Origin of the sequence: Streptomyces sp. NPDC127092 (assembly GCF_042722475.1) — a bacterium.
Classification (GTDB): Bacteria; Actinomycetota; Actinomycetes; order Streptomycetales; family Streptomycetaceae; genus Streptomyces.
In genome coordinates this window covers 191363-247815 of record NZ_JBHXFE010000004.1, presented here as the reverse complement: position 1 = coordinate 247815, position 56453 = coordinate 191363, and the positions used below count along the sequence as shown (strand labels likewise).

Annotated in this window: 50 protein-coding genes and 1 pseudogene (2 of these 51 running past the window's edge); 30 read left to right on the top strand and 21 right to left on the bottom strand. The window is 73.0% G+C overall.

The window, feature by feature from the left end:
* A protein-coding gene (locus ACFWJO_RS05485; RefSeq protein ID WP_386863508.1) for a S8 family serine peptidase crosses the window boundary here: on the bottom strand, window positions 1–495 show its 5' end (the start). The gene continues 3297 nt to the left of window position 1, outside the view; only the first 495 of its 3792 coding nucleotides appear in the window; it begins with the start codon at window positions 493–495; its stop codon lies beyond the left edge, outside the window.
* Window positions 496–729: 234 nt separating this feature from the next.
* Here ACFWJO_RS05485 and ACFWJO_RS05480 point away from each other — a divergent pair, with 234 nt between their 5' ends.
* The 3 genes from ACFWJO_RS05480 (at window position 730) to ACFWJO_RS05470 (ending at window position 2811) form a co-directional block, all read left to right on the top strand.
* Window positions 730–1713, top strand: coding sequence for a helix-turn-helix domain-containing protein (locus ACFWJO_RS05480; RefSeq protein WP_386863507.1), 984 nt, complete (start codon window positions 730–732; stop codon window positions 1711–1713).
* A gap of 91 nt (window positions 1714–1804) precedes the next feature.
* Window positions 1805–2242 carry a hypothetical protein gene (locus tag ACFWJO_RS05475; RefSeq protein ID WP_386863506.1) on the top strand — a complete coding sequence of 146 codons (438 nt, stop codon included), beginning with the start codon at window positions 1805–1807 and terminating at the stop codon, window positions 2240–2242.
* Window positions 2243–2328: 86 nt separating this feature from the next.
* Window positions 2329–2811: a DUF456 domain-containing protein gene (locus tag ACFWJO_RS05470; protein WP_386863505.1), complete on the top strand. Its 483-nt coding sequence runs from the start codon at window positions 2329–2331 to the stop codon at window positions 2809–2811.
* Between the two features lie 671 nt (window positions 2812–3482).
* On the opposite strand, the gene ACFWJO_RS05465 is transcribed toward ACFWJO_RS05470, so the two are convergent.
* The 3 genes from ACFWJO_RS05465 to ACFWJO_RS05455 form a co-directional block, all read right to left on the bottom strand.
* Window positions 3483–4889 (bottom strand): DNA-3-methyladenine glycosylase 2 family protein, encoded by a 1407-nt coding sequence (locus ACFWJO_RS05465; RefSeq protein ID WP_386863504.1) that lies wholly within the window; start codon window positions 4887–4889, stop codon window positions 3483–3485.
* An 81-nt stretch (window positions 4890–4970) separates the two neighbouring features.
* A complete protein-coding gene (rsgA, locus tag ACFWJO_RS05460) occupies window positions 4971–6098 on the bottom strand; it encodes a ribosome small subunit-dependent GTPase A (RefSeq protein WP_386863503.1) in 1128 nt (375 codons plus the stop codon).
* Window positions 6099–6321: 223 nt separating this feature from the next.
* A complete protein-coding gene (locus ACFWJO_RS05455; protein WP_386863502.1) occupies window positions 6322–7146 on the bottom strand; it encodes an SDR family NAD(P)-dependent oxidoreductase in 825 nt (274 codons plus the stop codon).
* A 150-nt stretch (window positions 7147–7296) separates the two neighbouring features.
* Here ACFWJO_RS05455 and ACFWJO_RS05450 point away from each other — a divergent pair, with 150 nt between their 5' ends.
* The gene (locus tag ACFWJO_RS05450; protein ID WP_386863501.1) at window positions 7297–7824 is read left to right on the top strand and encodes a VOC family protein; all 528 of its coding nucleotides are present in this window, start codon (window positions 7297–7299) and stop codon (window positions 7822–7824) included.
* On the opposite strand, the gene ACFWJO_RS05445 is transcribed toward ACFWJO_RS05450, so the two are convergent.
* Window positions 7719–8498 (bottom strand): helix-turn-helix domain-containing protein, encoded by a 780-nt coding sequence (locus ACFWJO_RS05445; RefSeq protein WP_386863500.1) that lies wholly within the window; start codon window positions 8496–8498, stop codon window positions 7719–7721. The two genes, ACFWJO_RS05450 and ACFWJO_RS05445, sit on opposite strands and share 106 nt — an antisense overlap.
* A gap of 88 nt (window positions 8499–8586) precedes the next feature.
* On the opposite strand from ACFWJO_RS05445, the gene ACFWJO_RS05440 reads away from it, so the two are divergent.
* The 4 genes from ACFWJO_RS05440 to ACFWJO_RS05425 are packed head-to-tail and all read left to right on the top strand — an operon-like array spanning window position 8587 to window position 15597.
* On the top strand, window positions 8587–9069 hold the full coding sequence (locus ACFWJO_RS05440) for a CU044_2847 family protein (protein WP_386863499.1): 483 nt from the start codon (window positions 8587–8589) through the stop codon (window positions 9067–9069).
* A 20-nt stretch (window positions 9070–9089) separates the two neighbouring features.
* Complete coding sequence (locus ACFWJO_RS05435) at window positions 9090–10907, top strand: trypsin-like peptidase domain-containing protein (RefSeq protein WP_386863498.1); 1818 nt, start codon at window positions 9090–9092, stop codon at window positions 10905–10907.
* A 36-nt stretch (window positions 10908–10943) separates the two neighbouring features.
* The gene (locus ACFWJO_RS05430; RefSeq protein WP_386863497.1) at window positions 10944–11981 is read left to right on the top strand and encodes an AAA family ATPase; all 1038 of its coding nucleotides are present in this window, start codon (window positions 10944–10946) and stop codon (window positions 11979–11981) included.
* The gene (locus ACFWJO_RS05425; RefSeq protein ID WP_386863496.1) at window positions 11971–15597 is read left to right on the top strand and encodes an SAV_2336 N-terminal domain-related protein; all 3627 of its coding nucleotides are present in this window, start codon (window positions 11971–11973) and stop codon (window positions 15595–15597) included. Before ACFWJO_RS05430 ends, ACFWJO_RS05425 begins: the two co-directional genes overlap by 11 nt.
* 23 nt (window positions 15598–15620) lie before the next feature.
* Here ACFWJO_RS05425 and ACFWJO_RS05420 read toward each other — a convergent pair whose 3' ends face one another.
* Window positions 15621–16745, bottom strand: a complete 1125-nt coding sequence (locus tag ACFWJO_RS05420; RefSeq protein ID WP_386863495.1) for a YihY/virulence factor BrkB family protein — start codon at window positions 16743–16745, stop codon at window positions 15621–15623.
* 17 nt (window positions 16746–16762) lie between these two features.
* On the opposite strand from ACFWJO_RS05420, the gene ACFWJO_RS05415 reads away from it, so the two are divergent.
* Entirely contained in the window at window positions 16763–18415 is a 1653-nt protein-coding gene (locus ACFWJO_RS05415; RefSeq protein WP_386863494.1) for an acyl-CoA dehydrogenase family protein, read from the top strand.
* Window positions 18416–18785: 370 nt separating this feature from the next.
* Window positions 18786–20087: a GAF domain-containing protein gene (locus ACFWJO_RS05410; protein WP_386863493.1), complete on the top strand. Its 1302-nt coding sequence runs from the start codon at window positions 18786–18788 to the stop codon at window positions 20085–20087.
* Between the two features lie 3 nt (window positions 20088–20090).
* Here the strand turns inward: ACFWJO_RS05410 and ACFWJO_RS05405 are convergent, their stop codons facing one another.
* The 3 genes from ACFWJO_RS05405 to ACFWJO_RS05395 all read right to left on the bottom strand — a co-directional run bounded on the left by ACFWJO_RS05405 (window position 20091) and on the right by ACFWJO_RS05395 (window position 24271).
* Window positions 20091–21134, bottom strand: a complete 1044-nt coding sequence (locus ACFWJO_RS05405) for a hypothetical protein (RefSeq protein ID WP_386863492.1) — start codon at window positions 21132–21134, stop codon at window positions 20091–20093.
* 99 nt (window positions 21135–21233) lie between these two features.
* Entirely contained in the window at window positions 21234–22202 is a 969-nt protein-coding gene (locus ACFWJO_RS05400; RefSeq protein ID WP_386863491.1) for a carbohydrate kinase, read from the bottom strand.
* Between the two features lie 32 nt (window positions 22203–22234).
* On the bottom strand, window positions 22235–24271 hold the full coding sequence (locus tag ACFWJO_RS05395; RefSeq protein WP_386863490.1) for a glycoside hydrolase family 32 protein: 2037 nt from the start codon (window positions 24269–24271) through the stop codon (window positions 22235–22237).
* Window positions 24272–24409: 138 nt separating this feature from the next.
* Between ACFWJO_RS05395 and ACFWJO_RS05390 the strand changes: the two genes are divergently transcribed.
* The 16 genes from ACFWJO_RS05390 to ACFWJO_RS05315 all read left to right on the top strand — a co-directional run bounded on the left by ACFWJO_RS05390 (window position 24410) and on the right by ACFWJO_RS05315 (window position 38859).
* A complete protein-coding gene (locus ACFWJO_RS05390) occupies window positions 24410–25417 on the top strand; it encodes a sugar ABC transporter substrate-binding protein (protein ID WP_386863489.1) in 1008 nt (335 codons plus the stop codon).
* Window positions 25418–25466: 49 nt separating this feature from the next.
* The gene (locus ACFWJO_RS05385; protein ID WP_386863488.1) at window positions 25467–26483 is read left to right on the top strand and encodes an ABC transporter permease; all 1017 of its coding nucleotides are present in this window, start codon (window positions 25467–25469) and stop codon (window positions 26481–26483) included.
* Complete coding sequence (locus tag ACFWJO_RS05380; RefSeq protein ID WP_386863487.1) at window positions 26480–27277, top strand: ATP-binding cassette domain-containing protein; 798 nt, start codon at window positions 26480–26482, stop codon at window positions 27275–27277. The genes ACFWJO_RS05385 and ACFWJO_RS05380 overlap by 4 nt, the downstream gene beginning before the upstream one ends.
* A gap of 119 nt (window positions 27278–27396) precedes the next feature.
* Window positions 27397–28419 carry a LacI family DNA-binding transcriptional regulator gene (locus tag ACFWJO_RS05375; RefSeq protein WP_386863486.1) on the top strand — a complete coding sequence of 341 codons (1023 nt, stop codon included), beginning with the start codon at window positions 27397–27399 and terminating at the stop codon, window positions 28417–28419.
* Window positions 28420–28605: 186 nt separating this feature from the next.
* Window positions 28606–29175: a GNAT family N-acetyltransferase gene (locus ACFWJO_RS05370; RefSeq protein WP_386863485.1), complete on the top strand. Its 570-nt coding sequence runs from the start codon at window positions 28606–28608 to the stop codon at window positions 29173–29175.
* A 232-nt stretch (window positions 29176–29407) separates the two neighbouring features.
* Complete coding sequence (locus ACFWJO_RS05365) at window positions 29408–29491, top strand: putative leader peptide (RefSeq protein ID WP_351188065.1); 84 nt, start codon at window positions 29408–29410, stop codon at window positions 29489–29491.
* 126 nt (window positions 29492–29617) lie between these two features.
* A complete protein-coding gene (locus tag ACFWJO_RS05360; protein WP_386863484.1) occupies window positions 29618–31315 on the top strand; it encodes a nitrite/sulfite reductase in 1698 nt (565 codons plus the stop codon).
* Between the two features lie 28 nt (window positions 31316–31343).
* A complete protein-coding gene (locus tag ACFWJO_RS05355) occupies window positions 31344–31523 on the top strand; it encodes a hypothetical protein (RefSeq protein WP_386863483.1) in 180 nt (59 codons plus the stop codon).
* Window positions 31520–32236 (top strand): phosphoadenylyl-sulfate reductase, encoded by a 717-nt coding sequence (locus tag ACFWJO_RS05350; protein WP_386863482.1) that lies wholly within the window; start codon window positions 31520–31522, stop codon window positions 32234–32236. Before ACFWJO_RS05355 ends, ACFWJO_RS05350 begins: the two co-directional genes overlap by 4 nt.
* Window positions 32236–32814, top strand: coding sequence for an adenylyl-sulfate kinase (gene cysC / locus ACFWJO_RS05345; RefSeq protein WP_384417059.1), 579 nt, complete (start codon window positions 32236–32238; stop codon window positions 32812–32814). Before ACFWJO_RS05350 ends, cysC begins: the two co-directional genes overlap by 1 nt.
* Entirely contained in the window at window positions 32811–33746 is a 936-nt protein-coding gene (cysD, locus tag ACFWJO_RS05340; RefSeq protein WP_386863481.1) for a sulfate adenylyltransferase subunit CysD, read from the top strand. Before cysC ends, cysD begins: the two co-directional genes overlap by 4 nt.
* Before the next feature lie 2 nt (window positions 33747–33748).
* The gene (locus ACFWJO_RS05335; RefSeq protein ID WP_386863480.1) at window positions 33749–35104 is read left to right on the top strand and encodes a sulfate adenylyltransferase subunit 1; all 1356 of its coding nucleotides are present in this window, start codon (window positions 33749–33751) and stop codon (window positions 35102–35104) included.
* Between the two features lie 203 nt (window positions 35105–35307).
* Complete coding sequence (locus tag ACFWJO_RS05330) at window positions 35308–36417, top strand: aliphatic sulfonate ABC transporter substrate-binding protein (RefSeq protein WP_386863479.1); 1110 nt, start codon at window positions 35308–35310, stop codon at window positions 36415–36417.
* Between the two features lie 35 nt (window positions 36418–36452).
* Complete coding sequence (locus tag ACFWJO_RS05325) at window positions 36453–37247, top strand: ABC transporter ATP-binding protein (RefSeq protein WP_386863478.1); 795 nt, start codon at window positions 36453–36455, stop codon at window positions 37245–37247.
* Window positions 37234–38112, top strand: coding sequence for an ABC transporter permease (locus ACFWJO_RS05320; RefSeq protein ID WP_386863477.1), 879 nt, complete (start codon window positions 37234–37236; stop codon window positions 38110–38112). Before ACFWJO_RS05325 ends, ACFWJO_RS05320 begins: the two co-directional genes overlap by 14 nt.
* Before the next feature lie 3 nt (window positions 38113–38115).
* Complete coding sequence (locus ACFWJO_RS05315) at window positions 38116–38859, top strand: sirohydrochlorin chelatase (protein WP_386863476.1); 744 nt, start codon at window positions 38116–38118, stop codon at window positions 38857–38859.
* A 19-nt stretch (window positions 38860–38878) separates the two neighbouring features.
* Here the strand turns inward: ACFWJO_RS05315 and ACFWJO_RS05310 are convergent, their stop codons facing one another.
* The 7 genes and pseudogenes from ACFWJO_RS05310 to ACFWJO_RS05280 form a co-directional block, all read right to left on the bottom strand.
* Window positions 38879–39517 (bottom strand): DsbA family protein, encoded by a 639-nt coding sequence (locus ACFWJO_RS05310; protein WP_386863475.1) that lies wholly within the window; start codon window positions 39515–39517, stop codon window positions 38879–38881.
* A gap of 46 nt (window positions 39518–39563) precedes the next feature.
* The gene (locus tag ACFWJO_RS05305; RefSeq protein ID WP_386863474.1) at window positions 39564–40133 is read right to left on the bottom strand and encodes a DUF1697 domain-containing protein; all 570 of its coding nucleotides are present in this window, start codon (window positions 40131–40133) and stop codon (window positions 39564–39566) included.
* Window positions 40134–40204: 71 nt separating this feature from the next.
* A complete protein-coding gene (locus tag ACFWJO_RS05300) occupies window positions 40205–41407 on the bottom strand; it encodes a S8 family serine peptidase (protein WP_386863473.1) in 1203 nt (400 codons plus the stop codon).
* Window positions 41408–41598: 191 nt separating this feature from the next.
* Window positions 41599–42838 (bottom strand): annotated as a pseudogene (gene mgt, locus ACFWJO_RS05295) (macrolide-inactivating glycosyltransferase); the annotation flags it as partial.
* A gap of 3 nt (window positions 42839–42841) precedes the next feature.
* Window positions 42842–44146, bottom strand: coding sequence for an ABC transporter substrate-binding protein (locus tag ACFWJO_RS05290; RefSeq protein WP_386863472.1), 1305 nt, complete (start codon window positions 44144–44146; stop codon window positions 42842–42844).
* Complete coding sequence (locus ACFWJO_RS05285; RefSeq protein ID WP_386863471.1) at window positions 44143–45000, bottom strand: carbohydrate ABC transporter permease; 858 nt, start codon at window positions 44998–45000, stop codon at window positions 44143–44145. Before ACFWJO_RS05285 ends, ACFWJO_RS05290 begins: the two co-directional genes overlap by 4 nt.
* Window positions 44997–45923 (bottom strand): carbohydrate ABC transporter permease, encoded by a 927-nt coding sequence (locus ACFWJO_RS05280; RefSeq protein ID WP_386863470.1) that lies wholly within the window; start codon window positions 45921–45923, stop codon window positions 44997–44999. Before ACFWJO_RS05280 ends, ACFWJO_RS05285 begins: the two co-directional genes overlap by 4 nt.
* 139 nt (window positions 45924–46062) lie before the next feature.
* On the opposite strand from ACFWJO_RS05280, the gene ACFWJO_RS05275 reads away from it, so the two are divergent.
* Both ACFWJO_RS05275 and ACFWJO_RS05270 read left to right on the top strand, forming a co-directional pair.
* Window positions 46063–46920, top strand: a complete 858-nt coding sequence (locus ACFWJO_RS05275; RefSeq protein WP_386863469.1) for a phosphotransferase enzyme family protein — start codon at window positions 46063–46065, stop codon at window positions 46918–46920.
* Between the two features lie 167 nt (window positions 46921–47087).
* Window positions 47088–47912: an alpha/beta fold hydrolase gene (locus ACFWJO_RS05270; RefSeq protein WP_386863468.1), complete on the top strand. Its 825-nt coding sequence runs from the start codon at window positions 47088–47090 to the stop codon at window positions 47910–47912.
* Between the two features lie 22 nt (window positions 47913–47934).
* On the opposite strand, the gene ACFWJO_RS05265 is transcribed toward ACFWJO_RS05270, so the two are convergent.
* The 4 genes from ACFWJO_RS05265 to ACFWJO_RS05250 all read right to left on the bottom strand — a co-directional run bounded on the left by ACFWJO_RS05265 (window position 47935) and on the right by ACFWJO_RS05250 (window position 52357).
* Window positions 47935–48657, bottom strand: coding sequence for a 3'-5' exonuclease (locus ACFWJO_RS05265; protein WP_386863467.1), 723 nt, complete (start codon window positions 48655–48657; stop codon window positions 47935–47937).
* Window positions 48658–48778: 121 nt separating this feature from the next.
* Window positions 48779–50032, bottom strand: coding sequence for an SAV2148 family HEPN domain-containing protein (locus ACFWJO_RS05260; RefSeq protein WP_384420420.1), 1254 nt, complete (start codon window positions 50030–50032; stop codon window positions 48779–48781).
* Between the two features lie 143 nt (window positions 50033–50175).
* Window positions 50176–51474 (bottom strand): copper amine oxidase, encoded by a 1299-nt coding sequence (locus tag ACFWJO_RS05255; protein ID WP_384420422.1) that lies wholly within the window; start codon window positions 51472–51474, stop codon window positions 50176–50178.
* Window positions 51475–51514: 40 nt separating this feature from the next.
* Window positions 51515–52357 carry a Tat pathway signal sequence domain protein gene (locus tag ACFWJO_RS05250; RefSeq protein WP_386863466.1) on the bottom strand — a complete coding sequence of 281 codons (843 nt, stop codon included), beginning with the start codon at window positions 52355–52357 and terminating at the stop codon, window positions 51515–51517.
* A gap of 149 nt (window positions 52358–52506) precedes the next feature.
* On the opposite strand from ACFWJO_RS05250, the gene glgX reads away from it, so the two are divergent.
* Window positions 52507–54627 (top strand): glycogen debranching protein GlgX, encoded by a 2121-nt coding sequence (gene glgX, locus ACFWJO_RS05245; RefSeq protein WP_386863465.1) that lies wholly within the window; start codon window positions 52507–52509, stop codon window positions 54625–54627.
* On the opposite strand, the gene ACFWJO_RS05240 is transcribed toward glgX, so the two are convergent.
* Window positions 54596–55897 carry an MFS transporter gene (locus ACFWJO_RS05240; RefSeq protein ID WP_386863532.1) on the bottom strand — a complete coding sequence of 434 codons (1302 nt, stop codon included), beginning with the start codon at window positions 55895–55897 and terminating at the stop codon, window positions 54596–54598. The two genes, glgX and ACFWJO_RS05240, sit on opposite strands and share 32 nt — an antisense overlap.
* 90 nt (window positions 55898–55987) lie before the next feature.
* On the opposite strand from ACFWJO_RS05240, the gene treY reads away from it, so the two are divergent.
* Window positions 55988–56453, top strand: the 5' portion of a protein-coding gene (treY, locus tag ACFWJO_RS05235; protein WP_386863464.1) for a malto-oligosyltrehalose synthase. It continues 1886 nt past the right edge of the window; 466 of the gene's 2352 nt are visible here — the first part of the coding sequence; its start codon is at window positions 55988–55990; the stop codon falls past the right edge of the window.

The following is a 56453-nucleotide window of genomic DNA, read 5'->3' as shown; positions in this document are numbered from 1 at the left end:
CTGACCGCGGGTGGCGCCGCGCGGGGCGGGCGGCACGGCGCGGGCGGTGGCCAGGTCGGCTCCGTAGACGGCGATGAGCGGCAGGGTGGCAGAGCGGGTGTCGTCGTAGCCCTGGCGGATCAGACCGGTGACGTTGAACAGCTCCTCGTCGACCCGTCCGGCGGCGAGCGCGGCGGTGGCGCCCTCGGGGTACACGTAGAGGTCCTGGCCGGAGCGGCGGGTCTGCACGAAGGGCACGGTGCCGTCCTCGCGGGGCAGCGCCGCCGCGGCCGGGTTGCCTCCGGCGTCGCGGGTCACCAGGACGCGGTCGCCGGTCACCAGGGTGACGGTGGCGGGCCTCTGTGCGGCGTGGTCGGCGGCCTCGCTGCCGACGAGTGGTCGCTTCCCGGTCGCCGGGGCGTCCTGCGGCGCTGCGGCCGCGGACGCCGTGACCGCGGTGACGGCCAGGACGGCGGCGGTCGCCGCTCCCAGGGCCGTACGCGAAATCGGGCGCATCGCTCTCCCCATCTGAATCCGGGCATGACGGCACAAGGCGCCCATGTCCGGAGGCTGTTGGTGCTGCGGTGGCGCCACATTGGCAGAGGTGAGGGTGGTGCAGGCAGGATGGGCACGGCGGGAATGCGCCGTGGCCGATTCCCGCCAGTGCACCAACGGAACGAACACGTCCGCCGGCCTTCCGGGATATGTCCCGGGTCGTCCGGGGACGTCCGCGCGAGGGGTGGGACAGCGATGCTGGCAGCGATAGGGCTCGACGAACGGCAGGAATCCGCCTACCGCGCGCTGGTCGCCATGGGCGCGGCCGAGGTCTCCGACCTAGCCCATCGGCTCGCCCTGCCGGAGGGCGACACCGAGCGGGCGCTGCGCCGGCTGGAATCGCAGGGCCTGGCGGCCCAGTCCTCGGCGCGCACCGGCCGCTGGGTCGCGGCACCGCCCGGCGTCGCGCTCGGCGCGCTGCTCACCCAGCAGCGGCACGAACTTGAACAGGCGGAGCTGGCGGCGGCGCTGCTCGCCCAGGAGTACCGGGCGGAGGCCACCGAACCGGCCGTGCACGACCTGGTCGAGGTGGTGACGGGCGCGAGCGCCGTCACCCACCGCTTCCTCCAGCTGCAGCTCGGCGCGACCGACGAGGTGTGCGCGCTGGTGACGGGCAAGCCGATCGCCGTGAGCGGCGTGGAGAACGAGGCCGAGGCCCTGGCCGCCGAGCGCGGCGTGCGCTACCGCGTCGTCATCGAGCGGGAGGTGCTCGCCCAGCCGGCGGGCCTCGGCGAACTGTCCGCGGCGCTCGGCCGGCACGAGCAGATCCGGGTGGTGGACCGGGTGCCGACCAAGCTGGTGGTGGCGGACCGCACGCTCGCGATGGTCCCGCTCACCGGCCGCGGCGCCGAGCCGGCCGCCCTCGTCGTGCACGCGAGCGGGCTCCTGGAGTCGCTGATGGGCCTGTTCGAGTCCGTCTGGCGGGACGCCCTGCCGCTGCGGCTCGGCGCGGGCGCGCAGGTCACGGAGGACGAGATCCAGGGCCCGGACCCGACCGACCTGGAGATCCTCAGCCTGCTGCTCGCCGGCATGACGGACGCGAGCGTCGCCAAGCAGCTGGACCTGGGCCTGCGGACGGTGCAGCGGCGGGTGAAGGGCCTCATGGAACTGACCGGGGTGACGACCCGGCTGCAGCTGGGCTGGCACGCGTACGAGCGCGGGTGGGTGGCCCGCCGCTGAGGCGGCCCGGCCCCTGTGGCAAGGTGAGCGCCCGGTTTCCCCCTGCGACGGGGCCCGCCCCGTCGCACCTCACCCTTCTGGAGCACCACCCATGAACGGAAGGCGCCGCCGCGCCCTGCTGGCCACCGTCACCCCGATGCTGGAGCCCGGCGAGCGGGTCGAGGTCACCTCGCTCGTCAACCTGAGCTCGGTCTCGGTGCGCCGCACCGCCGCGTTCGGCATCGCGTCGGCGATCGCCAGCGGCGGCTCGATGTCGGTGATCCCCGCGCCGACGCCGATGTACCTCGCGATGACCGACCGCCGGATCTTCATCTTCCGGGCGGACCCGATGTTCGCGAAGCCCGTCGAGCACACGATGACGATCGCGCGGGAGGGGCTGTTCCGCTCCGAGATCAAGGAGCGGATCCTCAACTCCTCCTTCGTGCTCTCCTCGCCGTACAGCGAGACCTCCCTGAAGCTCATCTTCCCGCTGATCGACCGCAAGGCCCGCAACCAGGTCGCCGCCGCGCTGCCGCTGGTCGCGGGCTGACCGCTCCGCCGGTCCCGCCCCGCCCCGCGTCCCCCGCCCGTCGGCCTTGACCTGCGAGAACACCGGCGGTCCTGCACCCTTGGCAGATGGGTGTGTGGCAGCTCCTGCTGATCGCGATGGTGATGCTGCTCGGCCTGTTCGGGGTCCTGACGCCCGGCGTGCCGGGGACGTGGCTGGTGTGGGCGGCGATGCTGTGGTGGTCGCTGCACGAGCAGACCGGCCTCGCCTGGATCCTCCTCGTCTCCTCCACCGGGCTGCTGCTGCTCACCCAGGTGGTCGTATGGCAGCTGCCGCCCCGCCGTTTCCGGGGCGTGGGCATCACCCGCCGGATGGTGGCGTACGCGGGCGTGGGCGCGTTCCTGGGCTTCTGCCTGATCCCGGTGCTCGGCGCGATCCCCGGCTTCGTGGGCGGCATCTACCTCTCGGAACGGCTCCGCCTGGGCGGCCACGGCCAGGCCAGGGCGGCCACCCGCACGGTGATGCGGGCGGCGGGAACGAGCGTGCTCGTGGAACTGTTCGCGTGCCTGCTGATCGTGGGGGCGTGGGCGGGGGCGGTGATCTGGGGCTGAACGGGGCGGGGCGGTGCGGGGCGGTGCGGGCGGTGCCGGTGCCGGGCGGGCCCGGCGGCCCCGAGACCCGTGGGAGCTGAGACCGTCTGAGCGGTGCGGGCGCCGGTGCGGGGCCCGACACCCGTGGTGGGCCGAGGCCGGTGCGGCTCTGTCCGCGCGGGGTCCGACACCCGTGGGTGGCCGAGGCCGGTGCGGCTCTGTGCGCGCGGGGTCCGACACCCGTGGGTGGCCGAGGCCGGTGCGGACCTGTCCGCGCGGGGCCCGACACCCGTGGTGGGCCGAGGGCGGTCGGGGCCCCTCCGGGTCGACTCCTCGGGGGCGGCGGCCTTGGGTCCGGTCGACGGAGCCGTACCGAAGCCGCCACCCCCTGCGGGGACGACCCTGCACGGCCCCTCCGTCGGCTCTCCGCCGGTGGTCGGCGCGTGCCAGGCGGGAGAGCCTCTGCCGCGGACGGCGGTCAGACGCAGGAGGGGCCGTGCAGGGGTGTCCCCGCAGGGCGTGGCGGCTTCGGGACGGTTCCCTGGCCGGGACCAGCGGCCGCCACGCCCGAGGAGTCACCCCGGAGGGGCCCCGACCGCCGTCGGCCCCCACGGGGTTGGGTTCCACGGAGGGGGCTGCCCCCGGCCGCCTCGGCCCACCGCAGCCAAGGGTTCGCCCCGGTGGCGGTGGCGCTAGGTGCGGCGCAGGTAGTGGGTCGCGTAGGAGCGCCAAGGGCGCCATTCCTGGCGGTCCGGGAGGCCTTCCGGGGCCACGTCCGGGTCGCCGAGGGCGCGCATGCGGATGGTGGCGCAGGCCCGTGGGCCGACTCCGGGGACGGTGGTCAGCGCCGCCGCCGACGCCTCGCGGTCGGCGCCCGGGTCGAGACGGACGGTGCCGTCGGCGAGGGCGGTGGCGAGCGGGCCCGCAACCGGGTGGGAGGTCAGCGCGGAGGGCGCGGGGAAGACGTGGGTGAGGCTGCCGCAGGGCGTCTCCAGCGGCGTGCCGTGGCGCTCGACGAGCCGTACGGCCTCCTCGGGGCCGACGACCGTCCGTACGGCGAACTCCTCCGGGTCGGCCGCGCCCGGCGACCGGACGCCCGGCCGCGCCGCGACCTCGGCCGCCAGCTCCGGGTCCGCGCCGAGGCGGTCGGCGACGGCGTACGGGTCGGCGTCGAGGTCGAACAGCCGGCGCAGCCGCTGCACGGCGGTGGTGAGGTCGCGCAGTTCGGTGAGGTGGATCCGGGCCTCCAGCCAGCCGCCGCCCCGGCCGGGCGTGCGCTCGTCGACGGAGACGATGCCGGTGCCGTAGGGCAGGCGGAGCGTACGCCGGTAGGTGCGGGCGCCGGGCGTCCCGACGACCTCCTCGACGCCCGGCAGGGCCTCCGCGGCGAGCAGGTCGAACACCTCGCCCGCCGCGTACGGACCCCGGTGCGCGAGCCGCAGCGGCACTCCGGCGGCGAGCGCCGTGCGGGGGCCCGCGCCGGTGCCGGACTCGGCGCGCAGTTCGGTGGGTGTGCGGGCGTAGACGGCGCGGATGGTGTCGTTGAACTGGCGGACGCTCGCGAATCCGGCCGCGAACGCGATCTCGGTGACCGGCAGGCCGGTGGTCTGCAGCAGCAGTCGCGCGGTGTGCGCCCGCTGGGCGCGGGCGAGAGCGACGGGCCCGGCGCCGAGTTCGGCGGTGAGCTGCCGCTGCACCTGCCGGGCGCTGTAGCCGAGGCGGCCGGCGAGCCCGGGGACGCCCTCGCGGTCCACGACGCCGTCGCCGATCATCCGCATGGCGCGGCCGACCACGTCCGCCCGGACGTTCCACTCGGCCGAGCCGGGCACGGCGTCCGGCCGGCAGCGCCGGCAGGCGCGGAAGCCGTGGCCCTGGGCGGCAGCGGCGGTCGGGTAGAAGCTGACGTTGTGCCGCTTTGGGGTAACGGCCGGGCAGCTGGGCCGGCAGTAGATCCCCGTGGTGGACACGCCGAAGAAGAAGACGCCGTCGAAGCGGGCGTCCCGGCTGCTGACCGCCTGGTAGCGGGTGTCCTCGTCGAGGAGGGCACCCGCCACCGCCGTGCCCGCGCCCGTGTCCGCCGTTGTCGCCGTGTCCGTCATTGCTCCAGTGTGCGGGAGCAGGAGGGGCCTGGCTGGCGGTTTTCGGACACGGGCTTGGGCCCGCTAACGGGCGCGGGCCCGTCAGCGGGCGCGGCCGCGCTTGGCCTCCAGCGCCGCGCGGCCCTCCGCGCCCTTGCGCTTCCAGTCCTTGAGGATCTCCGCGCGGAGCCGGGCGTCGGTCTTGGCCACCAGGCGCTGGTTCTCGCGCAGCAGCTTGCGGTAGCTGTCGAGGCGGCGCTCGGGCAGGGTGCCGTCGGCGATGGCGGCGGTGACGGCGCAGCCGGGCTCCGACTCGTGGGCGCAGTCGTGGAAGCGGCAGTCGGCCGCGAGGTCCTCGATCTCGGCGAAGACCTGGCCGACGCCGGCCTCCGCGTCCCACAGGCCGACACCGCGCAGGCCCGGCGTGTCGATGAGCACGCCGCCGCCGGGAAGGACGAGCAGGTTGCGGGTGGTCGTGGTGTGCCGGCCCTTGCCGTCCACCTCACGCGCCGCCTGGACGTCCATGACGTCCTCGCCGAGCAGGGTGTTCGCGAGGGTCGACTTTCCGGCGCCGGAGACGCCGAGCAGCACGCTGGTGCCGCCCGCGGCCACCGCGCGGAGCACGTCGACGCCCTCCCCCGTGTGGGAGCTGACGGGCAGCACCTGGACGCCGGGGGCGACCGTCTCGACGTCCTCGACCAGGTAGGACAGACCGACCGGGTCGGGCACCAGATCGGCCTTGGTGAGCACGACGAGCGGCTGCGCGCCGGACTCCCAGGCGAGCGCCAGGAAACGCTCGATGCGCCCGAGGTCGAGTTCGACGGCGAGCGAGACGGTGATGATCGCGTGGTCCACGTTGGTGGCGAGGACCTGGCCCTCGGACCGCTTGGACGAGGTGGAGCGCGCGAAGGTGGTCCGGCGCGGCAGATACGCCCGTACGTAGCGCGGATCGCCGGCGCCCTCGGCGTCGACGGCCGCCCAGTCGCCGGTGCAGATCACCCGCAGCGGGTCGTGCGGGGTGACGAACGCCGTGTCGGCGCGCACGATCCCCTCGGCCGTGACGAGGTCGCACTGGCCGCGGTCGACCCGGACGACCCGGCCGGGCAGCAGACCCTGCGCCGCGTACGGGGCGAACTCAGCCGCCCAGGCGTCGTCCCAGCCGTACGCGCGCAGCGCGGAGGTCGAGCTGGAGCTGGAGAGGGAAGAGGTGGAGAGAGAAGAGGAGGACAAGGGGAACCCTTCACAGGGTGGCCCCGGCGCGCTGCGCTCGCAGCTGCTGGTGGAAGACGTCAGCCGGTGGCCACGGAGGTGGAATGGACGATCATCTGGTTGCGGGCACGGCCCTTCGTGACGACAGCCATCGGTCACACCTCCTGGTCACAGCGGTCTTCGACACCGCGGTCTTCGCGATGTGCCCTCACCGTAGCGGGGCTCCTCCACCGGCGCCACGGATTTATCTCCGGACCAGGCGGTCCGTCAGCTCCATGAGGCGGGCGCGGGCGTCGGTGTCGTACGCCTGCTCGTGGGCACGGGTTTCGGTGAACCGGTCGAAGTACCGGCCGGTGGTGCCGGCGAGAGCCGGGTCGAGGAGCAGCCGTACGGTCGGACGGACGCCTTCCTCGGTGCCCACTTCCGGCGTGAACCCGTACGCGCGCACGGCCGGGGTGTCCATCAGATGGGCCGGGTGCAGGGTGTTGACGGTGACTCCGGTGCCGTCCAGTTCGGCGGCGAGCTCGAAGGTGGCCATGATGAGGGCCAGTTTGCTGCGGCAGTAGGCGCGCAGGCCCTCGTAGTCCCGCTCCAGCATGACGTCGTCGAAGTCGATGGTCTCCTGGCCGATCGAGGCCACGTTCACGACGCGGGCGGGGGCCGAGGCGGTGAGCAGCGGCAGCAGGCCGCGGGTGAGGGCGTAGGGCGCCAGGTGGTTGACCGTGAAGCGGAGTTCGTGGCCCTGCGGAGTCAGCTCGCGGACCAGCGGGCGTGAACCCCCGCCCGCCACCGCGTTGTTGACCAGACCGTCGAGGTGCGGTTCGGCGGCGCGGATCCGGTCCGCGAGCGCGTGCACCTGGTCGAGGTCGGACAGGTCGGCGAGGTAGGTGCGGACGGTGGTGCCGGGGTGGGCGGCCCGGGCCTCGGCGGCCACCGCGTCGAGGCGGCCGGGGTCGCGGCCGTGCAGCAGCAGGGTGCCGCCACGCGCGGCGAGGTCGAGGGCGAGGGCGTGGCCCATGCCGGAGGTGGCGCCGGTGATCAGGGTGGTGCGGTGCTCGTGCTGTTCCATGCCGGTCAGCCTGGCAGCACCGGTACGGGGTAGGGAGGGCGTGCCGGACCTGGTGTTCGTACCACCAGGCTGGGCCCCCGGTGCCGGTCCCGGCCGCACGTGTCCGATCCGTACAAGACGCGCCGGCGGCGGGACTCCTAGCGTGCGGACATGAACACGAACCGCTCCACGCCCTCCTCTGTTCCCGCTCCCTCCCCCTCGCCCCGGCTGGACGTCATCGGTCTCGTCACCGCCGACATGGCCGCCTCCCTCGCCTTCTACCGGCTGCTCGGCCTGGACGTCCCTCCCGGCGCGGAGAACGCCCCGCACGTGGAGGTGACCCTGCCCGGCGGCCTGCGGGTGCTGTGGGACACCGAGGACGTCGTCAGGTCCTTCGACCCCGCCTGGACCCGCCCGGCGACCGGCGGCGACCGCGTCGCGCTCGCCTTCCGCTGCGCGGCCCCGGCCCAGGTCGACGCGGTCTACGAGACGCTGACGGCGGCCGGGCACCGCGGCCACCTCAAGCCCTGGGACGCCGTGTGGGGCCAGCGGTACGCGGTGGTGCTCGACCCGGACGGGACGGGCGTCTCGCTCTACGCGGACGCGGGGGACGCGGCGGAACCGGCGGGCGCGGAGGAACCGGCGGGCGCGGCGGATACGGCAGGCTCGGCGGGCTCGGCGGACGCCGAGGCCCTGTAGGCCGTCAGCGTCATGCCCGTCAGGGACCGCATCTCGCGGGCCAGATGGGCCTGGTCCACGCAGCCCGCGCGGTACGCCGCCTCCGCGTACGGCACGCCGGCGCCCACGAGCGCGAGGGCCCGTTGCAGCCGCAGGATGCGAGCCAGGGTCTTCGGCCCGTAACCGAAGGCCGCGAGCGAGCGCCGGTGCAGCTGCCGTACGCCCAGCCCCACCTCGTCCGCCGCGGTGCCGACGGGTACGCCCGCCCGCAGCCGGGCCGCCACGGTCCGCAGCAGCGGATCGGGGGCGGGCGCGTCGGCGGCGCGGCGCAGCACCAGGGCCTCCAGGGCGGCGGCACGGTCGGCCGCGCCGCTGATCCGGCCGGCGAGCCGGCGGGCCGTGCGGGCGCCCCACAGATCGGCGAGGTCGACGCGCTCGTCGCGCAGCGCGCTCGCGTCGGTGCCGAGCACGGCGGGCGCCTGGCCGGGGGCGAAGCGCACGCCCGTGTAGTGGGCGGCGAGGCTGGGGGGAATGTACGCCGCGGTGTCGGGGCCCGCGACGAGCAGCCGGCCGTCCGCCCAGATCAGGTCCATGCAGCCGTCGGGCAGGACCGGGCGGCTGCCCGGGTCCGCCGGGCCGGTGGCGCGGGTCCAGACGACCGCTCCGGCGAGCCGGGCGGGGCGTTCCTCGTACACGTCCCCAGGGTAGGCGGATCCGCTGACACCGGCCGGGTGGTCGGACAGAATGGTTCCTCAGCCAACTGTTCGGGCCACGGGGGTCGTTGTGAACACACTGATGGAGTTCGGCACGGGGAGCGGCGCTGTCCTGGTGGAGGCGGACGGCCCGCAGCCGGGTGCGAGGCCGGTGGCGCGGGTCGGCAACTCCCTGGTCCGGGCCGGGCAGACGCTGGACGAGGCGCTCGTCGGGATCCGTACGGCGGCCGAGTCGGCGCTCGCGGTGTTCCGCGACGGCGCGCTGCGGCCGGACGGTGTGGAGCTGGAGTTCGGGGTGAAGTTGTCGGCCGAGGCGGGCGCCGTGATCGCCAAGACGGCGGTCGAGGGCCATCTCGTGGTGCGGCTCTCCTGGTCCCCGGACGGCCAGGGCAGCCGGGCCACGGTCTCGGCCCAGGAGCAGGCCGCCGGACAGGGACAGGTCGCCGAGGCAGGATCTGCCGTCGGGCGGGACCAGGCCACCGGGACCGGACCGGCCGCCGCGCGGGAACAGGCCGTCGAGGCGGGTGACGGCGCGCCGGCCGGCGCGCGATGACGCCCTCACCCGCCTGGCACGTGCGTGTGGAACACGCGGGCGAGGTCCTGGGCGCCGGCTTCCTGGTCTCCGCCGACACCGTCCTCACCTGCGCGCACGTGGTCCAGGGCGTCGAGCACGTCACCCTGCGCTTCCCCGGCGCGCAGGGCCTCGGCGAACTCACGGCCCGGGTCGCGGTGCGCGGTCCCTGGGGCGGTCGGCCGACCGACACGGGCGACGTCGCCGTACTGGCGCTCGACCGGCCGGTGACCGTGAAGCCGGTCGCGTTCGCGGAGCCCGACGGCCCACGGGAGGTGCACGAGCCGCCGCGGCTCGTGGCGTACGGCTTCCCCGACGGGTACGGGTGGGAGGGCGCCCAGACCGAGCTGCGGGTGACGGCGGCCGGCCAGCTGATCCACGACGAGTGGAACCAGGCCGAGTACTGGTCGGGACAGGGCCAGGAGCCCTCGTACGGCTTCAGCGGTTCCGCCGCGATGCGGGCGGCCGACGGGACGGTCGTCGGCATGGTCGCCTCGTACGACCCGGCGGTCCGCAACGCACGGATCATCCCGGCCCGGGTGCTCGCCCGGCACGTGCCGGCCCTCGCCGACCTGGTGCCGACGCCGGGCTGCTCGGCCGGAGAGAAGCGCCGGCTGCGGGAGCTCGTGGAGCTGGCCGAGCGGTCCGGCCCGCTGCCGGTGCCGGTGGAGCGGCTGCTCCTCGCGGCGGCGGGCCGGCTGGGGCTCGTCCCTCCGGTGATCACGCCGGCCGGGCTGTGGCAGGGAGTGTGGCACCTGCTGACCGAGAGCCCGCCGACCGCCGGCCGGGTCCCGCTCGCCGAACTCGCCGTCCGTATCGCGGACGTGGTGACCGACGAGGAGTTGCGGCGCGCCTTCCGTTCCTGGGCGCGCGAGCACCGCGCCCGACACGAGGTGCCGAGGCCGTCCCCGGCGCTCCCGTGCGAGGACGAGCCCCGGCACGAGGCCGCGCCGGACGCTTCGCACGGCGGCGCCCGCGACCGGGACTCCGCCGCGGTGGACGGGCCCGACGCCCGGCTGCCCTGGGCGCCGATCCTGGTCGAGGTGCGGCGCAGCGGCGCCGACGGCAGCACGGTGATCGCCGAGGTGTCCGTCTACCGGGGCGGCGGCCGGGTGCTGGTGAGTGAACGGCGGGTCACCGCTGGGCGGTTGCGCGGGTGGGTCCTGGACCGGATCGACGAGGCGTACGAGGAGATCACCGACGGCCGTCCGCTCATCGCCTTCGCGCTGCCGCGGTCCTGGTTGAACAAGGACGTGGACCAGTGGACCCGCAGGCGCGGCAAGGAGCCGCCGCTCGGCTGCAGTTCGCCGGTGGTCGTGCTCGACCACGACCGGCGGTCGAAGGGCCGCCAGCAGTTCGCGCTGAAGCGGGTGTGGGAGGAGCTGGACTTGCAGCACGGCTCGCCGCTGCACCGGGTCGCCTGCTCCACCTCTCAGGGCGCGGCGCAGCTCTCGGTCCTCCTCCAGGACGTGCGCGGCGCGGTGGGCTTCTCCCGTCCGCCGACGGCGTCCCGCGAACGCACCCTGTACGGCGCCGCCCTGGACGCGCCGGCGCCGATCGTGTTGTGGCCGCGCAACGGCTGCCCGCCGGGCGGTCCGTGCACGGGCGGCTGTGCGGGCTCCGGCTTCCTGGACCGGATCGCGGAGCGGATCTCGCGGCTGCCTCCGGGCGAACTCCCCGAGGTGGTCTTCCGGTTGCGCAAGGAGGCCTTCCTCCATGAGGGTCCGGAGCCGCACTGGGCGGCGCAGTTGTCCCTCGTCTGGGAGGACCCGCGCCGGTTCCCCGACGTCCGACCCCTGAGCCATTCCCCCGTCGGCTGAACGCCCTTCCCGTTTCCGTCCCTTGGAGCAGCAGGCATGTCCCTCTGGCCCGTCTACACCGGATCGAGCGCGCCGCACGACGGCATCGACGCGCTGCCCGCGCCCCCGCCGTGGCGCGCGTTCGACGGCGGGCCGCCGCTGCCGCCGGCCCGGGACGAGGACGCTGACGGCCGCGCGCCGGGTCGGGTGCACCGGGCCCGCACGTACCAGCCGACGCCCGAGACGGTGCAGCTGGTCAACGCGGCGCTGTACCTGCGGCGGCCACTGCTGGTCACCGGTCCGCCGGGCAGCGGCAAGTCGAGCCTGCCCTACGCGGTGGCCCGTGAGCTGGGGCTCGGCCGGGTACTGCGCTGGAACGTCACCAGCCGCACGACGCTCACCGATGGCCTCTACCGCTACGACCCGCTGTCGCGGCTGTACGCGGCGGGCCGGGCCGGTGGCATCGGCGATGCGGCGGCCGGGGAGGCGGCGGCCGAGGCATCGGTGGAGGACCATCTGCGGCTCGGGCCGCTGGGCACGGCCCTGCTGCCGTACGAGCGTCCGCGTGTCCTGCTCATCGACGAGATCGACAAGTCCGACCTCGACCTGCCCAACGATCTGCTGCACATCCTGGAGGAGGGGCAGTACGAGATCCCGGAACTCGTGCGGGCGGCGCGCTCCCGTCCGGTGGCCGAGGTGATGGTCGCTGACTCCGAGGACCGGGTGCCGGTGCGGCACGGTGAAGTGCGGTGCCGGGCCTTTCCGTTCGTGGTCCTGACCAGCAACGGCGAGCGCGAGTTCCCGCCCGCGTTCCTGCGCCGCTGTGTCCGTCTCGAACTGCGCAGGCCGCTGCGCGAGCAGCTGGAGGACATCGTGCGGGCGCACCTCGGGGAGCTCGACGAGCGGGACCACGCGCTCGTGGACACCTTCCTGCGGCGGGGAAGCGCGGGTGAGCTGGCCACCGATCAGCTTCTCAACGCGATCTACCTGACCCGGACTTCGGGCCTGTCCGAGTCCTCGACGAAGGATCTGGCCGAGGCGCTGATGCCGTATCTGGGCCGGGCGGCGGAATCCTGGGACGTCGATGACGTCTGAGGCGGCGGGCCGGCTGGCCGCACTGGCCGGTGTCCTGGGGCAGGCCGGCGAGGGGCCGCCCACGGGACGCGAGTTGGCGGAGTTGCTGTGGCTGGCTCGGCAGATGGAGGGCGACGGGCCGGCGGGGTCACCGGCGGTCCCGGAGCCGCGGCCCGCGGTGGTGACGCACGGCGACACGACGGACCCGGCCGGCATCCGCGCCGCCCGTCGCCCGGTCCCGCCGCCGGTCGCCCCGCCGCCCGAGCCGGCACGGCAGCTGCCTTCGCCGCCCGGTACCGAACACCGGGTGCCGTTGCGCACCCCGGCGCCACCCGCGCCCCGTGCCGTACCGGAGACGGGGGCAGGGCACACGCCCTTGCTGGCGCCCGCCCCGCCGATGCTGGCCCGGCCGCTGGCCCTCCAGCGTTCGCTGCGGCCGCTGCGGCGCACGGTGCCGAGCGGCGCCGAGCGGGAGCTGGACGAGGCGGCGACGGCCGACCGGATCGCCGCGCTCGCCGCGCCCGGGTCGGGCCTGCGGCTGTGGCTGCCGGTGCTGCGGCCCCGCCAGGAGCGCTGGCTGCATCTGCGGCTCGTGGTCGACTCCGGTCCGACGATGACGATGTGGCGGCCGCTGGCACGGGAACTGCACACGGCGTTCACGCAGACCGGCGCCTTCCGCACGCTGGACGTGCTGCGGCTCGGCGAGGACGGTCTGCTGCCGCCGCGCCATCGCGAGCGGGGCCGTACGGCGGTACTGGTGATCAGCGACGCGATGGGGCCGCAGTGGCGGGACGGACCGACGGGGCTGCGCTGGCGGGGGGCGCTCGCCGCGCTGGCCGCGGAGGGCCCGGTGGCACTGCTCCAGCCGCTGCCGGAGCGGCTGTGGCGGCACACCGCCGCGCCCGCCGTGCCGGGCCGGTTCATGTCGCCCGCCGCCGGCGTGCCGAACACGGCGCTGCGCTTCACCCCGTACGACAGCCCGTCCGGCGCCGTGGACGGGGTGCCGCTACCGGTGCTCGAACCCACGGACGTCTGGGTAGGCAACTGGGCGGCTCTGGTGGCCTCCCCCTCCGGTGCGGAGCTGCCGGGCGCGGCGGCCTTCATCCACCCGTGCGGCGCTCCCGCGGCCCCGGACGACGACGCGCTCGTCCCCGAGGAAGCGGACCCGGAGGACCTGGTCCTGCGCTTCCGTGCCCTCGCCTCTCCGCAGGCCTTCCGGCTGGCCGCGCACCTGGCGGTCGGCTCCGCCCACCTGCCGGTGATGCGGCTCGTGCAGGCAGCGATCGAGGAACATCCGGAGCCGCGGCACCTCGCGGAGGTCGTCCTGAGCGGCATGCTCCGCGCGGAACCGGACGCGGCACCCGGTGCGTACGAGTTCCGCCCCGGCGTCCGGGAGGTCCTCCTGGCCGCGCTCCCCCGCACCTCTCTGGTCCGGACCGCCGGTCTGCTCGCCCGCATCAGCGCGGAGATCGAGTCCCGCGCGGGCCTGTTACCCGGCGAGTTCCGCGCCCTGGCCGAGACCCTGAACGCCCGTGGCGGTGAACGGGGGGCAGGCCGCCCGTTCGCGCTGGTGAGCGAGGAGAGCGTGCGGCTGCTGCGAGGGCCGGAGCAGCGGGTGCCGGACGCGGACACGAGCGGGCTCGGTGCCGTTGCCTTGGCCGCCGCCTCGCTCCTGGCCACGATGTCGGGACCGGGGGCGACCGTGGAGCTGGGCCCGGCGGCAGCGGAGACGGAACAGCCACGGCTGATCGACGACCGCTACGAGCTGCTGCGGGCCAGAAGCGGCCCGGGGGGCGAGGAACTCCTGGTGCTCGACCGGGTCCTCGGGCACCCGGTCCTCCTGCGCTTCCATCCGCATCCGGCGCCCGACGGCTTCACGCACTGGGTGGACACCCTGCGGAACCTCCGCCACCCCCACCTCGTGCGGATCCATGGAGGGCTGGAACTCGACGGCCGGTGCGCCGTCGTCCTCGACGAATCCGCCGGCGGCACGCTGCGCGACCTGTTCGACGGGCTGTGGGTCCGTCCCTCGCCGCACACGGCCATGGAATGGGCCGGCATGCTCTGCTCCGCCCTCGCCAAGGTCCACGACGCCGGCCTCGTGCACGGCGACGTGCGCGCGGCGAACATCCATGTGCCCACGCAGCCGGAACCGGGGGCGACGCCCCTGAGCGGGCCCGTCCTGGGATCGCCGGCGCTCCGACACTCCGGTCTGCAGGTCGAGGACGACCTGCACGCCATGGGGCGGATTCTGTACGAGCTCGCCACCGGCCAGGCCCCGCCGGACGACGGCGGTGATCCGCCGCCGCCCCGGGAGGTCCGGCCGGACGTGCCGCTCGTGCTCGAACAGGCCGTCCTCGGCCTGCTCTCGGGCAATCCCGCGCACCGCCACGACGCGGTGAAACGCATGGCGGCCCTTCACCATCTCCCCGGTTCGGCCTCGTGGTCCTTCCTGCCGCGCCCGAACTACCGCGTCTTCGGGCCCGTCAAGGCCTGGTTCGACCGCCTGCCAGAGGCGGACGCGCTGGTCCTTGCCCCACTGCTGCTCGCCGAGGGCCGCTGGCTCACGTTCGACGACCTTCTCGCGGCGCTCCCCGCGCCCACCACGGAGACGGACCTGCGGGATCACCTCGCCCGGCTGCGCGCCAACGGCCACCCGGTCGCGACGAGCCGGGCCGCCGCCCGGATCGTCCTGGACGGGCTGCGCTTCGACCTGGCCCAGGCCACGCGGCTCGCGGGGCGGGCGACGGCCGCGGCAAGGAGCGGAGACGGCGAAGTGAGCCGGCGCCTGTTCCGGGCCGCGCTCCTCCTGGGAAGGGAGACACCCCTGGCGGATCTGCCGGGCCCCTGGGCCGAACGGGAGCGGACGCGGCTGGCGTCCGTACGCCGACGCTGGGAGACGGAGATGGACGCGGTGACGGGCATGACCGCGTCGGCGTCGCGGGTGCTGGCGCTCGACTCCGCAGGAGGTGGCGGATACGACGTCGAGCTGTTCGCCCACATCCTGCAGACTCGGCGGACTTCGGGTCGGACCCTGTTCACCGGTCTGCCGCCGCAGGAGGCCCTGCGGCACGTCGTCGTGGCGGGTGACGAGTTCTGGGGGACGCTGCCCATGCGGTCCGCCGGCCTGCGGCTCGTCCTGGCCGGCTGGGAGGTCGCCGAAGCCGACCTCGTAGGAGTCGCCGCTGCGCTGCCGAATCCGGGCGGGCGCCTGATAGTGGCCTTCCCGCGATGGGTCGAGCGGCAGGGGCGGTGGGCGTTTCGGGACCAGCTGCGTCCCGTGCCCGGGCACGAGCACTGGATGTGGCTGACGGTGGCCGAGGAAGTCACCGACGTTCCGCCGCCGGGCGGGGAGACATCGGCGGTGGAGTCACCTGCCGCGAAGTTGCCGGCTGCCACCGCCCGAGAGCGGCGCGGCCTGTTCGGGCGGCTGTTCGGCTCGCGCAGGTCAGCCGGCAGGAGGAAGACGTCCGGCGGGCAGGACGAGGATGACCGGGGACCGGCGCCCGGAGGGCTGCCTTCCGGCGAGCCGCACGAACGGCCGTATGGAGCGCCGTACGAACCGCCGTACGAACCGCCGTACGGAGCGCCGTACGAGGCAGACGACGGCCCATCCGGCGGTCACGAAGGCGCCTAGGGACGACCAGTGACGAAGGCCCCCTAGTCCTTCTCCCGCCCCGCGTGCAGCCGTGCCTTCACGTCGTCCGGCGGCAGGAACCTCGACCACCGCTCCGGGAACTCCGACGGCATGTCCGGGTCGTCCTCGTCGACGTCCTCCGCCTCCGCGCGCAGGCGGGCGACCAGGTCGGCGGCCTGGGCGGCGCGGGCGCGTTCGTTGGCCTCACGGGCGGCGGCGGTGGCGACGGAGGGCCAGACGCGGTCGATGGCGGCGTTGACGGCGGCGCCGACGAGGACCGCGAAGGCGGAGATGCCGATCCAGAGGAGGACGGCGATGGGGGCGGCCAGGGAGCCGTAGATGGTGGGGCCCTCGACCTGGCTGGTGAGGTAGATGCGGAGGAGGAAGCTGCCGAGGACCCACATGCCGAGGGCGACGAGCGCGCCCGGGATGTCCTCGATCCACGGCGAGCGGACGGGGACGGAGACGTGGTACAGGGTCGTCAGGAAGGCGATGGTCAGGAGGATGACCGTCGGCCAGTACAGGACCGAGACGACTTCCGTGCCCCAGGGGACGAGCTCGACGAGGCGGTCGGGGCCGACGACGGCGAGCGGCAGGACGACGGCGCCGATGACGAGGGCGACGATGTAGAGCAGGAAGGCGAGCAGCCGGGTCTTGACGATGCCGCGGTGGCCGTCGAGGCCGTACATCACGGTGATCGTGTCGATGAAGACGTTGACGGCCCGGGAGCCCGACCACAGGGCGATGGCGAAGCCGAGGGAGATCAGTTCCGGGCGTTTGCCCTGGGTGACGTCTTCCAGGAGCGGGCGGGCGATCTCGTTGACGCCCCGGTCGGACAGGACCGTACGGGCGGCGTGGAGGATGTTCTCCTCGATGCTGGCGACGGTGTCGGTGTTGGTCCACTCGTCGGCGTAGCCGAGGAGGGCGATCAGGCCGAGCAGCAGCGGCGGGAGCGACAGCAGGGTGAAGAAGGCGGCCTCGGCGGCGAGGCCGAGGATGCGGTACTCGATGCACGAGTTGACCGTGTCCTTCAGCAGCAGCCAGACCATCTTCCGCTTGGAGACATTGCGGTAGAGGACGCGAGCGCGGTGGAGTCTGCTCCAGGGCCGCCGGTCGCGCCGTTCGGGTGTTTCGTTTGCTGCCTGCACCTCCTTACCGTATCGGCATGGAAGCCGGCACCCACACCGTGACCAACCAGGCTCCGCCCCTGGTGGGATACGACATGTTCGCGACCGACCGGGCCCTGGCGGAGGCCGTGGAGCGGCATCTCCCGCCGGAGGTGTACGCGGAGTCCCGCGACGAGCTGACGTCGCTCGGGGTCTCGGCGGGCTCGGCGCAGGCGCAGGAGTGGGGGCGGCTCGCGAACGAGTGCCCGCCGCGGCTGCGGACACACGACCGGTACGGCAACCGGATCGACGAGGTGGAGTTCGCTCCGGCCTGGCACCGGCTGCTCGGCCGCGGCGTGGCGGCGGGTCTCGCGGGTGCGGCGTGGGGCCGTCCGGGTGGTCATGTGCTGCGGGCCGCGAAGTTCCTGCTGGCCTCGCAGGTGGAGGCGGGGCACGGCTGTCCGCTGTCGATGACGCACGCGGCGGTGCCGGCGCTGCGGGCGGAGCCGGAGCTGGCGGCGGTGTGGGAGCCGCTGCTCGCCTCGCGGGTGTACGAGCAGGGGCTGCGGCCGCCGCTGGAGAAGGCGGGGGTGCTGCTCGGGATGGGGATGACGGAGAAGCAGGGCGGTAGTGACGTGCGGGCGAACACCACCCGGGCGGAGCCGCTGGCGGCGGACGGCGAGTACGTCCTGACGGGGCACAAGTGGTTCTGTTCGGCGCCGATGTCGGACGGGTTCCTGGTGCTCGCGCAGGCTCCGGCGGGGCCGACCTGCTTCCTCGTGCCCCGGGTGCTGCCCGACGGGACGCGCAACGCCTTCGCGATCCAGCGGCTCAAGGACAAGCTGGGCAACCGGTCGAACGCCTCCGCCGAGGTCGAGTTCGACGGGTCGACGTGGGCGCGCCGGGTCGGTGAGGAGGGGCGCGGGGTGCGCACGATCATCGGGATGGTGGCGGCGACCCGGCTCGACTGCGTGCTGGGCTCGGCCGCGCTGATGCGGCAGGCGGTGGCGCAGGCGGTGCACCACTCCTCGTACCGCCGTGCGTTCGGGGCTCTGCTCGTCGACAAGCCGCTGATGCGCAACGTGCTCGCCGATCTGGCGCTCGAGTCGGAGGCGGCGACGGTGCTCGGGCTGCGGCTGGCGGCGGCGTACGACTCCGACACGGCCGAGGAGCGGGCGCTGCTGCGGCTCGCGGTGCCGGTGGCGAAGTACTGGGTGACGAAGCGGTGCACGCCGGTGGTGGCGGAGGCGCTCGAGTGTCTGGGCGGGAACGGCTACGTGGAGGAGTCGGGGCTGCCGCGGCTGCTGCGCGAGTCACCGCTGAACTCGATCTGGGAGGGCGCGGGCAACGTGCAGGCGCTGGACGTGCTGCGGGCCCTGCAGCGGGAGCCGGCGGCACTGAACGCCTTCCTGACGGAGGTGGGGCGGGCGCGCGGCGAGGACCACCGGCTCGACCGGGCGATCCGGGACCTGCTGACCGAACTGGCCGATCTGGAGGGCGTCGAGGCGCGGGCGCGGCGGCTCACCGAGCGGATGGCGCGGGTGCTCCAGGGCGCGCTGCTGGTGCGGTGGGCGCCGCCGGAGGTGGCGGACGCGTTCTGCGCCTCGCGGCTCGGCGGGGACTGGGGCGCGGCGTTCGGGACGCTGCCGCACACGCTGGACCTGGCGGCTGTGGTGGACCGGGCGCGGCCGGAGCCGCTGTCCGCGGGGTGAGGCCGACGGTGGGCTCGACGTCCTCGGTCCGATGTCCTCGGCCTGAAGTCCGCAAGCGGCTGAACGTGCGTGCGGGGAGACCGTCTCCGGGGTGACGGTGGTGCTGTGCCGCGCGTGCCAGGGGTGGACCTGAGGGGGTCGGCACGCGCGGAAAAGCCGAGGGTGGTGCTGCGCCGACACGGCACCACCCTCCGCTTCGACTCCACCCTCTCTCCAGGGGGGCGGGGGTTGCCAGAGTTGCAAGAGGTTGCAGGATTACCGGAAGCGGCCCGCGCGTGACGCTGTGGAGCGGCACGATGGGCGCCGGGACACACACAGCGCAGAACCGATACAGCTCCGATACGGCACCGTGCGTGGCTGGGAGGGACCGATGAACCGAGCACAGGTCGACCTGAACCGGCTGGCCGCGATGGACGCCGCCAAGGCGACCCGGCTGCTGCACAAGGTCCGCGAGGAGACGCTGGCCGGCCGGACGCCGCCGGTGGCGCCGCGCCCGGTGATCGACGCCTCCTGGCAGCGGATGTTCCGGCTGGGCCTCGACCCGGACCAGAGCACGAGCAGTGTGCTGCTGCAGCGCGACGAACTGGAGGAGCGGCGCCGGTCCTCCGTGCTCGGCGAGGTGATGCGGACCCTGAGCGCGGGACTCGCCGGGATCGCCGACGCCTCCATGCAGATCATGGTGGTCACGGACGAACTGGGCCGGGTGCTGTGGCGGGAGGGCAACCTCGCGGTGATGCGCCAGGCCAACGGGATCTGTCTGGAGGAGGGCGCGGCCTGGAGCGAGCAGACCACCGGGACCAACGCGGTGGGTACGGCGCTGGCCATGGGCAAGGCCGTGCAGGTGCACTCGGCCGAGCACTACGTGCACACCCTGCACAACTGGACCTGTGCCGCCGCGCCCGTGCACGACCCGCGCGACCAGCGGCTGCTGGGGATCGTCGACGTGAGCGGGCCGGCGTCCAGCTTCCATCCGGCGACGCTCGCGCTCGTGGGTTCGGTGGCGCAGCTCGCGGAGGCGGAGATGCGGGACCGCCATCTGCGGTCGATCGAGCGGCTTCGCTCGGTGGCCGCGCCCATCCTGTGCCGGGTCGGCGGCCGGGCGATCGCCGTGGACACCCACGGCTGGACGGCGGCGGTGACCGGGATGGCGCCGGTGGACCGGCTCCCGCTGCCCAAGTCCTTCCGGGCGGGCCGGGTGTGGCTGCCCTCGCTCGGCATGTGCGCGGTGGAGCCGCTGCCCGGCGGCTGGCTGCTGCGGGTGCAGGAGGACGCCCGGCCGGCGGACGCCGGCTCGGGCGCGGCGAGCCGGGTGGTGCTGGACCTGAGCCGGCCGCGCCGCTGGACGGTGTCGGTGTCGGGGACGGCCGGAAGCTGGTCGCAGGAGCTGAGCCCGCGCCACGCCGAACTGCTGTACCTCCTCGCCCTGCACCCGGAGGGGCGGACGGCGGCGGAGCTGGCGCAGGACGTGTTCGGCGACCGGACGAGGACGGTGACGGTACGGGCGGAGCTGTCGCGGGTGCGGCGCAACCTGGCCGGCGTCCTGGCGCACCGCCCGTACCGCTTCAGCGAGGAGGTCGAGGTGGAGCTGCGCCGCCCCGACCACCCGATGGACCTGCTGCCGCAGTCGACGGCGCCGGCGGTGCTGGCGGCCCGCAGCGGGATGACGGCCTGACGGTCAGGAGGCCGCGAGCTTCTGGAACAGGACACTGACCGCATCCTGGTTCGTGACCAGCGGGAGGGTGTCGAAGTAGAGCTCCCATGCGCCGTCCGGGCCGAAGCGCTCCACGATGCCGAAGGGGACGTCGGTGCCGTGGTCGTTGGAGACGGTGCCGTGCCATTCGACGTAGGTGGTGGTCGTGCCGACGGCGACCTGGCCGGCCTTGAGCCGGAAGGTGCCCGAGCCGAAGAGGCGCTCCAGGTAGGCGCGCTTGCCGGCGTCGGTGGTGAGCGGGGCGCGCAGGCCGGGGCCCGTGAGCCGGGCGCCGGCGGAGCGGGCGAGCAGCGCCTCGGTGTCCTCGCCGTTCCAGGCGGCGAGGCGGGCCGGGACCTCGCCGACGCGGAAGCGGGCGGGCTCCTGCTGGGGGTGGGGCTCGCCGCTGTCGGCGACGCCGGCGAAGAGCGGCGCGGGCGCGTCCTCGGGCAGGGTGTCCTGGAAGAGGACGGCCCGGTCGTAGTAGCGGCGGGCCTGGATCGTGCGGCCCTCGTCGCCGAGGACGTTGCGGGCGATCTGGGGATAGCCGATGGTGCGGCCGCGCAGGGTGACCTCGTTCCACTGGCCGAACATCACGGTGCTGCCGTCGGCGACCACGTCGGTGCCGCGGTAGCTGAGGCTGGGCGCGAGGCGCAGCGAGCGGGTGATGGAGGCGCCGATCGCCGTGTGGCCGCGCTGCGCCTTGGCGCCGGCCTCCCAGAGGCTGGCCTCGGGGTCGAAGATGTCGAGGTAGGCCTGGACCCGGGGGTGGCTGACGTCTCCGACGGCGGGCGGGGTGCCGGTGGGGATCTCGCCGAAGGCGATCTGCCGCTCCATGAAGGCGCAGGCGTTGGGGTTGACGCGCCCTTCGAGCCGCTCGACCTTGGCGCGGGCGGCCGGGCAGTTCACCGTGCCGGCGGCCGCGGTGCCGCCCGACTGCGCCCCCGCCGTCGGGACGGTGACCGCCGCCCCCGCGACGACCGCCGCCGCCACCGCGATGCCCGTCAGTCCGCGTCGACCCGTACCCATGCCGTACCCCTTGTGTCTCGTGCTCCTGGTGCCGGGGGCCGTGTCGCCGTCCCGGTGTGATCACCTTGCCGGGCGGGCGGTGGGGCGGTCGATTACTCCTCAGGTAATGGAGCTGGTCAGCTCGTGTGCGTGCGGCGGGTTGGCGCCGCGGACGGCGCAGGTCGCGGCCGCCACCGTGGTGCCGAAGGTGACGGCCTCGCGCAGCAGTGCGGGGGGGAGGGTGTCGAGGCGGCCGCCGAGTGCGCCGGCCTGGTGGAGTCGGTGGAGCAGGCCCGCCGTGAACGCGTCGCCCGCGCCGACGGTGTCGACGACCCGGACGGGCGGGGCGGGGACGTGCTCGCGGATGCCGTCGTACGACACGAGCGCGCCGGCGCCGCCGAGGGTGACGATCACGAGCGGGACGCCCAGGCGGTGCCAGGTGTCGCAGGCGGTCTCGGGGGTGAGGCCGGGATGGAGGTGGGCGAGGTCGTCCTCGCTGAGCCGGAGCAGGTCGGCGAGGGCGCACCAGCGCGGGAGGCGGGCCCGGTAGGCGGCGGGGGCGACGAGCAGGGGGCGGACGTTGGGGTCGAGGGAGATCGTGGTGGTGGGGCGGAGCTCGGCGAGGAGTTCGTCGACGGCGGCGGCGCCAGGCGCGCGGACGAGGGCGAGGGAGCCGGTGTGGAGGTGGGCGGGCCGGGCGGCGGCGACGGGCGCGAGTTCGGCGCGGGTCCACTGCCAGTCCGCGGTGTTCTCGGCGTGGAAGGAGTACTCGGCGGCGCCGTCGGGGCCGAGGCCGGCGACGGCGAGGGTGCTGGGTTCGGTGGCGTCGGGGCACAGGTCGGTGCGTACGCCGGACTCGGCGAGGCGGCGGCGGAAGAGTCCGCCGAAGACGTCGCCGGAGAGGCGGGCGACGAGGTGGGTGGGCGTGCCGAGGCGGGCGAGCGCGACGGCGGTGTTCGCGGGCCCGCCGCCCGGCAGGACGTCGAGCCGGAGGCCCGGTCCCTCGGCGGCATCGGTCGCTTGGGGCGCGACGAAGGCGTCGGCGACGCATTCGCCGAGTACGGCCACGGGGCGGCGGGGCGCGGTCATGCGGGGGTGCCTTTCGGTGTGCGGGCGGGTGGTCAGTCGGTGAGCAGGGCCGGCCCGAGCGGGGTGAGGGAGGCGCTGACGAGCCGGATCCGGCCGGTGGGCGCGGTGAACTCGACGGCGTCGGATTCGCGGTAGCGGGGGTAGGCGCGGGCGGTGAGGGCGGCGCCGTCGCCGGTGAAGACCTCGACGGAGGAGCGGTCGATCAGGACGTCGAGGGCGAGGGTGTTGCCGGGGCCGGGTGTGGTGTGGGTGGTGAAGGTGGCTGGGGTTCCGTAGCCGGCGCGGGTGGTGTCGAGGGTGAGGGTGCCGGTGGACTTCTCGTAGCGCAGTTCGGTCGCCTCGGCGGCGGAGGCCTTGAGGCGCAGGGTGACGGTGTCGGCGGTGGTGGCGCCGAGGTCGATGACGGTCTTCAGGCGGGCGCTGTCGCCGCGTCCGATGCGCCAACTGCCCTGGACCGTCTTGCCGTTCACGGTGGCCGGGGTGCCGGCGGCGAGGGTGTCGGTCTCGGCGACGGGCCGCTGGCCGAGCCGGCCGTCGGCGGTCAGGAAGAGTTCCCGGTGGAGGGCCTGGGCACCGGCCCAGCCGCCGATCCGGGTGGGTTCCTTGGCGTTCCAGTCGCTCATCCAGGCGGTCATGAGCCGGCGTCCGGCGTCGTCCCGGTAGCTCTGGGCGGCGTAGACGTCGCCGCCGCCGTCGAGGACGCCGTGGCGTTCCGGGGTGAAGCGGCTGCCGTCGTACGCGCCCACGGCGTAGCGCTGCAGCGACTGTCCGCCCTCGTTGGTGGAGTAGAGCAGGACCCACTTGCCGTCGAGCGGGAAGAGGTCGGGGCACTCCCACATCGCGCCGGTGGTGCCGTCGCCCTCGGTGAGGACGCCGCCGTACGTCCAGGTGCGCAGGTCGTCGGAGGCGTAGAGGTGGACCTTGCCGCGGCCGGCGTCGCCGGAGCCGACGGCCATCTTCCAGCGCCCGTCGACGGGGTCGCGGAAGAGCTTCGGATCGCGGAACCCGGCGGAGGAGCCGGGCGGGGCCTGCGCGATGACCTCGGCGCCGGGGCTGAAGGCGACGCCGTCGGTGCTGGTGGCGATCTCGACGGTCTCGGCGGTGGCGCCGGGGCGGGCGGCGGTGTCGGTGAACCGGGTGTACGCGACGGTGAGGGTGCCGTCGTCGTCGACGGCGCTGCCGCTGAAGATCCCGCTGTTGTCGGTGGGGGTCGCCGGGGGCGCCGGGGTGAGGGCGACGGGGAGTTCGCGCCAGTGGACGGCGTCGGGGCTGTCGGCGTGCGCCCAGTGCATGGGGCCCCACTTGGGCGCGTCGGGGTAGTACTGGCTGAACAGGTGGTGGCGGCCGCGCCACTGGATCAGTCCGTTGGGGTCGTTGATCCAGCCCTGGTAGGGCGTGTAGTGGTACTGGGGCCGCAGCGGGTCGGCGGCGTGGTCGCGCCGCGCGGTGGGCTGGTTGGCCTGGCCGAGGGTGCGGAAGGTGAGGCCGTTGTCGTCGCGTACGGCGGCGTCGCCGACGCGTACGTCGTCGAGGTTGATGTGACCCCAGCCGCCGGTCTTGCGGTCGACGACCTCGAGGTGGACGGCCTGGCCGCGCCACGGCGAGGTGTCCCACACGGTGCGCACGTAGGCCTCGTCGTCGGTGCCGGTCTGGGTGACCAGCCGGGCGCCGTCGGCGTCCCTGACGAGGGCGACGTACAGCCGCTGCGGGTCCCAGCCGCCGGCGACGAGGAAGCTGAGCCGCGAAGGGGCGGCGAAGGTCGAGGACTTGAGGGTGCCGGTGGCGTCGTCGCCCGCCGCGGCGAAGCCCCAGAGGTGGTGACCGCCCCGGTGGTGGAAGGGGCCGCCCCAGTAGGTGGTGGCGGTGCTGACGGCGCCGGGCCCGAAGGCGGTGCCTTCGGCGACGGTCCAGCCGGTGAGGTCCCCGGTCTCGAAGCCGGGGTTGACGGGCCCGGCTGCCAGGGTCCGCGTCGTGGCGGCATGGCTGGTCAGGGGGGTTGCGAGGGGGAGGGTCGCGGCGACGAGCGCCGCCGCGAGAAGGGTGGTGTGCGGTGCTTTCCAGCTGCTCATCCGGAAGCCTCCGTTGCCAACTCGTAACGAGTAGGGGGCATTGACGTTGCTCGCCGCGGAGTCCATCATCCTGGCCAGTCGATGTCAACGTTGACATAAGTCAACGATGACACCCCAGCGTCCCCGAGGAGCCGCGCCATGAAGCGCACCTTCCGCACCGCCGTGTCACTCGTCGCCGCCACCGCCTCCGCCTCCCTGCTGCTCACCGCCTGCGGTGAGGGCGCCAAGGGCGCCGGCGGCAGCGGCGGGGCGGTCAAGGTCGGCCTGATCACCAAGACCGACACCAACCCGTTCTTCGTCAAGATGAAGGAGGGCGCGGAGGAGGCCGCCGAGAAGGCGGGTGCCCAGCTCTCCACGGCGGCGGGCAAGTTCGACGGCGACAACGAGGGCCAGGTCACGGCCATCGAGAACATGGTGGCCGCCGGCGTGAAGGGCATCCTCATCACGCCCAACGACTCCAAGGCGATCGTCCCGGCCATCGAGCAGGCCCGGAAGAAGGGCGTCCTCGTCATCGCCCTCGACTCCCCCACCGACCCCCAGGACGCCGCCGACGCCCTCTTCGCCACCGACAACCTCAAGGCCGGCGTGCTGATCGGCGAGTACGCCAAGGCCGCCATGGCGGGCAGGCCGGCGAAGATCGCCACCCTCGACCTCGCCCCGGGCGTCGCCGTCGGACAGCTGCGGCACGACGGCTTCCTCCAGGGCTTCGGCCTCGCGAAGAACGACCCCGCCGTGGTCTGCTCCCAGGACACCGGGGGCGACCAGGCCAAGGGCCAGACGGCGATGGAGAACTGCCTGCAGAAGGCCCCGGACATCAACGTCGTCTACACCATCAACGAGCCCGCCGCCCTCGGCGCGTACAGCGCGCTCAAGGCCAAGGGCCGGCAGAAGGACGTCCTGATCGTCTCCGTCGACGGCGGCTGCACCGGCACCAACGCCGTCAAGGACGGGAAGATCGCGGCCACGTCGCAGCAGTACCCGCTGGTCATGGCGGCCAAGGGCGTCGAGGCCGTGGTCGCGTACGCCAAGAACGGCACCAAGGCCTCCGGCTACGTGGACACCGGCGTCACCCTCGTCACGGACGCGCCGGCCAAGGGCGTCGCCGCCAAGGACACGGCGTACGGCCTCGACAACTGCTGGGGCTGACCGCCCCGTTCACCGCACCGCCCGCCTCCCTTCCTCCCCAGGAGCACCGTTGACCACCACGACCACCGCCCCGGCCGGAGCGGCCCCCGCGCCGGCCGCCACGACCGGCCCGCGCGGCCGGCAGCTGCTCACCCATCCCACGACCGGACCGCTCGTCGCCCTGCTCGCCGCGTGTCTGTTCTTCTCCTTCCAGAGCGACCAGTTCCTCTCCGGCGGGAACCTCTCCCTCGTCGTCCAGCAGGTGATGGTCGTCGGCACCCTCGCCCTGGGCCAGACGCTGATCATCCTCACCGCCGGCATCGACCTGTCCTGCGGCGCGGTCATGGCCTTCGGATCCATCGTGATGGCGAAGCTCGCCGCCGACGGGACCCTGCCGCCGCTGCTCGCGGTGATCGCCGGGATCGGCGTCTGCGCCCTGTTCGGCCTCGCGAACGGCGCGCTCGTCACCCAGGTCAAGCTGCCGCCGTTCATCGTGACGCTCGGCATGCTCAACATCGCCTTCGCGCTCACCCACATCTACTCCGACGAGCAGACCGTCACCGAACTCCCCGGGGCGCTCACCGCGCTGGGCGAGACCTTCCCGCTGGGCCGCACCGACATCACGTACGGCTCGGTGCTCACGATCGTCCTCTTCCTCGCCTTCGCCTACTTCCTCGGCCAGACGGCCTGGGGCCGCCACACCTACGCGCTCGGCAACAGCCCCGAGGTCGCCCGGCTCACCGGCATCCGCACCACCCGGCTGCTGCTCGGCATCTACACCCTCGCGGGCGTGATCTACGGCATCGCGGCCCTGCTCCTGATCTCCCGCACCGGCGTCGGCGACCCCAAGGCCGGCCAGACCGACAACCTGGACGCCATCACCGCGGTGGTCCTCGGCGGCACCAGCCTCTTCGGCGGGCGCGGCGCGGTCCTCGGCACGCTCGTCGGCGCGCTGATCGTCGGCGTGTTCCGCAACGGCCTCCAGCTCATGGGCGTGGGCTCGATCTACCAGACCCTGATCACCGGCGGCCTGGTGATCCTCGCCGTGGCCGTCGACCAGTTCTCCCGCAGGAAGGCCCGCCGATGAGCACCACCACCGACACCGACACCGTCACCGCCACCCCCGTCCTGCGGGCCCGCGGCCTGGTGAAGCGCTACGGCCAGGTCACCGCGCTCGACGGCGCCGACTTCGACCTCATGCCCGGCGAGGTGCTCGCCGTGATCGGCGACAACGGCGCCGGCAAGTCGAGCCTGATCAAGGCGCTCACCGGCGCCCTCCAGCCCGACGAGGGCACGATCGAGCTCGACGGGAAGCCGGTCCGCTTCCGCGACCCGCTCGACGCCCGCCGCCACGGCATCGAGACCGTCTACCAGGACCTGGCGGTCGCCGCCTCCCTCGACATCGCGAGCAACATGTTCCTCGGTCGCGAGGTGCGCCGGCGCGGACCGCTCGGCTCGGTGTTCCGGATGCTCGACAACAAGAGGATGCGCGAGGAGTCGGCGGCGCACATGGCCGACCTGAAGATCGGCCTCCGCTCCTACACCCAGGCCGTGGAGACGCTCTCCGGCGGTCAGCGGCAGGGCGTGGCGGTGGCCCGGGCGGTCGCCTGGGCGCAGCACGTGGTGGTGATGGACGAGCCGACGGCCGCGCTCGGCGTGAAGGAGTCCGGCCAGGTGCTCGACCTGATCCGCCGGGTCCGCGACCGGGGCCTGCCCGTCGTCCTCATCAGCCACAACATGCCGCACGTCTTCGAGATCGCGGACCGGATCCACGTCCAGCGGCTGGGCCGCCGGGTGGCACAGCTGCGGCCGGCGGACCACACGATGGCGGAGGTCGTGGCGATCATGACGGGCGCGCTCACGGTGGAGGGGGAAGCGTAGGCGGTGTCTCGTCGATCAGGGGTCGCGAGCCGGGCATGATCGGCGCGGCATCCCCTGGGGCGGGCCCTGGAGGTACGGTCGGGGATCGGCAGGTCCCACGACGACAGGAACGGTGATCAATGGCGGGCACCCGGCGGCCGACCCTCGCCGATGTGGCGGAGCGGGTCGGCGTGACCCCGAAGACCGTGTCCCGGGTGCTCAACGAGGACGGTCCGGTCTCCGCGGCGACCCGCGAGAAGGTGCTCGCGGTCGTCGAGGAGCTGGGCTTCCGGCCCAATCTCATGGCCCGCAACATGCGGGTGGGGGCGCGTGACTCGACGGTCGGCCTGGTGGTGCCCGACATGGGCAACCCCTTCTTCGGCACGGTCGCCGGCGGGGTCGAGCAGGTCGTACGGGACCGGGGGCTCACGCTGCTCATGGGCTCCTCCGGCGAGCGGCAGGAGGCGGAGCACGCCCTGATCACCACCTTCCTGGCCCGCCGGATCAGCGGTCTCCTCGTCGTGCCGGCGGCCGGGAGCGACCATCGCTTCCTGCGCCGGGAGCGGGAGAGCGGGCTGCCGCTGGTCTTCCTCGACCGGCCGGGCTCGGGACTGACCGCCGACGCGGTGGTCAGCGCGAACGAGGAGGGGGCGCGGACCGGGGTGGCGCACCTGATCGCCCACGGTCACCGCCGGATCGCGTTCATCGGTGACCGGCCGGCCACGCTGTACACGCGCAAGATCCGGCAGCGCGGCTACCAGAAGGCCCTCCAGGAGGCCGGCATCGCGCCGGATCCGGCGCTGGTGGTCACGGCGCACGACCCGTACGCGGCGGGGGTGGCGGTACGGCGGCTGCTGGCCCTGGCCGATCCGCCGACCGCGTTCTTCGCGGCGAACAACTTCGCCACCCTCGGTGTGGTCCCGGCCCTCGCGGAGGCGGGGCGGCGGGACGTGGCCGTGGTCGGCTTCGACGACATCCCGCTGGCGGGAGTCCTGGAGCCGGGCCTCACGGTCGTGGCGCAGGACCCGGCGGCGATGGGACGGGCGGCGGCCGAACAGCTGCTGGCCCGGCTCGACGGCGACCGCTCGCGCGCGGTGACGCGCACGGTCCCGGTGGCCCTGGTGCCACGCGGCTCGGGCGAGCTGCGTCCGGAGACACGGTAGAGCCGAGCCGCACCCGGCCAGGGCGGGGAGCCGTCCGGGGCCGACTGCGAGCCGCCCGGGGCCGACCGCGAGCTGTCCGGCGCCGAAACCGCGGGCTGTCGTCCACAGCTGTCCGCATGGCGGACAGCTTGTCCGCCAGGACCGAACACGGTGGGAATCCTCCGCTCCGCGTGATGCGATAAGCCCATGAGCATCACTCTCACCACCTGGTCCCTGGAACAGACCTCGCCGTCCGACCTGCGCCCGGTCCCCGCGCCCGAGGGCCGCGACCTGCGGATCGTGCGGGCCGAGGTGCCCTCGGCGGAGTTCAGCCGCTTCCTCTACACCGCGGTCGGCGGCGACATCGCCTGGAACGACCGGCTCTCGCTCACGTACGCGCAGTGGCAGGAGCTCGTGGAGAAGCCGGGCGCCGAGATCTGGGTGGCGTACGAGAAGGGGACGCCGGCCGGGTACGTGGAGCTGGACCCGCAGGACGACGGTGTGGTGGAGATCGTCTACTTCGGCCTGATCCCCGCCTTCCGGGGCCGCGGCATCGGCGGACACCTCCTCTCGTACGGAGTGGAGCGCGCCTGGGACCTGGCCGAGCGCTGGCCCGAGCGCGTCCCGACCAAGCGGGTGTGGCTGCACACCTGCTCGCTCGACGGTGAGCACGCGATGGCCAACTACGAGCGCCGCGGCTTCCGGCTCTTCGACACGAAGGTGGAGCAGGTCGAGCCGGCCGGCAACCCGGGCCCGTGGCCCGGCGCGTACGCCTGAGCCGCGGACGGCTCACGCCCGATCCCGCCACGGCTCACGCCCGAGCCGCGGACGGCGTCCGCCCGAGCCGCGCGTCCCGCGCGGACGCGGGACCGCTCCTCTCCCCCGAAGGGGCCCTGAGCTGGGCCCCTTTCGCGTGACCCACGCCACACCATCTCGCAGAGCGAGACCCTATTGTCCAAATCCTGGACGAAGCTGGACTGGGTCCAAAGTCCCGTGACACGCTTCCGTCATGTCTGGAACTGGAATTGCCTTGGTGAGTCGGCGGCACGTCGACCTCGGCCGCATGTCCAGCGCCATCTGTTCGGCGCGCTGAGAAGACCAGCACCGCCGAACCACTCTCCTGACGTCCTGAACTCTGCGCACTGTCGCGCCACCTCCTACCCGAGCGCGAGTGTGCAGGTCAGAGCCGCCCTCTCGCAGTCCCGAAGGACAAAACGCCATGGCCGCCACCCCGGAAAACCCCACTCCCGCCGCCGCCCGCCGCAAGACCGGGCGCCACCGTGGCGAGGGTCAGTGGGCCGCGGGGCACTTCACCCCGCTGAACGGCAATGAGCAGTTCAAGAAGGATGACGACGGTCTCAATGTGCGGACACGTATTGAGACGATCTACTCCAAGCGGGGCTTCGACTCCATCGACCCCAACGACCTGCGCGGACGCATGCGCTGGTGGGGCCTCTACACCCAGCGGCGCGAGGGCCTGGACGGCACCAAGACCGGTGTCCTGGAGCCGGAGGAGCTGGACGCCGAGTACTTCATGCTGCGCGTCCGCATCGACGGCGGCCGGCTGACCACCGATCAGCTGCGGGTGATCGGTGAGATCTCCCAGGAGTTCGCGCGCGGCACGGCCGACATCACCGACCGGCAGAACGTCCAGTACCACTGGATCCGGATCGAGGACGTCCCGGAGATCTGGAACCGCCTGGAGGCGGTCGGCCTGTCGACCACCGAGGCCTGCGGCGACACCCCGCGCGTCATCCTCGGCTCGCCGGTCGCCGGCATCGCCGAGGACGAGATCATCGACGGCACCCCGGCCATCGACGAGATCTACCGCCGGATCGTCGGCAACAAGGACTTCTCCAACCTGCCCCGCAAGTTCAAGTCCGCGGTCTCCGGCTCGCCGCTGCTCGACGTGGCGCACGAGATCAACGACATCGCCTTCGTCGGCGTGAACCACCCGGAGCACGGTCCCGGCTTCGACGTCTGGGTCGGCGGCGGCCTGTCCACCAACCCCAAGCTCGGCGTGCGGCTCGGCACCTGGGTCTCGCTCGACGAGGTGCCGGACGTCTACGAGGGCGTCATCTCGATCTTCCGCGACTACGGCTACCGCCGGCTGCGCAACCGCGCGCGCCTGAAGTTCCTGGTCGCCGACTGGGGCGCGGAGAAGTTCCGCCAGGTCCTGGAGGACGAGTACCTGAAGCGCAAGCTGACGGACGGTCCCGCCCCCGAGCAGCCGGCCGGCCGCTGGCGCGACCACATGGGCGTGCACCGGCAGAAGGACGGCCGCTACTACATCGGCTTCGCCTCGCGCGTGGGCCGGGTCGACGGCGCCACCCTCACCAAGATCGCCGACCTGGCCGAGCAGCACGGCTCCGGCCGGCTGCGGACCACCGCGGACCAGAAGATGATCCTCCTCGACGTCGAGGAGGACCGGGTGGACTCCGCGGTCGCCGCCCTGGAGGCGCTCGACCTGCGGGTGGACCCGTCGCCGTTCCGGCGCGGCACGATGGCCTGCACCGGCATCGAGTTCTGCAAGCTGGCCATCGTCGAGACCAAGGCCCGCGGCGCTTCGCTGATCGACGAGCTGGAGCGCCGCATCCCGGAGTTCGACGAGCCGATCACCATCAACATCAACGGCTGCCCGAACGCCTGCGCCCGCATCCAGGTCGCGGACATCGGTCTCAAGGGCCAGCTGGTCCTGGACGACGACGGCAACCGCGTCGAGGGCTACCAGGTGCACCTGGGCGGCGCGCTCGGCCTGGAGGCCGGCTTCGGCCGCAAGGTCCGCGGCCTGAAGGTCACCTCGGCCGAGCTGCCCGACTACGTCGAGCGGGTCCTCAAGCGCTTCCAGGCGGAGCGCGAGGACGGCGAGCGCTTCGCCACCTGGGCGGCGCGGGCGTCCGAGGAGGCCCTTTCGTGAGCGCGGCGAGCGAGACGAGGGATTCCGCATGAGCGAGCGCGCGGCGCCGTTCCACTGCCCGTACTGCGGCGACGAGGACCTGCGCCCCGGCGAGCAGGGACACGGCGCGTGGGAATGCCGGGCGTGCAGCCGAGCCTTCCAGCTGAAGTTCCTGGGGCTGCTCGCCCCGGGCACTTCGAGCAACACCGGCGGAGGGGAAGAGATATGACGACCACTCAGGACGTGACGGACGCGACCGCGGCCGACCTGAAGGCACTCGCCGAGCAGGCCGGCCGCGAGCTGGAGGACGCCTCCGCCCTGGAGATCCTCCAGTGGGCCGCCGACACCTTCGGCAAGCGCTTCTGCGTCACCTCCTCCATGGAGGACGCGGTCGTCGCCCACCTCGCCTCCCGTGCCATGCCCGGTGTGGACGTCGTCTTCCTCGACACCGGCTACCACTTCGAGGAGACCATCGGCACCCGTGACGCCGTCGACGCCGTCATGGACGTCAACGTCATCACGCTGACCCCGCGGCAGACCGTGGCCGAGCAGGACGCCGAGTACGGCCCGAAGCTGCACGACCGCGACCCCGACCTGTGCTGCGCGCTGCGCAAGATCAAGCCGCTCGAAGAGGGCCTGACCCGGTACGCCGCGTGGGCCACCGGCCTGCGCCGCGACGAGTCCCCGACCCGGGCGAACACCCCGGTCGTCGGCTGGGACGAGAAGCGGCAGAAGGTGAAGATCTCCCCGATCGCCCGCTGGACCCAGGACGACGTCGAGGCGTACGTCCTGGAGCACGGGGTGCTCACCAACCCGCTGCTCATGGACGGCTACACGTCCGTCGGCTGCGCCCCCTGCACGCGCCGGGTCCTCGAGGGCGAGGACGCCCGGGCCGGCCGCTGGGCCGGCCGGGCCAAGACCGAATGCGGGCTGCACGGCTGATGACCACCACCCCCCAGACCTCCCAGACCTCCCAGGAGAACCACGTGACCGGTGCCACCATCTGGCTCACGGGCCTGCCGAGCGCCGGCAAGACCACCATCGCGTACGAGCTGGCCGGCCGGCTGCGCGAGGAGGGTCAGCGCGTCGAGATCCTCGACGGCGACGAGATCCGCGAGTTCCTCTCGGCGGGCCTCGGCTTCAGCCGCGAGGACCGGCACACCAACGTGCAGCGGATCGGCTTCGTCGCGGAGCTGCTCGCCTCGCACGGCGTGAAGGTCCTGGTCCCCGTGATCGCCCCGTACGCCGACAGCCGCGAGGCCGTCCGCAAGCGCCACCAGGCCGAGGGCACCGCCTTCGTCGAGGTGCACGTGGCCACTCCGGTGGAGGTGTGCTCGGTCCGTGACGTGAAGGGCCTGTACGCCAAGCAGGCGGCGGGCGAGATCAGCGGCCTGACCGGCGTCGACGACCCGTACGAGGCCCCCGAGTCGCCCGATCTGCGGATCGAGTCCCAGAACCAGACCGTGCAGGAGTCCGCGGCGCAGCTGCACGCGCTGCTCACCGAGAGGGGTCTGCTGTGACCACCGTTGCCCACGTCCACGACGCCACCGACAGCCCGTTCGCGCTGTCGCACCTCGACTCGCTGGAGTCCGAGGCCGTGCACATCTTCCGTGAGGTGGCGGGCGAGTTCGAGCGGCCGGTGATCCTGTTCTCCGGCGGCAAGGACTCCATCGTCATGCTGCACCTGGCGCTGAAGGCCTTCGCCCCGGCGCCGGTCCCCTTCGCGTTGCTGCACGTCGACACGGGACACAACTTCCCCGAGGTCATCGAGTACCGCGACCGCGTGGTCGCCGAGCACGGGCTGCGCCTCCACGTCGCCTCCGTGCAGGACTACATCGACGCGGGCAAGCTGCGCGAGCGCCCGGACGGCACCCGCAACCCGCTGCAGACCGTGCCGCTGACCGAGGCGATCCAGCAGCACCGCTTCGACGCCGTCTTCGGCGGCGGCCGCCGCGACGAGGAGAAGGCCCGCGCCAAGGAGCGGGTGTTCAGCCTCCGCGACGAGTTCTCCCAGTGGGACCCGCGCCGCCAGCGGCCCGAGCTGTGGCAGCTGTACAACGGCCGGCACGCCCCCGGCGAGCACGTCCGCGTGTTCCCGCTGTCCAACTGGACCGAGCTGGACGTCTGGCAGTACATCCAGCGCGAGAAGATCGCGCTGCCGGAGATCTACTTCGCGCACGAGCGCGAGGTGTTCCGGCGCAACGGCATGTGGCTGACCGCCGGCGACTGGGGCGGCCCGAAGGACACCGAGACGGTCGAGACGCGCCTCATCCGCTACCGCACCGTCGGCGACATGTCCTGCACCGGCGCGGTGGACTCCGACGCCACCACGCTGGAAGCCGTGATCAACGAGATCGCCGCGTCCCGGCTCACCGAGCGGGGCGCCACCCGGGCGGACGACAAGCTGTCCGAGGCCGCGATGGAAGACCGCAAGCGCGAAGGGTACTTCTAACCATGAGCACGTTCACCGAAGAGCCCACCTCCGGGCACGCCGAGCTCGCGGCCACCACCCTGCTGCGCTTCGCCACCGCCGGCTCCGTCGACGACGGCAAGTCGACCCTGGTGGGCCGGCTGCTGCACGACTCCAAGTCGGTCCTCGCCGACCAGCTGGAGGCCGTGGAGCACGCCTCGCGTTCGCGCGGCCAGGAGGCCCCCGACCTGGCGCTGCTCACCGACGGCCTGCGGGCCGAGCGCGAGCAGGGCATCACCATCGACGTGGCGTACCGCTACTTCGCGACCCCGCGCCGCCGCTTCATCCTCGCGGACACTCCCGGGCACGTGCAGTACACCCGGAACATGGTGACCGGCGCCTCGACGGCCGAGCTGGCCGTGGTCCTCGTCGACGCCCGCAACGGCGTCGTGGAGCAGACCCGCCGGCACGCCGCCGTCGCCGCGCTGCTCCGGGTCCCGCACGTGGTGCTCGCCGTGAACAAGATGGACCTGGTCGACTACCAGGAGCCGGTGTTCGCCGCGATCGCCGAGGAGTTCACGACGTACGCGTCGGAGCTGGGCGTCCCGGAGATCACCGCGATCCCGATCTCCGCGCTCGCCGGCGACAACGTCGTGGAGCCGTCCGCCAACATGGACTGGTACGGCGGCCCGACGGTCCTGGAGCACCTGGAGACCGTTCCGGTCAGCCACGACCTGACGGCCTGCCACGCGCGCTTCCCGGTGCAGTACGTGATCCGTCCGCAGACCGCCGAGCACCCCGACTACCGGGGCTACGCGGGTCAGATCGCGGCCGGCGCGTTCCGGGTGGGCGAGCAGGTCACCGTCCTGCCCTCCGGCAGGACGTCCACGATCAGCGCGATCGACGCGCTCGGCGAGTCCGTGGACATCGCCTGGGCGCCGCAGTCGGTGACCATCCGGCTCGCCGACGACATCGACATCTCCCGCGGCGACCTGCTCGCCCCGGTCGCCGACGCCCCGGCCACCAGCCAGGACGTCGAGGCCACCGTCTGCCACGTGGCGGACCAGCCGCTCACGGTGGGCCAGCGGGTGCTGCTCAAGCACACCACCCGTACGGTCAAGGCGATCGTGAAGGAGATCCCGTCCCGGCTCACCCTGGACGACCTCTCCCAGCACCCGAACCCCGGGCAGCTCGTCGCCAACGACATCGGCCTGGTGAAGGTCCGCACGGCCGAGCCGCTCGCGCTCGACTCGTACGCGGACTCCCGCCGTACCGGCTCGTTCCTGCTGATCGACCCGGCCGACGGCACGACCCTGGCCGCGGGCATGGCGGGCGAGTCCTTCGCCGGCGCCAAGGCCGCGAAGCCGGCCGTCGAGGACGAGGACGGCTGGGACTTCTGATGGGCCACCAGGACGTGTACACGACGTTCGCGAGGGAGGGCGGCCGGGTCGGCTCCGGCGCCCTCGGTGCGGGCCGGGGAGGTGTGGCGCGATGTGCGCGCTGACCTCTGTGCGCCGCCGCCACGGCGCGACGGCGCTCCACCCCGTACGACACCGACGCAAACGCAGACTTCGCTGAAGCCGACCCGAGGGGAACACCTCCCGTGCCTGCCACCACCCGTACCACCCTGCGCCGCGGCCTGGCCGCCGCAGCCGCTCTGCCCCTCCTGATCGGGGCGCTCGCCTCCTGCGGCTACGGCTCCCAGGCCAAGAACGACCAGAAGAAGGTGGCCGCCGTGGGCGAGAAGCTCTCCGCGGACTCCGTACGGCTCGGGTACTTCCCCAACCTGACGCACGCGACGGCCCTCGTCGGCGACCGGGAGGGCATCTTCCAGAAGGAGCTGGGCGGCACCCTGCTGGAGGTGTCGACCTTCAACGCGGGGCCGTCGGAGATCGAGGCGCTGAACGCCGGCTCGATCGACATCGGCTTCATCGGCCCCTCGCCGGCCATCAACGGCTACACCAAGTCCAAGGGCGGCAACCTGCGCATCGTGGCCGGTGCGGCCTCCGGTGGCGTGAAGCTGGTCGTCAACCCGGAGAAGATCAAGACGGTCGACGACGTCAAGGGCAAGCGGATCGCGACCCCGCAGCACGGCAACACCCAGGACGTGGCCTTCCTCAACTGGGTGTCCCAGCAGGGCTGGAAGGTCGACTCGCAGAGCGGCAAGGGCGACGTCTCCGTGCTGCGCACCGACAACAAGATCACCCCGGACGCCTACAAGTCCGGTTCCATCGACGGCGCGTGGGTGCCGGAGCCGACCGCGTCGAAGCTGGTCAGCGAGGGCGCGAAGGTGCTGCTCGACGAGTCCGACCTGTGGCCGGGCAAGCAGTTCGTGATCACCAACGTGATCGTGTCGCAGAAGTTCCTCGCGGAGCACCCCGACGTGGTCGAGGCGGTCCTGCGCGGCTCGGTGAAGACCAACGCGTGGATCAAGGCCGACCGGGAGCGGGCGAAGGCCTCGGCCAACGCCAGGCTGAAGGAGCTCACGGGCAAGCCCCTCGGCGACGAGGTGATCGACGGCGCCTGGCCGTCGATCCGGTTCACCGACGACCCGCTGGCCGCGACGCTCCAGGCGCAGGCGGACCACGCGGTGAAGTCCGGTCTCCTCAAGGAGCCCGACCTCGTCGGCATCTACGACCTGAAGCCGCTGAACAAGGTCCTGAAGGCCGAGGGCCGGCCCGAGGCGTCCGACGCCGGTCTCGGCGTCAAGTAACCAAGTCCGCAAGCGCTACCCAGGAGGTGACGACCATGGCCACGACCACGACGCTCGCCAAGGCCGACGACCGCGTCCGCGCGACGGGTCACGCCGCGCGCATCGAGCACGTCTCGAAGTCCTTCGGCGGTCCCGCCGGCGGCCAGCTCGTCCTCGACGACATCTCCCTCGACGTCGCCCCCGGCGAGTTCGTCACCCTCCTGGGAGCCTCGGGCTGCGGCAAGTCCACCCTGCTCAACCTCGTCGCCGGACTCGACTCACCCACCGCCGGCTCCATCACCACCACCGGCCGACCCGCCCTGATGTTCCAGGAACACGCCCTCTTCCCCTGGCTGACCGCCGGCAAGAACATCGAACTCGCCCTGAAACTCCGCGGCGTCCCCAAGCCCGACCGCCGCCCCGAAGCCGAACGACTCCTCGAACTCGTCCGCCTCACCGGCTCCTACGGCAAACGCGTCCACGAACTGTCCGGCGGCATGCGCCAGCGCGTCGCCCTCGCCCGCGCCCTCGCCCAGGACTCCCAGCTCCTCCTCATGGACGAGCCGTTCGCCGCACTCGACGCCATCACCCGCGACGTCCTCCACGACGAACTCACCCGCATCTGGCGCGAAACCCAGCTGTCCGTCCTGTTCGTCACCCACAACGTCCGCGAAGCCGTACGACTCGCCGAACGCGTCGTCCTGCTCTCGTCCCGCCCCGGCCGCATCGCCCGGGAATGGACCATCGACATCCCGCAACCGCGCCGCATCGAGGACACCGCCGTCGCGGAACTGTCCGTCGAGATCACCGAAGAACTGCGTGGGGAGATCCGCCGCCATGGCCAGCACTGACACCAAGACCGACGACCTGGCCGGTCTGGAAGCCGGCCTCGACGCCCTCGACACCGTCCAGGTCCGCACCACCCCGGTGCGCGAAGTCCTCCTGAAGAAGGTCCTGCCCCCGGTCCTCGCCGTCGTCCTCGTCGTCGCGGTCTGGCAGCTCCTGGTGACACTGAAGGTCACCGACGAGGGCAAACTGCCCGCACCGTCCGCCGTCTGGGACAGCCTGACCACCATGTGGCTGGAAGGAACCCTCCTCGGCGTCCTGTGGACCAGCGTGTCCCGCGCCCTGCTCGGCTTCCTCCTCGCCCTCGCCATCGGCACCCCCCTCGGCCTGCTCGTCGCCCGCGTCGCCGTCGTCCGCACCGCGATCGGCCCCATCCTCTCCGGCCTGCAGTCCCTGCCCTCGGTCGCCTGGGTGGCCCCGGCCGTCCTCTGGCTCGGCCTCAACGACTCCATGATGTTCGCCGTCATCCTCCTCGGCGCCGTCCCCTCCATCGCCAACGGCCTCGTCGCCGGCGTCGACCAGGTCCCGCCCCTGTTCCTGCGCGCCGGACGCACCCTCGGCGCCACCGGACTCAAGGGCGCCTGGCACATCGTCATGCCCGCCGCCCTCCCCGGCTACCTCGCCGGCCTCAAGCAGGGCTGGGCCTTCTCCTGGCGCTCCCTCATGGCCGCCGAAATCATCGCCTCCTCCCCCGACCTCGGCCTCGGCCTCGGCCAACTCCTCGAAAACGGCCGCAACAACTTCGACATGCCCGGCATCTTCCTCGCCATCATCCTCATCCTCCTCGTCGGCGTCGCCATCGACCTCCTCGTCTTCAGCCCCCTCGAACGCACCGTCCTGCGCCGCCGCGGCCTCCTCGTGAAGGCCTGACCCATGAGCTCCCCGACTCTCCTCGTCATCGCCCACGGCAGCCGTGACCCACGGCACGCGGCGACCGTCCAGGCCCTGGTGGCCCGGGCCGCCGCGCTGCGGCCGGGGCTGCGGGTGGAGACGGCGTTCCTGGACTTCAACCTGCCGTCCGTGACGGGGGTGCTCGACCGGCTCGCCGCCGACGGGGTCCGAGAGGTGGTGGCCCTGCCGCTCCTCCTCACCCGCGCCTTCCACGCGAAGGCCGACATCCCCGCCGTACTGCGCCAGGCCCCGGCCTCGCTGCGGATCCGGCAGGCGGAGGTCCTGGGCCCGTCGCCGCTGCTGATCGCGGCGGTGGAACGGCGCCTGTACGAGGCCGGGCTGAGGCCCGGCGACAAGAGCACGACCGGGGTCGTCCTGGCCTCGGCGGGCTCCACCGACCCGGAGGCGATCGCAGTGATCGCAGAAACGGCGCGGGAGCTGCGGAACACCGGTTGGTGCTCCGTGCGGCCTGCGTTCGCCTCCGCATCTCTTCCCCGCACGGACGAGGCGGTACGGGCGCTCCGCGCCGACCCGGGCGTCCGCCGGGTGGCCGTGGCCCCGTACGTCATCGCCCCGGGCCGCCTCCCGGACCGCATCGCGACGGGCGCGGCGGAAGCCGACCTCCTGGCGGACGTCCTGGGCCCCGCCCCCGAACTGGCCCGGCTGCTCGTGGAGCGGTACGAGGAAGCGGCCCTGGTCCCGGAGCGGGTGGCCGTCGCGGGTTAGGAGCCGTCCGGCGCGGGCCTCAGCCGAAGTCGAGGCCGCCCGTGCGGGTGCGCTTGATCTCGAAGAGGTCGGGGTGGGCGGCCAGGACGCGGAAGCTGTCGAAGAGTTCGGCGGCGCGCTCGCCGCGCGGGATGGCGCGCAGTACGGGGCCGAACCAGGCGGTGCCGTCGACGTGGATCGTCGGCGTGCCTACGTAGGCCTCGGCCTCGGGGTCCTTGCCGGCGTCGTGGCTGCGGCGGACGGTCTCGTCGTACGCGGGGTCGTGGGCCGCCGCGGCGAGTTCGGCGGGGAGGCCGAGTTCGGCGAGGGACTCGGCGATCACGGCGTCGAAGTCCTTGTTCTTCTGCTCGTGGATGCGGGTGCCGTACGCGGTGTAGAGCGGGCGCAGGATCTCCTCACCGTGCTGCTCGGCGGCCGCGGCGGCGACCCGGACCGGGCCTATGGAGTCGTCGACGAGGGTCCGGTACCAGTCGGGCAGTTCGTTGCCCTCGTTGTGGAAGTAGAGGCTCATCACCCGGAAGCGCAGGTCGATCGCGCGGTGCTGTTCGACTTCGAGGATCCAGCGGGAGGTGATCCAGGCGAAGGGGCAGGCGGGGTCGAAGTAGAAGTCCACGGTCGGCACGGTGGGCGCGGTCGGTGCGGTCGTCTCGGTGGTCATGACCGGAACTCTAGGTCCTGGGTGGCCCGTCGGGGCGGGCCATTCGTCAATCGTCGGACTGGGCCACTTCGGTCAGTTCGACGAGCTTGCAGACGGTGTTCCAGTTGCGTGCGGTGGCGGTGACGCCCTTGAAGAGGGCGGGCCTGGACAGTGCCTCGCCGAGCTTGGAGCGGCCGAGGCCGTCGGGCGCGTAGAGGTAGAGGACGCGGTCGCCGAGCGCGAAGGCCTCGGGGCGGAAGGCCTCCTGGTCGAGTCCGGCGAAGCGCTGCTCGTCGACGGGGCCGGAGAGGTAGTAGGCGTGGAGCTGCCTGGCCTCGAGGTCGGCGGCGGGGAAGGGGCAGTCCCGCTCGACGGCGGCGAGGTAGTCGTGGTCGCGGACGAGACAGTCGACGGTGAAGCCGAAGTGCTTCTCGACGGCCGCTTCGACGGCCTGCCTGACGGCCTCGTCGGAGCGTTCGGCGCCGGGGACGGCGAAGACGGCGTTGCCGCTCTGCAGGTAGGTCTTCACGTCCTGGTATCCGAGACCTTCGAGGACGGCTCGGAGTTCCGCCATGGGGACCTTGCGGTGTCCCCCGACGTTGATGCCGCGGAGCAGCAGGGCGTACGTCGTCGTCATGGTCACACCATAGGGCGACCGCCGTGCCCCGTGGGGGAGGGCACGGCGGTCGCCGTCCGGGGTTTCCGCCGTTACTCGACGATCTTCAGGAGCTTGTTGGCGGTGCCCTCCGACGGGTTGGAGATCTTGTCGGGCGTGGCGCCGTCGATCAGCGCCTGGGCGACCTGGTCCGGAGTCGCGTCGGTGTGGCCCGCGAGGTAGACGGCGGCGGCGCCGACCACGTGCGGGGTGGCCATCGACGTGCCGGAGATGGTCTTCGTACCGGTGTCGCTGTCGTTCCAGGCGGAGGTGATCTCCGAGCCCGGGGCGTAGAGGTCCACGACCGAGCCGAAGTTGGAGAAGCTGGACTGCTCGTCGTCCTTGGTCGAGGAGGCGACGGTGATCGCCTCGGTGACCCGGGACGGCGAGCCCTGGCCGGCGTCGGAGGACTCGTTGCCGGCGGCGACGCCGAAGGTCACGCCGGAGGCGATGGCCTTCTTGACCGCGTCGTCGAGAGCCGGGTCGGCGCCGCCGCCGAGGCTCATGTTGGCGACGGAGGGGCCCTGGTGGTTCTTGGTGACCCAGTCGATGCCCGCGACGACCTGCTCGGTGGTGCCGGAGCCGTTGTCGTCGAGGACGCGGACGGCGACGATCTTCGCCTTCTTGGCGACGCCGTGGTCCGTGCCGGCGATGGTGCCGGCCACGTGGGTGCCGTGGCCGTTGCCGTCCTGGGCGGTGTCGTCGTTGTCGACGGCGTCGAAGCCGTACGAGGCACGGCCGCCGAAGTCCTTGTGGGTGATGCGGACTCCGGTGTCGATGACGTACGCGGTGACGCCCTCGCCCCCGCTGTCGGGGTAGGTGTACTTCGCGTCGCCGGCCGTGTCGGTCTGGTCGACGCGGTCGAGACCCCACGAAGGCGGGTTCTCCTGGGTGGCGTTGATGGTGAAGCGGCGGTTCTGGACGACCTTGGCGACCGCCGGGTCGGCGGCGAGGCGCTTGGCCTCGGTCTCGGTGAGGTTGTTGACGGAGAAGCCGTTGACGGCGGAGTCGTAGCTGCGGCGCAGGGTGCCGCCGTACTCCTTCGCCAGGTCGGCCTTGTTCGCCTGCTCGTCGAGCAGCACGACGTAGCTGCCGGCGACGGCGCCTTCGACTCCGAGTCCGTAGACCGTGCCTTCGGCGGGCGCGGGCGCCGCGCCGGCGAACTGGCCGGTAAGGACGGTGACTCCGGCGGCTGCGGCGATCGCGGTCGTGACGGCGAGGTAACGGGTCCGGCGGACACGCTTGTGTATGGCCATGAAGAGGGGTCTCCTCGTCAGGATTTGTGGGGGGTTGGGCCACCGGACGAAAACTTTCCGGTCGCTCGTTCGAAACCCTTACGCATTGACGAGTGCAAATCAAGGCCTTCACACACCTGTGACTTTTTCAACAAGCTTTCTTAAAGAGAAAAGGGGCGAGTCTCCTCAACTCGCCCCTTGCCACGGGCCACTTAGGCGTGCGGCAGCTCCGCCTCGATCAGGTCCGCGGCCCGCCGCGTGCCGCCCTCCTTCGCCATCTGCTCCTGGATCTCCCGTGCCCTGCGGGCGACTTCGGGGTCGGCGACGAGCGTGAGCACGGCCTCGCGCAGCCGCTCGGGAGTCACCTCGTCCATCGGCAGGTGGCGGGCGACGCCGAGCGACTGGAGCATGTCGGCGTTGCCGAACTGGTCGACGGCCTGCGGCACGGCGACCATCGGCGTCGCGGTGGCGAGGCCCTCCTGGCTGCCGCCCGCGCCGGCGTGGGTGACGAAGGCGTCGGCCTCGCGGAGGATCGCCGGCTGCGGCACCCACGGGTGCACCTCGATGTTGTCCGGGACCTCGCCCAGCTCGGCGGGGTCGACGAACTTCCCGATCTGCAGGACGACATGCCAGCCGTCGAGTCCGCCGAAGGCCTCGACGCAGTCCCGGTAGAAGGCCGGCTGCTTGGTGAAGGCCGAGCCGAGCGAGACCAGGAGCACCTTGTCGGCCGTCGCGGGCCGCCGCCACTCCCCCGGTCCCGTCTCCTCGCTGCGGCACTGGCCGACGAAGGTGAAGACGGACTCGTCGACGCGGTCGGCGTGCGGCTGGAGCGCCCGCGGGATGAGCACGATGCCGCGGCGCGGCCGCCCGACGAAGGGGTCGGGGTGGGCGTCGATGCCGTGGGCGCCGAGCCACTCCTCGAAGCGCGCGTAGTACGCCTTGCCGCGGGGTGAGGCCTTGAGCTCGGCGTACATCGGCTCGGCGACCTCCTCCTCGTAGCCCTCCCAGGGGACGAGATTCGGCCAGAGCGAGACGGCGGGGACGCCCCAGGTGTGGGCGAGGACACGGGCGGGGTACGAGGTGATGTCGTGCAGGACGAGGTCGGGGCGGTCGCCGTCGAAGGCGGCGGCGAGCTGCGGCAGGGCCTGGACGGCGTCCGCGAGGAACGGCTCCAGGTTGTCGATGAGTTCGGTGCCCCAGGCGTCGGGGTCGTCGTCGGTGGGGAGCACCGACTCGTAGAGGACGGGAGTGGCGCCGGTGGCGGCGACCTTCTCGGCGAACGCGGCGGGGATCGCGTAGCTCACGCGGTGGCCCCGGTCCACGAGTTCGCGGATGACGTCCAGGCTGGGGTTCACGTGGCCGTGGGCGGCGATGGAGAACATGGCGATGTGGGCGTGCGGGGTCGTGGTCATGAACCCCACCGTATGCGAGACGAAACGTCTCGTCTACTTCATTTCAGTCCCGCTGGTAGCGGGCGAGCACCCGGTTTCCGTCCTCCACCAGGCGACGTCTCAGCTCGGCGGCGTCGATCGCGCCGCTGTAGTACTCCTGGAAGGCGGGCGTGGCGACCTTGTCCTTCCACTCGGGGTAGCCGCGCACCGACTGCGCGGGCGCGGGCCGCAGCTCGCGCGCGACCGCGGCGCCGGTGGCCCAGCCGAACTCCTCGGTGTGCAGGGCGGGATCGGCGAGCGCGGCGGTGGAGGTGGGCAGCATCCAGTCGCCGAGGGCGAGCCGGACCTGGTTGCTGGGCCGGAGGAAGAAGTCCAGGAAGGCGGCGGCCTCCTTCTTGTGCGGGCTGTCCTCGGCGATGGAGAGCGTCTGCGGGCTGACGCCCTGCGCGAGCCCGCCCGCCCCGGCGGGCGCCGGCAGCACGATCCAGTCGAAGCCCTCGGGCGCCTGCTGGACGATCTGCTGCCGGTACGAGAAGCCCAGCGGCACCATGGCGTACTTCCCGCCGAAGAAGCCGGGCAGCGTGTCGGAGCCGCCGCTGCCGAGGGTGGCCCGGGAGGCGGTCCGGTCGGTGTCGATCATGGCCCGGACGGTGCCGGGCACGACCGCGTCGCCGCCCTCGAAGCGCAGGGCGACCTTGCCGTCGGGCGCGCGGTGGAAGAGCCGGCCGCCGGCCGAGAGGCTCAGGTTGAGCGAGACGGAGACCGGTTCCTTGAGCGGCCAGGCGACCGCGTACCTGCCCTCGCCCATCCTCGCCGTCAGATCCCGGGCCACGGCCCGGAACTCCTCCCAGCTCCACGGCCGTCCGGCGGTCGGGATGCGGACCCCGGCCTCGGCGAGCAGCTTCCGGTTCGCCATGATCATCCGCGGTTCCTGGAGGAAGGGCACCCCGTAGACGCCGTCGCCGAAGGTGGTGCTGCGCCAGCTGTGCTCGGGGATGCCAGCGCGCAGCCGCTCGGGCAGCAGGGGGCGCAGGTCGGCGAGGTAGCCGCCGTAGGCAAAGTCGGCGAGGTCGTCGGAGGCGTCGTGGACGATGTCGGGGGCCTCGCCGCCCTCGAAGGAGGTGAGCAGCTGGTCGTGGACGGAGTCCCAGCTGCCCTGGACGTAGTCGACCTGGATGCCGGGGTGGGCGGCGTTCCACTCGCGCACCAGTTCCTTGTTGGCGTCGACGGACTCCTTCTGCCAGGCGAGCGACTGGAAGCGCAGGCGGATCACCCCGTCGCCGGGGCCGTCGTCCGCCGTGCACCCCGCCCCCGTGAGGAGCAGCGCGAGGGCGGCGACCGTGGCCGCGAACCGCCGGGCCCGCCTCATGACTTCACCGCCCCGGCCAGCATGCCGCCGGTGATCCGCCGCTGGATGACGGCGAAGACGAGCAGGGAGGGCAGGGTGGCGAGGAAGGCCGCGGCGGCGAGCGGTCCGAGGTCGGCCACGCCCTCCGCGCCGAGGAAGTGGGTGAGGACCACGGGCAGGGTCTGTTTCTCGGGGGTCTTGAGCAGGACGAGGGCGAAGAAGAACTCGTTCCACGCGGTCACGAAGGCGAACAGCGCGGTGGCGACGAGCCCCGGCGCCAGCAGCGGCGCGGTGACCGAGACGAGGGTGCGCAGCCGTCCGGCGCCGTCGACGGCGGCGGCCTCCTCCAGCTCGACCGGGACGGCGCGTACGTATCCGGTCAGCATCCACAGTGCGAAGGGCAGCGACCACACCACGTACACCAGGACCAGGCCCGGCAGGCTGTTGACCAGGTGGAGGTTCTTGAGGACCAGGAACAGCGGGATGATCAGCAGGACGAACGGGAAGGCCTGGCTGACCACGACCCAGCCGGTGGCGGCGGCGGTGAGCCGGGACCGATGCCGGGCGAGGACGTAGGCCATGGGAGTGGCCACGGCCACCGCGACGACGGCTGCGGCGAGCGCCGCGAGCAGGCTGTTCCCGGCGGCCCTGAGCAGCGGCTGTTCGCCGAAGGCCTGCCGGAAGTTGTCGAGGGTGGGGTCCTCCGGGATCCAGGTGGGATGCAGGGAGCCCAGTTCCGTGGCCGGTTTGAAGGCGGTGGAGAGCAGCCACAGGAACGGGAACCCGAGGAAGACCAGATACGCGAGGAGCGCCGCGTACTGGCCCGCGCGGGCGGGCCCGCGGCTGCGGAAGGCACTCACCGGGCGGTCCCTCACCGTTCCTCCTTCAGCCGGCCGACGAGATACAGGGCGAGGAGGACGGAGACGACGGCGACGAGCACGCAGCCCATGGCGGCGGCGTAGCCGAACTGGCCGTAACGGAAGGCCTCCTCATAGGCGAAGAGCATGGGCAGCCGGGTGCGGCCGCCGGGTCCGCCGTTGGTCAGCACGTAGACCAGGGCGAAGGAGTTGAGGTTCCAGATGAAGTTGAGGGAGGTGATGGCGAGGGCGACGGGTCTGAGGGCCGGCCAGGTGACGGTGCGGAAGCGGCGCCAGGCGCCCGCGCCGTCGAGTGCGGCGGCCTCGTGGAGCTCGCGCGGCGTGTTCTGGACGCCGGCGAGCAGCGCGACCGTCGTCTGGGGCATGCCGGCCCAGACGCCGACGACGATGACGGCGGGCAGCGCGGTGCCGAGGCCGCTGAGCCAGGCGCGTCCGTCGCCGAGGCCGAGGTCGCCCAGGGTCTCGTTGAGGATGCCCGCGTCCGGGTTGTAGACCAGCCGCCACATGATGCCGACGACGACCTCGGGCATCGCCCACGGGACGATCGCCAGCGCGCGGGCCAGCCAGCGCAGCCGCAGGTCCTGGTTGAGCAGCAGCGCGAGGCCGAGGGCCAGCAGGAACTGCGGGACGGTGACGCCGACCGCCCACAGCAGGCCGATGCGGAAGGAGTCCCAGAAGAGGGTGTCGTGGAGGAGGTCCTGGAAGTTGAGGGTGCCGATCCAGCTGGTGGCCTGGGTGCGGCCGGACTGGGCGTCGGTGAAGGCGAGGGCGATGCCGTAGAGCAGCGGGCCGACGCTGAGCAGCAGGATCGGGAGCAGGGCGGGCAGGACCAGGAACCAGGCGCCGTGGTCGCGGCCGGGGCCGCCGCGGGCCCGGCCGGGAGTGGTGCGGTCCGAGGACCGCTTCGGCGCGGTCACCACACTCGCCAATGCTCCCCCTATGCCCGGTTTGCCACCTTGCCTGGGACTCGGTCATCGTCCTGACGGGCCGTCGGTTCGTCAAGGTGACCAGCACGGATGCGAGACTTTGGCGAAATCGCACTGCCGTGGGGAGAGAACGATGGACGAGGCGCGGGTACGGGAGATCCTGGCCGCGGCGGGACTGCGGGCCGGTGACGCGACGTTGCTGGCGTTCGGCGAGAACGCGGTCTTCGCCCTCGGCGACCTGGTGGTCAAGGTCGGCCGCGACCCCGAGCTGCTGCCGCGCGCCGAGCGGGAGCTGGCCCTGGCCGGCTGGCTCGAGGCGAGCGGCGTCCCGGCGGTACGGGCCGCGGAGCCCAAGCCGCTGGTGGCCGAGGGGCACCCGGTCACCGTGTGGCACCGGCTGCCCGAGGCGGTCCGGCCCGCCGAGCCGCGCGATCTCGCCCCGCTCCTGAAGGCGGTGCACGCCCTGCCGGAGCCGGAGGGCCTCACCCTGCCGCGGCGGGACCTGCTCGGCGGGGTCGAGCGCTGGCTGCGGCTCGCGGGCGACGCGATCGACCCGGCCGACGCCGCGTTCCTGCGCGAGCGGCGCGACTCCTTCGCGCCGGCCGCCGCCGCGCTCACCCCGCACCTCGCGCCCGGACCCATCCACGGCGACGCCCTCCCGCGCAACGTCCACGTGGGCCCCGAGGGGCCGGTCCTGGTGGACCTGGAGACCTTCTCCTCCGACCTGCGCGAGCACGACCTCGTGGTCCTCGCCCTCTCCCGGGACCGCTACGGCCTCGACCCGGCCGCCTACGACGCCTTCACCGCGGCGTACGGCTGGGACGTGCGCGCATGGGAGGGCTGCGCGGTGCTGCGCGGGGCACGGGAGACCGCGAGCTGCGCCTGGGTGGCCCAGCACGCGCCGTCGAACCCGAAGGCACTGGCCGAGTTCGAGCGGCGGGTGGCGTCGCTGCGGGACGGCGATCCCGAGGTGCGCTGGTACTCCTTCTGACAGCCGCCCGGCCGACGGCAGCGTTACCGACGGCCTCGTTGCCGACAGCAGCGTTGCCGACGGCCGCGTTGCCGAAAGCCGCCTTTCGCACGGCCTCCCGTCCACCGGGACCTGACATCATGGGCCCGTCGAACCGACCGGTGACGAACGGGGTGTGGGGAATGCGGATGGAACTGTCGGACGTCACGCTGGACGTCGAGGTCAGCGGCGAGGGCCCGACCGTGCTGCTCGTCCACGGCTTCCCGGACTCGCACGACCTGTGGCGCCATCAGATCCCGGCCCTGAACGCGGCCGGCTACCGCACGGTCGCGCCGACCCTGCGGGGTTTCGGCGGCTCGGACCGGCCGGAGGGCGGACCGGAGGCGTACCACCCGGCGAAGCACGTGGGCGACATGGTGCAGCTGCTCGACCGGCTGGAGACCGACCGGGTCCACCTGGTGGGCCACGACTGGGGCTCCGGCATCGTCCAGGGCTTCACCCAGGCGCTGCCGGACCGGGTGCGCAGCCTGAGCATCCTGTCCGTCGGGCACATCGGCGCGGTCCGCGACGCGGGCTGGGAGCAGAAGCAGCGGTCCTGGTACATGCTGCTGTTCCAGCTTCCGGAGGTGGCCGAGAACTGGCTGTCGCACGACGACCACGCCAACCTGCACGAGATGCTGGCCGAGCACCCCGACCGCGAGGCGGTCCTCAAGCCGCTGAAGGAGCCGGGCGGGCTGACCGCGGCGCTCAACATCTACCGCTCGGGCCTGCCGGCGGAGGTCCAGTTCGCACCGGTCCTCCCGGTGTCGCCGCTGCCCGCGCAGGTCCCGGTGATGGGCGTCTGGTCCACCGGCGACCGCTTCCTCACCGAGCGGTCGATGGCGGACACCGGCAGGCACGTCGCCGGTCCCTGGCGCTACGAGCGCGTGGAGGACGCGGGCCACTGGCTCCAGCTGGACCGGCCGGAGAGGGTCAACGAGCTGCTGCTCGACTTCCTCGGGGCGAACGGCTGAGGGCGGGCCCTCGGACGGGCCCTCAGCCGGCGACCGGTGCCGGCTCGCGCAGCGGCCACGTCGGGTCGACGACCGCGTCCGTCTCGCCCTTGCGGCGCAGGAAGGACTGGAAGTCCTCGGCCCACTCCCGGTACCAGACGATCTGACGCTCGTGCAGCGCGGCCGGGTCGAGCGCGGCCACGGCGGCGTGCCGCTCGGCTATCGCGACGGCGACCCGGACCGCGGCCAGCGCGTCGGCGGACGCCTGGTGGGCGCTGGTGAGCACGACCCCGTACTCGGCGCAGACCGCTTCCAGGGTGCGCTTGCCGCGCCGGTAGCGGTCGACGGCGCGGTCGATGGTGTACGGGTCGAGGACCGGGCCGGTCGGGGCGCCGCCGAGCCGCTCGGCGAGCGAGGGCAGTCCGTGCCGCCGCAACTCGGCCGAGAGCAGGCTGAGGTCGAAGGAGGCGTTGTACGCGACGACCGGGACGCCCCGCGACCAGTAGCCGGTCAGGGTGTCGGCGATCTCGTCGGCCACCTCGCGCACCGGGCGTCCCTCCGCGGCGGCGCGCTCGCTGCTGATGCCGTGGATCGCGGACGCCTGCGCCGGGATGCGGATGCCCGGGTCGGCGAGCCAGTCCTGCTGGCGCACCACCTCGCCGCCGTGGACGCCGACGACGGAGGCCGTGACGATGCGGGCCTCCAGCGGGTCCGTACCGGTCGTCTCCAGGTCGAAGCCGGCCAGCTTTTCCCCGTACCAAGCCATCGGGTCCTCCTTACGTGATCTCCCCCGTTGGTGTGCACACCCTCGCACGCCGCACTGACAATCCGGTCGCGAGGGCGTCCGGAAGGCGTCCGGAAGGCGTCCCGTGACCGGCCGGAGAGAGTCAGGAGACCGGTCGTGAGTCGAGCCACACCGACTCGAATTCCTCCCGGTATGTCGCGAAAAGTCCGTGTTCGCCGCTGCCGTCGTATCCCTGTCCGGCCCGCACCACGTTCCGTCCGCCGCCGCGCAGCACGAGCACCGGGGCCTCCATGCCGCGGGCCTTGCGCAGGTACGGCTGGACGACGGCGACCCCGTCGGGGCCGTCGCCGTCCACGAGATAGGCGGTGAAGCGCGGCGTCTCGTCGAAGACGTGGATCTGGAAGGCGCCCGGGTCGCGCAGCTTGGAGCGGACCCGGCGCATGTGCAGGATGTTCATCTCGACCGAGCGGCTCAGCTCGCCCTTCTTCAGGCCGAGCTCCCGTTCGCGCCGCTTGACGGCGCTGCTCGCCGGGTTGAGGAAGAGCAGCCGTATCCGGCAGCCCGACTCGGCGAGCCGCACCATGCGCCGCCCGGAGAAGTTCTGCACCAGCAGGTTCAGGCCTATGCCGGTGGCGTCGAGCCGACGGGCCCCGCCGAACAGGTCCTCTGCGGGCAGCTGTCGCTGGAGCCTGACCCGGTCGGGGTGGACGGAGACCACGTCCGCGTACCGGTCGCCGACCAGGTCCTCGACGGCGTCGACCGGCAGCCGGTCGGCCGAGGGCACCCCGGCCCCGCTCCCGAGGATCTCCAGGAGCCGGGCGGAGGCCCGCTCGGACTGGGCGAGCACGGTCAGCGAGAGGGCCCGGTTGCGGGAGACGACGTTGCGGGTCACCTCCAGCTCGTCCAGGGCGAGTTCCACCTCGCGCCGGTCGTCGAAGTACGGCTCGAAGCACGGCCAGTGCTGCACCATCAGCTCCCGCAGCTGCGGGAGGGTGAGGAAGCTGAGCACGTTGTCGTCGGCCGGGTCGAGCAGATAGCCCTTGCGGCGCGAGACCTCACGGACGGCCACCGCCCGCTGGACCCATTCCTGTCCGGCGGGCCCGGCCGCCGCCACCACCCACTCCTCGCCGTGCACCGGCTCGTACACCGGGCGCAGCACGGCGGCGACGACGGCCCGCAGCCGCTGTTCGACGAGATTCAGCCAGATGTAGGCGCGGCCGGCGCGCTGGGCCCGGGTCCGCACCTCGCTCCACGCCTCCGCGCCCCACTCCAGTTCGGCGCCGATCTCGACGGGCCGGGCGACGGAGACCGCGCCGGGCGGCGCCTCCGCGGGCTCGGCCGGTCCCCCGTCGTGACCCGCCTCACCTGGGGGCAGCTCCAGACCTCCCGAGCTCACCCGCGCACCGCCTTCTGCTCCCGGACACCCGTTCCGCCGACTGGGACACCGGCGGGAACTACCATCTGACAATGATCGGCAACGATCAAGGAAGGGTACTCCGGCAGCGGGAGGCGATGCAGCAGGATCGCCCGGCCTGTTGCTCAACTACCCAGATTCGGGGCCCCGTTCTGGTTGGCGAGATCGGCCGGAGTGAGCGGATTCATAGCGGTTACGTCCCTGGGCGCGAGCTGGAATCCCTGCCAGTGGACCGGCATCGGCTGCTGGTCCTCGTCACGGGCGACGTGGTGGAACCCGATGTTGACCCAGACCGCCGGATTCTTCAGGGTCTCGCCGTTCACCCACTTGTCCACGCTGGTCGGCGCGTTGCGCCCGCAGTCCAGGATGTTGTTGCTGGCGAACTGCTCGCAGGCGCGGGCCTGGGTGAAGTAGACGTCGTGCTTGGTGTAGGGCCGTCCGGCGTAGGTGTTGGTGTGGCCCGGCACGATCTCGTACGAGCGCGCGTGGCCGTCCTTGTTCTTGCCGGTCTCGCTGACCACTCGCCACCAGCGCATGTTCCTGGCGTCCCCGGCGAGTTCCTTGGTGACCACGGTCCGGGTGGTCTTCACGGTCGGGCTGCCGTCCCGTGCGGGCGGCGTGACCTTGGAGTCGAACTGTTCGATGCGGCCCTTGTTGCTGCCGTCGAGACCGAAGTCCAGCTTCCAGAAGACGTTGTGGGCGTGGCTGGTGGCGTAGTCGCGGGCGCCCTTGCCGATGGGCCAGCCGCGGCCGTCGGTGGCGTTGTAGTCGACGGGCGAGAGGCTGCCGGTGGCGCCGACGTTCATCCCGATGGTGCCGTCGGACGAGAACCGCCACTCGCTGATGTACTCGTACCAGCCGACCTTGTTGACGGTGTACACGAGCAGGTCCTTGCCCTGGGCCTGCCAGACCTTGCTGCCGGTGTCGGCGGCCATCCGGTAGGCGTGCCCGCGGGCCCGGGTGGTGGTGCACAGGCCGTTGATCCTGCCGACGTCGGGGACCTTCACGGTGGTGATGGTGCCGCCGGGGCACTCGCCGGGCTTGAGGTTCTGCAGGCCCATGCCGAAGCCGGCGCCGGTGAGGTCGTCGTACTCGGCGTTGCCGTCGTCGTAGGGCACGTGGATCTGGGCGAGCTTGGCGCTGTTCAGGACCCGGATCGGGGCCCGCTCGCCGGGCGGCTGGTAGGTGACCTTGTCCAGGATCAGCCCGGAGTCGGTCGAGTAGCGCCAGCACATGCGCCACACGGTGCCGCCGTCGAGCTTCTGCTCGACGCGGTAGGCGGCGGAGCAGTCGGCGGGCGCCGGTGCGGCGGGCGCGGCGGCGGCCGTGGTGGCGCCGGTGGTGGTGGCGACGGTGCCGAGCAGGGCGCCGGCGGCGAGGACGGCACCCGCGTTGCGGGCGTGCCGAAGTCGCGAAGAGGACATGGATGCGTACTCCCTCGGTACGGATGGAGCGCGTCGGTGGTCAGCCGACGCGGGTGACGGTCCTGGCGCTGAGGTCGACGATCAGGCCGCGGGTGTCGATCCAGGCACCGTTCAGCACCTTGGTGACGAGCCGGACGCAGCGGTGCTCACCGCACTTCGACAGCTGCTGCGGCACGTCCTTCTCGCGGTAGGTGCGGTAGACGTCGCCGTTGAACCAGAGCTGGTCGGTGGAGGTGAGCTCCTTGCCGGTGGCGTCCTTGTAGTCCTCCTTGGCGCCCTTGCCGAGCGGGCTGTCCAGAATCAGCCGCAGGGCGGCGCGGAGCTCCTCGGGGTGGGCCGAGGGCTGGACGCCGCGCTGGGCGCCGGACTGTTCGACCTTGCCGGTGTCGAGGTTGACGGTGCGGGTGATGAGCTCGTCGCGGCCGTAGTCGTAGAAGCGGACCAGGGCGCGGCGCGGGCCGCCGGTCTCCTCGCCGGGCGCCGGGTCGGCGAGTTCGGTCGCGAGGTGCTGCGGCCCCCGGCCGCCCTCGGCGTTCCGCTGCGCGTCGCGCTGGGCGGCGGCGGCCGGCGGGGTCAGCGCCAGGGCCTCGGCCCGCTTCAGCTCGTCGTCGGTGAGCGGATCGGTGCCCACGCCCTTCGCGCCCTCGGGCGGCGGAGAGGCCAGGGTCGCGGGTCCCGGCGCCGGGCCGTCGCCCTCCTGCGAGCCCGGCGTGCCGGACGTGCCGGACGCGGTCGGGCCCGGGGCGGCGGAGCCGCCGGGCCGGGCTTCGTCGGCTCCGGCGCTGCCCGGCAGGGCGACGGCGACGGCGACCGCGGTCCCGGTCACCGCCATGGCGGCGCCGGCCACCACCTTGCCCAGGTGGCGGCGCACTATTTCGTACACACTTCCCCCCAATTCCTCAATTTTTCCCCCTATGAGGTGTGGTCACCCGGTAGGACGGGTCGAAGTCCTAGGAGGTTGCCCCTGTTTCGGGCAGGATCTGGCCGAGTCACCACCCTTGCCCCCGGATCAGAAGTGGAAGAGTTTCGCCTATGCAGGTCTGGCCGGGACAGGCGTACCCCCTGGGCGCCACCTACGACGGTGCCGGTACCAATTTCGCGGTCTTCTCGGAGGCCGCCCACCGGATCGAGCTGTGTCTGCTCGACGACGACGGCACGGAGACGGCCGTCGAGCTGCGCGAGACCGACGCGTTCGTGCGGCATGCCTATCTGCCGGGCGTGATGCCCGGCCAGCGGTACGGATTCCGGGTGCACGGGCCGTACGCGCCGGAGCGCGGGCAGCGCTGCAACCCCGCGAAGCTGCTCCTCGACCCGTACGCACGTGCGATCGCGGGCGAGGTGTCGTGGGGGGAGGCGGTGTACGGCTATCCGTTCGGACGGCCCGACGCCCGCAACGACCTCGACTCCGCCCCGCACACCATGACCTCGGTCGTGGTCAACCCGTACTTCGACTGGGGCGACGACCGCCGCCCGCGCACCGAGTACCACCACACGGTGATCTACGAGGCCCATGTGAAGGGCCTGACGATGCTCCATCCGGACCTGCCGGAGGAGCTGCGCGGCACCTACGCGGGGCTCGCGCACCCGGCGGTCATCGGGCACCTGAAGGAACTGGGTGTCACGGCCCTGGAGTTGATGCCGGTCCACCAGTTCGTCAACGACCACCGGCTGGCCGACGCGGGCCTGTCGAACTACTGGGGCTACAACACCATCGGCTTCTTCGCCCCGCACAACGCCTACGCCTCGTGGGGCGACCGGGGCCAGCAGGTCCTGGAGTTCAAGTCGGCGGTGCGCGCCCTGCACCAGGCCGGCATCGAGGTGATCCTCGACGTGGTCTACAACCACACCGCCGAGGGCAACCACCTGGGCCCCACGCTGTCCTTCCGCGGCCTGGACAACCCCTCGTACTACCGGCTCGGCAACGACCCCCGGTACTACATGGACACCACCGGCACCGGGAACTCGCTGCTCATGCGGTCCCCGCACGTGCTGCAGCTGATCATGGACAGTCTGCGGTACTGGGTGACGGAGATGCACGTGGACGGCTTCCGCTTCGACCTGGCGGCCACCCTGGCCCGTCAGTTCCACGAGGTGGACCGGCTGTCCTCGTTCTTCGACCTGGTGCAGCAGGACCCGGTGGTCAGCCAGGTGAAGCTGATCGCCGAGCCGTGGGACCTGGGCGAGGGCGGCTACCAGGTGGGCAACTTCCCGCCTCAGTGGGCCGAGTGGAACGGCAAGTACCGGGACTGCGTGCGCGACCTGTGGCGCGGCGAGCCGCGCACCCTCGCCGAGTTCGCCTCCCGGCTCACCGGATCCTCCGACCTGTACCAGGACGACGGGCGGCGCCCGCTGGCCTCGGTCAACTTCGTCACCTGCCACGACGGCTTCACGCTGCGCGACCTCGTCTCGTACAACGAGAAGCACAACGAGGCCAACGGCGAGGGCAACCGGGACGGCGAGAGCTACAACCGGTCCTGGAACTGCGGCGCCGAGGGCGACACCGACGACATCGGCATCCGCGAGCTGCGCGCCCGCCAGATGCGCAACTTCCTGGCCACGCTGATGCTGTCGCAGGGCGTGCCGATGCTCAGCCACGGCGACGAGTTCGGCCGCACCCAGGGCGGCAACAACAACGCGTACTGCCAGGACAGCGAGATCTCCTGGGTGCGCTGGCCGAAGGCGGGGAGCGAACCGGAGGCGACGCTGCTCGAGTTCACCCGGGCGATGGTACGGCTGCGCCGGGACCACCCGGTCTTCCGGCGCCGCCGCTTCTTCCACGGCCGTCCGGTGGAGGGCACCCACGACGAGCTGACGGACATCGCCTGGTTCACCCCGCAGGGCGAGGAGATGACGGCCCGGGACTGGCAGGCGGCGCACGCCAGGGCGCTGACGGTCTTCCTCAACGGCAACGCGATCTCCGAGCCGGGCCCGCAGGGCGAGCGGATCTCCGACGACTCCTTCCTGCTGATGTTCAACGCCTCGTCGCAGGAGCTGGAGTTCGAGGTGCCGGACAGCCACGGCGAGTGCTGGAAGGTCGTGGTCGACACCTCCCATCCGGAGGGCATGCCGCCCGAGGAGGGGCCGCGGATGGCGGCCGGCGAGCGGGTGACGCTCGCCCCGCTCACGCTGACGGTGCTTCGACGGCCGGCCTGACCTCCCCCGTCCCCGCCTCCCGGGTACGGGGGAAGCGCACCACCCAGGAGAGCACCGCGCACGCCAGGGCCGCCCCGGCCGCCACTCCGAAGGCGGCCGGGGCGCCGTGCGTCTCGGCGAGCCGGCCCGAGACGGCCAGGGCGAGGGCCTGACCACCGACGATGCCGCTGGTGAGGAAGGCCATGCACTCGGCGAGCCGGGCGGGCGGCGCGGTCCGCTCGGTGAGGCCGAACACGGTGATGAGGTGCGGGGCGTAGGCGACGCCGAGGACGACGACGCCCACGTACAGCAGGCCGAGGGTGTCGACGAGGACCAGCGGCGCGGCGAGCACCACGAGCAGAGCGGTGGCCGCGCGCCAGCGGGTCGTGAGCCCGATCCGGGCGGGCACGGCGGCCATCGCGAAGCCGGCGGCGGCGCTGGTCACGCCCATCGCGGCGTACACGAGCCCGGCCTGGTCGGGCACGCCCAGGTCCCCGGTGAGGGCGGTGATCCCGGCCTGCGAGGCACCGAACATGGCGCCCTGGAGCACCATCGTGCCGCGCAGGGCGTAGGTGGCGGCTGCCGAGACCGGCCGTCTCCGGGCGTCGCGAGCCCGGCCCGGCCCGGCGGGTGCCACCTGGGTGGCGGCGGGCAGGCGCGTCCGTTCGGCGGCACTCGAACGGGTGGCCTTCGGCGCGGCCGTCGAGCGAGCGCTCGGGTGCAGCGCGAACGCGGTGCCGCAGCTCGCGAGGAGCGCGGCGGCCGTCAGCAGGGCCGCGGCCGGGTGGGCGACGGACGCGGCGAGACCGACCAGGGCGGGACCGAGCACGAAGGAGACCTCGTCGAGGGTGCCCTCGAAGGAGAGCACGGTCGCCACCGTGCGGTCGTCGGCGCCCGCCCGCCGGGCCAGCGTCACCGAGCGGGTCCTGGCGAGCGGCCCCACCTGCGGCACGGTCGCGCCGGCGAGCGCGCCGAGCGGCACCAGCAGGGCCGTGGCGGCGTGGCCCAGCGCGGCGAGCACCAGGGCGGTGACGGCCGCGGCGTTGGCGAGCGAGGCCGCGAGGACCACCGGACGCTGGCCGTGCCGGTCCGCGAGCCGCCCGACGAGCGGTCCGGCGACCGTCTGCCCGGCGGCGAGGGCTCCGCCGGCCAGGCCCGCGGTGGCGAGCGAGCCGCTGGTCTCGGCGACCAGCAGGAGGCTGCCGAGCTGGCACATGGCGGTCGGCAGCCGCCCGAGGAAGGACACGGCGGGCAGGACCGGGCCCAGCAGCGCCAGGGTGTCGCGATACATCCGGAGCATCACGCGAACGTAACGCGATGCACACGAACGGGCGCATGAGGCGATGACACAGAAGCCTCCGCGCGGGGTACGTACGTTCGCATGACGTCCTTCTCACCGGGCTCGTCCTCGGAACGCGCACTGCCCTCCGCGACCTACCGGCTCCAGCTCCAGCCGGAGTTCCCGTTCGCCGCCGCCGAGCGGGCCGTGCCCCACCTGGCCGCGCTCGGCGTCTCGCACCTCCATCTGTCGCCGGTGCTCGAAGCGGTGCCCGGCTCCACCCACGGCTACGACGTGACCGACCACCGCTCCGTACGTGCCGAGCTCGGCGGCGAGGAAGGGCTGCGGGCCCTCGCGGCGACGGCCCGGGCGCACGGCCTCGGGCTCGTCCTCGACCTGGTGCCCAACCACATGGCGGCCTCGCCCCGGCACAACCACGCGCTGCGGGAGGTGCTGCGCGAGGGGCCCGGCTCGCCGTACGCCCGCTGGTTCGACATCGACTGGGCGGCGGGCGACGGACGGATGCTGCTGCCGGTGCTGCCCGCCCGGCTCTCCGAGGTACGGGACC

Bases quoted from the DNA above. Each gene is read 5' to 3' on its own strand.
- ACFWJO_RS05315 (WP_386863476.1), top strand. From the start codon at position 38,116: ATGAGCTCCCCGACTCTCCTCGTCATCGCCCACGGCAGCCGTGACCCA.
- ACFWJO_RS05380 (WP_386863487.1), top strand. From the start codon at position 26,480: ATGAGCACCACCACCGACACCGACACCGTCACCGCCACCCCCGTCCTG.
- ACFWJO_RS05320 (WP_386863477.1), top strand. From the start codon at position 37,234: ATGGCCAGCACTGACACCAAGACCGACGACCTGGCCGGTCTGGAAGCC.
- ACFWJO_RS05360 (WP_386863484.1), top strand. From the start codon at position 29,618: ATGGCCGCCACCCCGGAAAACCCCACTCCCGCCGCCGCCCGCCGCAAG.
- ACFWJO_RS05450 (WP_386863501.1), top strand. From the start codon at position 7,297: ATGAACACGAACCGCTCCACGCCCTCCTCTGTTCCCGCTCCCTCCCCC.
- ACFWJO_RS05390 (WP_386863489.1), top strand. From the start codon at position 24,410: ATGAAGCGCACCTTCCGCACCGCCGTGTCACTCGTCGCCGCCACCGCC.
- ACFWJO_RS05415 (WP_386863494.1), top strand. From the start codon at position 16,763: ATGGAAGCCGGCACCCACACCGTGACCAACCAGGCTCCGCCCCTGGTG.
- ACFWJO_RS05465 (WP_386863504.1), bottom strand. From the start codon at position 4,889: ATGACGGACACGGCGACAACGGCGGACACGGGCGCGGGCACGGCGGTG.
- ACFWJO_RS05255 (WP_384420422.1), bottom strand. From the start codon at position 51,474: ATGTCCTCTTCGCGACTTCGGCACGCCCGCAACGCGGGTGCCGTCCTC.
- ACFWJO_RS05395 (WP_386863490.1), bottom strand. From the start codon at position 24,271: ATGAGCAGCTGGAAAGCACCGCACACCACCCTTCTCGCGGCGGCGCTC.
- ACFWJO_RS05300 (WP_386863473.1), bottom strand. From the start codon at position 41,407: ATGGCCATACACAAGCGTGTCCGCCGGACCCGTTACCTCGCCGTCACG.
- ACFWJO_RS05240 (WP_386863532.1), bottom strand. From the start codon at position 55,897: ATGTATCGCGACACCCTGGCGCTGCTGGGCCCGGTCCTGCCCGCCGTG.
- ACFWJO_RS05470 (WP_386863505.1), top strand. From the start codon at position 2,329: ATGGGTGTGTGGCAGCTCCTGCTGATCGCGATGGTGATGCTGCTCGGC.
- ACFWJO_RS05400 (WP_386863491.1), bottom strand. From the start codon at position 22,202: ATGACCGCGCCCCGCCGCCCCGTGGCCGTACTCGGCGAATGCGTCGCC.
- ACFWJO_RS05455 (WP_386863502.1), bottom strand. From the start codon at position 7,146: ATGGAACAGCACGAGCACCGCACCACCCTGATCACCGGCGCCACCTCC.
- ACFWJO_RS05365 (WP_351188065.1), top strand. From the start codon at position 29,408: ATGTCTGGAACTGGAATTGCCTTGGTGAGTCGGCGGCACGTCGACCTC.
- ACFWJO_RS05310 (WP_386863475.1), bottom strand. From the start codon at position 39,517: ATGACCACCGAGACGACCGCACCGACCGCGCCCACCGTGCCGACCGTG.
- ACFWJO_RS05275 (WP_386863469.1), top strand. From the start codon at position 46,063: ATGGACGAGGCGCGGGTACGGGAGATCCTGGCCGCGGCGGGACTGCGG.
- ACFWJO_RS05430 (WP_386863497.1), top strand. From the start codon at position 10,944: ATGTCCCTCTGGCCCGTCTACACCGGATCGAGCGCGCCGCACGACGGC.
- ACFWJO_RS05355 (WP_386863483.1), top strand. From the start codon at position 31,344: ATGAGCGAGCGCGCGGCGCCGTTCCACTGCCCGTACTGCGGCGACGAG.
- ACFWJO_RS05290 (WP_386863472.1), bottom strand. From the start codon at position 44,146: ATGAGGCGGGCCCGGCGGTTCGCGGCCACGGTCGCCGCCCTCGCGCTG.
- ACFWJO_RS05335 (WP_386863480.1), top strand. From the start codon at position 33,749: ATGAGCACGTTCACCGAAGAGCCCACCTCCGGGCACGCCGAGCTCGCG.
- ACFWJO_RS05265 (WP_386863467.1), bottom strand. From the start codon at position 48,657: ATGGCTTGGTACGGGGAAAAGCTGGCCGGCTTCGACCTGGAGACGACC.
- ACFWJO_RS05425 (WP_386863496.1), top strand. From the start codon at position 11,971: ATGACGTCTGAGGCGGCGGGCCGGCTGGCCGCACTGGCCGGTGTCCTG.
- ACFWJO_RS05410 (WP_386863493.1), top strand. From the start codon at position 18,786: ATGAACCGAGCACAGGTCGACCTGAACCGGCTGGCCGCGATGGACGCC.
- ACFWJO_RS05305 (WP_386863474.1), bottom strand. From the start codon at position 40,133: ATGACGACGACGTACGCCCTGCTGCTCCGCGGCATCAACGTCGGGGGA.
- ACFWJO_RS05370 (WP_386863485.1), top strand. From the start codon at position 28,606: ATGAGCATCACTCTCACCACCTGGTCCCTGGAACAGACCTCGCCGTCC.
- ACFWJO_RS05405 (WP_386863492.1), bottom strand. From the start codon at position 21,134: ATGGGTACGGGTCGACGCGGACTGACGGGCATCGCGGTGGCGGCGGCG.
- ACFWJO_RS05475 (WP_386863506.1), top strand. From the start codon at position 1,805: ATGAACGGAAGGCGCCGCCGCGCCCTGCTGGCCACCGTCACCCCGATG.
- ACFWJO_RS05325 (WP_386863478.1), top strand. From the start codon at position 36,453: ATGGCCACGACCACGACGCTCGCCAAGGCCGACGACCGCGTCCGCGCG.
- ACFWJO_RS05480 (WP_386863507.1), top strand. From the start codon at position 730: ATGCTGGCAGCGATAGGGCTCGACGAACGGCAGGAATCCGCCTACCGC.
- ACFWJO_RS05350 (WP_386863482.1), top strand. From the start codon at position 31,520: ATGACGACCACTCAGGACGTGACGGACGCGACCGCGGCCGACCTGAAG.
- ACFWJO_RS05270 (WP_386863468.1), top strand. From the start codon at position 47,088: ATGGAACTGTCGGACGTCACGCTGGACGTCGAGGTCAGCGGCGAGGGC.
- glgX (WP_386863465.1), top strand. From the start codon at position 52,507: ATGCAGGTCTGGCCGGGACAGGCGTACCCCCTGGGCGCCACCTACGAC.
- ACFWJO_RS05375 (WP_386863486.1), top strand. From the start codon at position 27,397: ATGGCGGGCACCCGGCGGCCGACCCTCGCCGATGTGGCGGAGCGGGTC.
- cysC (WP_384417059.1), top strand. From the start codon at position 32,236: ATGACCACCACCCCCCAGACCTCCCAGACCTCCCAGGAGAACCACGTG.